The sequence below is a fragment of the Treponema sp. Marseille-Q4523 genome, from assembly GCF_016901105.1.
GTDB lineage: Bacteria > Spirochaetota > Spirochaetia > Treponematales > Treponemataceae > Treponema_D.
The window spans coordinates 1-57671 of sequence record NZ_JAFEVM010000009.1; the positions used below are offsets into that span (position 1 = coordinate 1).

Annotated in this window: 52 protein-coding genes (1 of these 52 running past the window's edge); 21 read left to right on the top strand and 31 right to left on the bottom strand. The window is 39.8% G+C overall.

From position 1 onward, the window contains the following. Positions 1–99: 99 nt before the first annotated feature. Together JSQ97_RS04195 and JSQ97_RS04200 are read right to left on the bottom strand one after the other, a co-directional pair. Positions 100–1395: an ISNCY family transposase gene (locus JSQ97_RS04195; protein WP_205074896.1), complete on the bottom strand. Its 1296-nt coding sequence runs from the start codon at positions 1393–1395 to the stop codon at positions 100–102. A 75-nt stretch (positions 1396–1470) separates the two neighbouring features. Then, the gene (locus tag JSQ97_RS04200) at positions 1471–3528 is read right to left on the bottom strand and encodes a DNA topoisomerase (protein WP_205074897.1); all 2058 of its coding nucleotides are present in this window, start codon (positions 3526–3528) and stop codon (positions 1471–1473) included. Positions 3529–4030: 502 nt separating this feature from the next. Between JSQ97_RS04200 and JSQ97_RS04205 the strand changes: the two genes are divergently transcribed. The 6 genes from JSQ97_RS04205 to JSQ97_RS04230 all read left to right on the top strand — a co-directional run bounded on the left by JSQ97_RS04205 (position 4031) and on the right by JSQ97_RS04230 (position 15037). After that, entirely contained in the window at positions 4031–4585 is a 555-nt protein-coding gene (locus tag JSQ97_RS04205) for a hypothetical protein (protein WP_205074898.1), read from the top strand. 11 nt (positions 4586–4596) lie between these two features. Next, the gene (locus tag JSQ97_RS04210) at positions 4597–5769 is read left to right on the top strand and encodes a hypothetical protein (RefSeq protein WP_205074899.1); all 1173 of its coding nucleotides are present in this window, start codon (positions 4597–4599) and stop codon (positions 5767–5769) included. A 100-nt stretch (positions 5770–5869) separates the two neighbouring features. Continuing rightward, positions 5870–6586 (top strand): VirB8 family type IV secretion system protein, encoded by a 717-nt coding sequence (locus JSQ97_RS04215; RefSeq protein WP_205074900.1) that lies wholly within the window; start codon positions 5870–5872, stop codon positions 6584–6586. Continuing rightward, complete coding sequence (locus JSQ97_RS04220) at positions 6583–7647, top strand: TrbG/VirB9 family P-type conjugative transfer protein (RefSeq protein ID WP_205074901.1); 1065 nt, start codon at positions 6583–6585, stop codon at positions 7645–7647. The genes JSQ97_RS04215 and JSQ97_RS04220 overlap by 4 nt, the downstream gene beginning before the upstream one ends. After that, positions 7637–9025 carry a TraB/TrbI/VirB10 family type IV secretion system protein gene (locus JSQ97_RS04225; RefSeq protein WP_205074902.1) on the top strand — a complete coding sequence of 463 codons (1389 nt, stop codon included), beginning with the start codon at positions 7637–7639 and terminating at the stop codon, positions 9023–9025. Before JSQ97_RS04220 ends, JSQ97_RS04225 begins: the two co-directional genes overlap by 11 nt. Positions 9026–9040: 15 nt before the next feature. Beyond that, positions 9041–15037, top strand: coding sequence for a hypothetical protein (locus JSQ97_RS04230; RefSeq protein WP_205074903.1), 5997 nt, complete (start codon positions 9041–9043; stop codon positions 15035–15037). 105 nt (positions 15038–15142) lie between these two features. On the opposite strand, the gene JSQ97_RS04235 is transcribed toward JSQ97_RS04230, so the two are convergent. Genes JSQ97_RS04235 through JSQ97_RS04245 form a run of 3 tightly spaced genes read right to left on the bottom strand, consistent with a single transcriptional unit; the run spans position 15143 to position 17328 of the window. Beyond that, the gene (locus JSQ97_RS04235; protein WP_205074904.1) at positions 15143–16393 is read right to left on the bottom strand and encodes an InlB B-repeat-containing protein; all 1251 of its coding nucleotides are present in this window, start codon (positions 16391–16393) and stop codon (positions 15143–15145) included. 3 nt (positions 16394–16396) lie between these two features. After that, complete coding sequence (locus JSQ97_RS04240) at positions 16397–17005, bottom strand: hypothetical protein (protein WP_205074905.1); 609 nt, start codon at positions 17003–17005, stop codon at positions 16397–16399. A gap of 2 nt (positions 17006–17007) precedes the next feature. After that, positions 17008–17328 carry a hypothetical protein gene (locus JSQ97_RS04245; RefSeq protein WP_205074906.1) on the bottom strand — a complete coding sequence of 107 codons (321 nt, stop codon included), beginning with the start codon at positions 17326–17328 and terminating at the stop codon, positions 17008–17010. A 546-nt stretch (positions 17329–17874) separates the two neighbouring features. Between JSQ97_RS04245 and JSQ97_RS04250 the strand changes: the two genes are divergently transcribed. The 9 genes from JSQ97_RS04250 to JSQ97_RS04290 all read left to right on the top strand — a co-directional run bounded on the left by JSQ97_RS04250 (position 17875) and on the right by JSQ97_RS04290 (position 28202). After that, positions 17875–20016, top strand: a complete 2142-nt coding sequence (locus JSQ97_RS04250; protein WP_205074907.1) for a type IV secretory system conjugative DNA transfer family protein — start codon at positions 17875–17877, stop codon at positions 20014–20016. A 15-nt stretch (positions 20017–20031) separates the two neighbouring features. Then, positions 20032–20466: a ribbon-helix-helix protein, CopG family gene (locus JSQ97_RS04255; RefSeq protein ID WP_205074908.1), complete on the top strand. Its 435-nt coding sequence runs from the start codon at positions 20032–20034 to the stop codon at positions 20464–20466. Positions 20467–20469: 3 nt separating this feature from the next. Further along, positions 20470–21453: an ATPase, T2SS/T4P/T4SS family gene (locus JSQ97_RS04260; RefSeq protein WP_205074909.1), complete on the top strand. Its 984-nt coding sequence runs from the start codon at positions 20470–20472 to the stop codon at positions 21451–21453. A 135-nt stretch (positions 21454–21588) separates the two neighbouring features. Continuing rightward, positions 21589–21993 carry a TrbC/VirB2 family protein gene (locus tag JSQ97_RS04265; protein WP_205074910.1) on the top strand — a complete coding sequence of 135 codons (405 nt, stop codon included), beginning with the start codon at positions 21589–21591 and terminating at the stop codon, positions 21991–21993. Between the two features lie 48 nt (positions 21994–22041). Continuing rightward, positions 22042–22308 (top strand): VirB3 family type IV secretion system protein, encoded by a 267-nt coding sequence (locus JSQ97_RS04270; protein ID WP_205074911.1) that lies wholly within the window; start codon positions 22042–22044, stop codon positions 22306–22308. Further along, positions 22308–24878 carry a TraG/VirB4 family ATPase gene (locus JSQ97_RS04275; protein WP_205074912.1) on the top strand — a complete coding sequence of 857 codons (2571 nt, stop codon included), beginning with the start codon at positions 22308–22310 and terminating at the stop codon, positions 24876–24878. Before JSQ97_RS04270 ends, JSQ97_RS04275 begins: the two co-directional genes overlap by 1 nt. A gap of 15 nt (positions 24879–24893) precedes the next feature. Next, complete coding sequence (locus JSQ97_RS04280; RefSeq protein WP_205074913.1) at positions 24894–25847, top strand: hypothetical protein; 954 nt, start codon at positions 24894–24896, stop codon at positions 25845–25847. A gap of 161 nt (positions 25848–26008) precedes the next feature. After that, the gene (locus JSQ97_RS04285; protein ID WP_205074914.1) at positions 26009–27811 is read left to right on the top strand and encodes a type IV secretion system protein; all 1803 of its coding nucleotides are present in this window, start codon (positions 26009–26011) and stop codon (positions 27809–27811) included. A gap of 91 nt (positions 27812–27902) precedes the next feature. Then, on the top strand, positions 27903–28202 hold the full coding sequence (locus JSQ97_RS04290) for a hypothetical protein (RefSeq protein WP_205074915.1): 300 nt from the start codon (positions 27903–27905) through the stop codon (positions 28200–28202). A 16-nt stretch (positions 28203–28218) separates the two neighbouring features. Here the strand turns inward: JSQ97_RS04290 and JSQ97_RS04295 are convergent, their stop codons facing one another. The 5 genes from JSQ97_RS04295 to JSQ97_RS04315 all read right to left on the bottom strand — a co-directional run bounded on the left by JSQ97_RS04295 (position 28219) and on the right by JSQ97_RS04315 (position 31467). Beyond that, the gene (locus tag JSQ97_RS04295; protein ID WP_205074916.1) at positions 28219–28467 is read right to left on the bottom strand and encodes a hypothetical protein; all 249 of its coding nucleotides are present in this window, start codon (positions 28465–28467) and stop codon (positions 28219–28221) included. A gap of 22 nt (positions 28468–28489) precedes the next feature. Then, a complete protein-coding gene (locus JSQ97_RS04300) occupies positions 28490–29239 on the bottom strand; it encodes a nucleotidyl transferase AbiEii/AbiGii toxin family protein (protein ID WP_205074917.1) in 750 nt (249 codons plus the stop codon). A 249-nt stretch (positions 29240–29488) separates the two neighbouring features. Further along, positions 29489–30235: a hypothetical protein gene (locus tag JSQ97_RS04305; protein ID WP_205074918.1), complete on the bottom strand. Its 747-nt coding sequence runs from the start codon at positions 30233–30235 to the stop codon at positions 29489–29491. A 60-nt stretch (positions 30236–30295) separates the two neighbouring features. Beyond that, positions 30296–31006 (bottom strand): hypothetical protein, encoded by a 711-nt coding sequence (locus tag JSQ97_RS04310; RefSeq protein WP_205074919.1) that lies wholly within the window; start codon positions 31004–31006, stop codon positions 30296–30298. Next, the gene (locus JSQ97_RS04315) at positions 31003–31467 is read right to left on the bottom strand and encodes a hypothetical protein (RefSeq protein WP_205074920.1); all 465 of its coding nucleotides are present in this window, start codon (positions 31465–31467) and stop codon (positions 31003–31005) included. Before JSQ97_RS04315 ends, JSQ97_RS04310 begins: the two co-directional genes overlap by 4 nt. A gap of 249 nt (positions 31468–31716) precedes the next feature. Here JSQ97_RS04315 and JSQ97_RS04320 point away from each other — a divergent pair, with 249 nt between their 5' ends. The 5 genes from JSQ97_RS04320 to JSQ97_RS04340 all read left to right on the top strand — a co-directional run bounded on the left by JSQ97_RS04320 (position 31717) and on the right by JSQ97_RS04340 (position 44050). Then, on the top strand, positions 31717–32418 hold the full coding sequence (locus tag JSQ97_RS04320; RefSeq protein ID WP_205074921.1) for a hypothetical protein: 702 nt from the start codon (positions 31717–31719) through the stop codon (positions 32416–32418). Positions 32419–32495: 77 nt separating this feature from the next. After that, positions 32496–33224 carry a hypothetical protein gene (locus JSQ97_RS04325; RefSeq protein ID WP_205074922.1) on the top strand — a complete coding sequence of 243 codons (729 nt, stop codon included), beginning with the start codon at positions 32496–32498 and terminating at the stop codon, positions 33222–33224. Positions 33225–33285: 61 nt separating this feature from the next. Continuing rightward, positions 33286–34218, top strand: a complete 933-nt coding sequence (locus JSQ97_RS04330) for a hypothetical protein (protein WP_205074923.1) — start codon at positions 33286–33288, stop codon at positions 34216–34218. Between the two features lie 209 nt (positions 34219–34427). Beyond that, complete coding sequence (locus JSQ97_RS04335) at positions 34428–41339, top strand: LPD3 domain-containing protein (RefSeq protein ID WP_205074924.1); 6912 nt, start codon at positions 34428–34430, stop codon at positions 41337–41339. A gap of 20 nt (positions 41340–41359) precedes the next feature. Then, positions 41360–44050, top strand: coding sequence for a MuF-C-terminal domain-containing protein (locus tag JSQ97_RS04340; RefSeq protein ID WP_205074925.1), 2691 nt, complete (start codon positions 41360–41362; stop codon positions 44048–44050). 3 nt (positions 44051–44053) lie between these two features. Here JSQ97_RS04340 and JSQ97_RS04345 read toward each other — a convergent pair whose 3' ends face one another. From JSQ97_RS04345 to JSQ97_RS04445, 21 genes are all read right to left on the bottom strand, one after another. Beyond that, positions 44054–44824: a hypothetical protein gene (locus tag JSQ97_RS04345; protein ID WP_205074926.1), complete on the bottom strand. Its 771-nt coding sequence runs from the start codon at positions 44822–44824 to the stop codon at positions 44054–44056. 169 nt (positions 44825–44993) lie between these two features. Continuing rightward, on the bottom strand, positions 44994–45359 hold the full coding sequence (locus tag JSQ97_RS04350) for a hypothetical protein (RefSeq protein ID WP_205074927.1): 366 nt from the start codon (positions 45357–45359) through the stop codon (positions 44994–44996). A 9-nt stretch (positions 45360–45368) separates the two neighbouring features. Further along, positions 45369–45671 (bottom strand): hypothetical protein, encoded by a 303-nt coding sequence (locus tag JSQ97_RS04355; protein ID WP_205074928.1) that lies wholly within the window; start codon positions 45669–45671, stop codon positions 45369–45371. Beyond that, positions 45671–45877: a hypothetical protein gene (locus JSQ97_RS04360; protein ID WP_205074929.1), complete on the bottom strand. Its 207-nt coding sequence runs from the start codon at positions 45875–45877 to the stop codon at positions 45671–45673. Before JSQ97_RS04360 ends, JSQ97_RS04355 begins: the two co-directional genes overlap by 1 nt. Continuing rightward, positions 45874–46209 carry a single-stranded DNA-binding protein gene (locus tag JSQ97_RS04365; RefSeq protein ID WP_205074930.1) on the bottom strand — a complete coding sequence of 112 codons (336 nt, stop codon included), beginning with the start codon at positions 46207–46209 and terminating at the stop codon, positions 45874–45876. The genes JSQ97_RS04360 and JSQ97_RS04365 overlap by 4 nt, the downstream gene beginning before the upstream one ends. Before the next feature lie 271 nt (positions 46210–46480). After that, positions 46481–46927 carry a single-stranded DNA-binding protein gene (locus tag JSQ97_RS04370; RefSeq protein ID WP_205074931.1) on the bottom strand — a complete coding sequence of 149 codons (447 nt, stop codon included), beginning with the start codon at positions 46925–46927 and terminating at the stop codon, positions 46481–46483. Positions 46928–47178: 251 nt separating this feature from the next. Continuing rightward, positions 47179–48237, bottom strand: a complete 1059-nt coding sequence (locus tag JSQ97_RS04375) for a helix-turn-helix domain-containing protein (RefSeq protein ID WP_205074932.1) — start codon at positions 48235–48237, stop codon at positions 47179–47181. 183 nt (positions 48238–48420) lie between these two features. Then, complete coding sequence (locus JSQ97_RS04380; RefSeq protein WP_205074933.1) at positions 48421–48882, bottom strand: hypothetical protein; 462 nt, start codon at positions 48880–48882, stop codon at positions 48421–48423. A gap of 211 nt (positions 48883–49093) precedes the next feature. Then, positions 49094–49273, bottom strand: a complete 180-nt coding sequence (locus tag JSQ97_RS04385; RefSeq protein WP_205074934.1) for a hypothetical protein — start codon at positions 49271–49273, stop codon at positions 49094–49096. 96 nt (positions 49274–49369) lie between these two features. Beyond that, a complete protein-coding gene (locus tag JSQ97_RS04390; protein WP_205074935.1) occupies positions 49370–50311 on the bottom strand; it encodes a prohibitin family protein in 942 nt (313 codons plus the stop codon). Further along, positions 50298–50663, bottom strand: a complete 366-nt coding sequence (locus tag JSQ97_RS04395; protein ID WP_205074936.1) for a hypothetical protein — start codon at positions 50661–50663, stop codon at positions 50298–50300. The genes JSQ97_RS04390 and JSQ97_RS04395 overlap by 14 nt, the downstream gene beginning before the upstream one ends. After that, positions 50653–51279, bottom strand: a complete 627-nt coding sequence (locus JSQ97_RS04400; RefSeq protein ID WP_205074937.1) for a DUF5406 family protein — start codon at positions 51277–51279, stop codon at positions 50653–50655. The genes JSQ97_RS04395 and JSQ97_RS04400 overlap by 11 nt, the downstream gene beginning before the upstream one ends. Continuing rightward, positions 51263–51508, bottom strand: a complete 246-nt coding sequence (locus JSQ97_RS04405; protein WP_205074938.1) for a hypothetical protein — start codon at positions 51506–51508, stop codon at positions 51263–51265. Before JSQ97_RS04405 ends, JSQ97_RS04400 begins: the two co-directional genes overlap by 17 nt. Positions 51509–51538: 30 nt before the next feature. Then, the gene (locus JSQ97_RS04410; protein WP_205074939.1) at positions 51539–51802 is read right to left on the bottom strand and encodes a hypothetical protein; all 264 of its coding nucleotides are present in this window, start codon (positions 51800–51802) and stop codon (positions 51539–51541) included. Between the two features lie 28 nt (positions 51803–51830). Beyond that, on the bottom strand, positions 51831–52124 hold the full coding sequence (locus JSQ97_RS04415) for a hypothetical protein (protein ID WP_205074940.1): 294 nt from the start codon (positions 52122–52124) through the stop codon (positions 51831–51833). 207 nt (positions 52125–52331) lie between these two features. Beyond that, positions 52332–52532 carry a hypothetical protein gene (locus tag JSQ97_RS04420; RefSeq protein WP_205074941.1) on the bottom strand — a complete coding sequence of 67 codons (201 nt, stop codon included), beginning with the start codon at positions 52530–52532 and terminating at the stop codon, positions 52332–52334. A gap of 140 nt (positions 52533–52672) precedes the next feature. Then, positions 52673–53176 (bottom strand): hypothetical protein, encoded by a 504-nt coding sequence (locus JSQ97_RS04425; RefSeq protein WP_205074942.1) that lies wholly within the window; start codon positions 53174–53176, stop codon positions 52673–52675. Positions 53177–53218: 42 nt separating this feature from the next. Continuing rightward, the gene (locus tag JSQ97_RS04430; RefSeq protein ID WP_205074943.1) at positions 53219–54397 is read right to left on the bottom strand and encodes a DNA cytosine methyltransferase; all 1179 of its coding nucleotides are present in this window, start codon (positions 54395–54397) and stop codon (positions 53219–53221) included. A 16-nt stretch (positions 54398–54413) separates the two neighbouring features. Continuing rightward, positions 54414–55193: a hypothetical protein gene (locus JSQ97_RS04435; RefSeq protein WP_205074944.1), complete on the bottom strand. Its 780-nt coding sequence runs from the start codon at positions 55191–55193 to the stop codon at positions 54414–54416. A gap of 11 nt (positions 55194–55204) precedes the next feature. Next, positions 55205–56365 (bottom strand): ParB/Srx family N-terminal domain-containing protein, encoded by a 1161-nt coding sequence (locus JSQ97_RS04440; RefSeq protein WP_205074945.1) that lies wholly within the window; start codon positions 56363–56365, stop codon positions 55205–55207. Between the two features lie 29 nt (positions 56366–56394). Beyond that, a complete protein-coding gene (locus JSQ97_RS04445) occupies positions 56395–57177 on the bottom strand; it encodes a ParA family protein (protein WP_205074946.1) in 783 nt (260 codons plus the stop codon). A 347-nt stretch (positions 57178–57524) separates the two neighbouring features. Between JSQ97_RS04445 and JSQ97_RS04450 the strand changes: the two genes are divergently transcribed. Then, positions 57525–57671, top strand: partial view of a Fur family transcriptional regulator gene (locus JSQ97_RS04450; RefSeq protein ID WP_205074947.1) — the beginning only. Its footprint extends 276 nt past the window's final position; the window shows 147 of its 423 coding nt (coding positions 1–147); the start codon lies at positions 57525–57527; its stop codon lies off the right edge, out of view.

A 57671-nucleotide genomic window follows, 5' to 3' on the forward strand; every position in this document is an offset into this window, starting at 1 on the left:
ACTTAAAAGAGATCAAGAGACAATAAGTTATCGATCTGCTTTTGCAGGCAGATTTTTCAATGAGAAAAGTAAAATGAATGAACCGACACGTGTCGGTCGCTATGCTTTCTTTTTGCTGTTCCCGTATTTTAGAAATTGAGTCATATCTATGTCAAAATAGACTTCACGAAATTTCGGTTTTGCATTCTGTAAGAAGACTTTCTCAACGAGCTCCTTCATAACTTCCGGCATCTCCTTTCCGGAAGTATCTGTCTCTACGAGTTTTATTTCGTAACGTTTTTCAGATTTCTCCGGTGAAATCCATATGCCTTCATATTCGTTCATTTTAATAACAATTTTCGAATTCGGCAAATCCGGTGTAAAAAATTTATAACCTTTAAACGTAAATATACCACCACGATCCGTTCGTGCCGGAAATTTTGCACGTAGAACGCTGTTGATTTTTTTCATATCCGCTTTTATAAATTTCGATTCTTTTCCTTTTGCTTTTTTCGCATATTTTTTGATAAAACGAGGGATATATACGTTTGCCATAAATTCATTTGCATCATCGATAGTTTTTATCCCGTGTAGCTTAAATTGTACAGGTAGTTGCTTTTGGATTGTTCCCCAAAAACGTTCTATTCTTCCTTTTGCTTGCGGAGAATGTGCCGGAAACATATCGACACCGAGTTCTTCCATCATGCGGCCGAATTGGGTAAGATGCTTTTCTTCGTCAGTTGTTTTTTGGGATACAAAAAACACACTCGCCTTATCTGGATACAGTTGTTCGGGTATGCCGTATCGAAACGACATCTTCCGAAACGCCTCAACATAACCGAAAAGACATTCATTTTTTGTCATATGTAAACCGAGAGGGATTCCGGTAGCATCATCAATATATCCCTGTATACAATATCGTTTTCCGGTCCCGAACCAATCAAAGGGCGTACCGTCTGCCTGTACGAGTTCTCCGAAATGTTCTTTTCTCTCTCGAAATAAATGCACGTCTTGCTTTTTCTTTGACCTATAATTGACAGGTGTTTTGTAGCCCAATGAATTTAGAATTGATTTTACCCAGCTTACGGATGCTTTAATATTAAATTCATCGTTTAAGATATCGGTAAAATACATATATGTCACTTTTTCAAACGGATTAATTCCGTCTATTCTGGTGTTTTTAAAGACATTGATGATACGATTTCTTCGTAGCTCATTATCATGAGACCTATGGCACTTTTTGAGATTGCCGTGTATGAAAGCCGTAACACCTTTTGATCTGTAGGCTTTAATATTCTGCTGTATTGCCCGTTGCGACAGCCCCAGTTCAAATGCAGCTTCCGCTGTGGTCATTTCCTTTGAGATACATTTCATAATATACCGTTGACGTGTTGCTTGTGCTTTTGTTAATTGCATACCAAACCTCCTTAAGTTTGTACTTTAAGTGTAAAACAGGGTTTTTGATATGTCAATTTATTTTTTCAAGTCGTTCTATTTTCGCTTCAAAAATACGGGTTCCAATTCATAGTTTTTTTTCGGGTTTAGTATAAATGCACATTCATAGCTTCCGCCGTCTTTTTTTGTGCACTTCTTTACCGCACTCTTTTTTCCGGAACAGAGGTTTTTTATGTCCGTTTTACTGAAGGTTGTGCCCCGGGTCTCTTTCCACAACGATTTAAAAGTACAGCCGTCCTTATATCCGGTGCAAAACCAGCTCTTTTGGCTTTCACGTATCGGTCGTTTACATAGAGGGCAAAGAATATCATCAAGGGATGTTATATTAAAGGTGCTGACTTTTATAGTTTGTGTTACGGCCGTTCTCACGTATTCTTTAATTGACTTCCCAAAGGCGATTGGATCGGCGGCAAGATCTTCTTCCCATTGCGTCGTAGCCGTAATATCGGCAAGAGCTTGTATCGATGAGTTACGGATAGTATCAAGTAAAAATGATCCGAGAGGGGTACAGATGAAATTCTTTTTCTGTAATTCGATGTACCCTGACTTCATCAACTTCGGGATAAATGTATGACGGGTAGCCGCCGTACCGATACCGACGAGTTTTTTATGTGTTTCGGTTTCGAGCGACACGTGTCGGTCGAACTTCGGATTTTCCATAAACGATAAAATACTTGCTTCATTAAAATGTTTCGGAGGCTTTGTCCATTTTTCAGCTGTTTCAATATCTGCAAGGTATACCTCATTCCAATTGACAGAATCCAATATCTGGCTATCGTCTTCCGTTTTTTCACTTTGAACCGACACGTGTCGGTCGGGAAAAATCGTCGTAAATGCCTTCCATCCTTGCGCTACAATTTTTCTTCCTGTTATTTTAAAAGTATTTCCAGATACATTGAGGATAAAAGTTTGTCGGATGTATTTTTGCGGGGGCAAAAAAGCAACAAAAAAACGTTCAAGAATTGTATTGTAAATGTTTTTTTGCTCTGGTGTCGCATTTTCAGGAAGCTCTTTGAGGGGTATTAACGCATGATGTGCCTCAAGTTCTTGGTCATTAAAACATCGTTTATTGTCCGGTGATATCTGTACAGCGGATTTCAGCGGCGCGTAGTTCGGATAGACAGTACATAATCTTTCAAAAATAGTTTTGCAAAGCGTGATATTTTCACTTCCCATAACCCTCGACGGTGTTCGTGGGTAAGAGACGCATTTAAGTGTTTCATACAGTGATTGAATAATTGTAAGCGTTTGAGACGCCGTATAGCCGAAATAGGTATAGGCATCCTTTTGTATCGCATTTAAGTTATATAATTGCGGCGGGTATACCTCTTTATTTTCGCTTTTACTGTCTTTAAGCTGCGCGTGCATACCTACGCAGCTTCGCAGATTGGATATTCGTCCGTCATCGGGGAAATCCGTTTTATCCGCCTCAAAATAGATTCCCTTATATTGTACTGTCCGACCGACACGTGTCGGTCGAAATATCCCGTAGTGTTCAAAATACTTTTGACTGACAAAATGCGTAATCGCGTCGCAACGCGCCTGTATTGCTGAAAGAATGGCTGTCTGTACTCTCCCGACGGGCAAGCGTTTTTTTGCTGCGGCGCTGATATACCGTGAAAAATTCATACCGACAAGCCAATCTGCATGTTGCCGTGCAAAGCCTTGAGACGCAAGCATCGCATATTCGGTAAGAGGCTTTGCCGTTTTTATGCCCTCTTTAATTACTTCCGGTGTTAAGGCCTGAGATACCCAAAAACGTTTTATTTTCGAAAAATCGGTAATTCCCGCCTGTGTCAAACATTCGCGGGCAATAATTTCACCTTCTCTATCCGCATCCGTAGCAATAAGAATATTATCGTTTTTATGCGCTTGCAAGAGCTGGAGTACCCTTTTGGTTTGCTCGACGGTACTTGGATTGATGCAATAATCGAATCGCTCGGGGATAACAGGAAACGTTTCGGCTGAATAATGTGCCGGTTCTTCCAGATTAAAAAGATGTCCGAGACAATTCGTTATGGTAATTCCGCTGTAGCCGGACAATGCTGACGCAAACTCTTTTGCGACAGACGGCTTTTCCGTGAGGATAAGCATTTGAACTCCTTCTTGGGCAGGCAGAGTTCATTGCGATTATTTTACAGCGCTATGGTAGTTTTAGCAATAGTACGTCTTTCACTTGGATTGTTACGTGAGTAAATCAGACCGTCACGTGTCGGTCGGAAATTTCGATAAAGGTGTAAAATTACAGGTTTAACGGAATTTTGGATAGTATTGACGACGGAATAAATAAAAAAAAATAACAAACAAAAAAACACCTAACTCTTTGACGCAAGATAAAGGTTTGTAATGCGGTCGCATTTTTTTCTTTGTAATACAACGAGTTATGTGTATTACAGGTGTTTTTCGCGTAATGTATATTTTTTTTCTACAATAATACAGCGTAATGTATGCAAAATCATACAGTTTTATAACGTAAATAATAATATTGCAAAATAGACAAATATATATTATTATTTAAGTAAGAAATTGCACTAAAGGTGTAAAATTACAGGTTTGTCGGAAAAACATGTATTTCTCGAAAAAAAGAATCAAAATTTTGGCAGAAACAATAAATACTTCTACAGCGTTATTATGCAAAATTACTTTTGATATCGGCTGGTGCGCTGATTTGGAACTCGGCGATACGATCGATATTTTATTTCAGACATGGAATATCTTTTGGGAAAAACAATACCACAGTCGATACTATGCTTTTGAAGGAATGTTGCGGAGATTTTTGATTACGTGTGATGAAAAGCAACATATATTTAAACCGCATTTTTCCCTTTTTGCTTTACTGCCGAAGAAAAATACAGATAGAGAAAATGTTGAACATCGATTATATCTGGCTTGGGTGAATGCGTTGAAACAGCATAAGGAGGCTGCCGTCAATTTTGAAATCTTGAAAAAAGAACATACCGAAGAAGCGGTACGGGTATTTTGTACGGCTGATAGTATTGCAAACGACAGCGGTAGCACTCGACCGACACGTGTCGGTCGGACTGTGTCAGAGTGTGTGAAGAAAGCAAAAGGTATGCACCGCTTTTTTTCCGTCAGCGGGCTATTTAAAGATGCTTTGAACCGACACGTGTCGGTTCAGAATAACGGATAGAGGATAATACCATGCCATCATATCTGAAAGATATATTTACAAACCATCCTACGAAAAAACCTTATGAGGAAGACTTATATAAAGTACATAAGGTTCCGTATAAAAAAGATGACACACGGCTTCTGAAAACATTGCTGAATTCCAAGTCGGTACGCCGACAACGGAACGTCGCTCTTTCAACTGGACAAAGAAAAGGTGTATTTCATACTGCTTCCAATGTAAAAGATCAGCGCGTTACATTCAAAACTTCTCACAGTCCATCGCTTCAGGCACATAATAAATATCTTACTGTATATATGCCGCAGAACAATAAAGATACCGTAAATGAAAAACCCGTATTATTCGGAGTTGATGTGGGCGAGTACGATAATGCGAAAGTTTCGATGCACCATAAAATGATCATCTCTCCGGAAAATCAAACGGTTAATCTTGAAGTGCTCGCAAATGAATTTATAAAAAGAGTGGAATCTATGACCGGCTATAAATTGTATTGGAGAGGAGCAATCCATAACGACACCGCGCATCGTCATGTACACCTGTGCATAAACGGAAAAGATAAAAACGGTAAGAAAGTTTATTTTCAACCGGAAATGATAAAACACACGATGCGTGAAACTTTATCGTATGTCGCGACGCAGTTGGTGGGTGAAAGAACTGAAGCGGAAATTGCTGCTGCGCAAAAGAATATGATAACGGCTAAACGGTGGACAAGACTTGACGAGCAGCTTGAGAAATATCAGGAAAAGATAAGCGTCCATTTGCTTAATCAGGATATGCAAAACAGGCTCGCATTTTTATCCAAATTGGAGCTTGCAACGAGACATACAGATTTCTATGAATTAAAACCGGAATGGAAAGAAGTGCTTATTGCGACTGGGCGATACAATACGTTCTTTGACGAATATCAGCGGGTAAACGGCAATCTTACCCTTTACGCCGGAGGCGGTATAAAAGGAACGGTTGAAAAAGTTATTACATTTGACAAAGATGAAAGCTGGAATGATGCGCTCATTATTAAACAAAATGATAAACATATCTACGTTCCAATTTATCAATTGAAAAAAGAAGATATACAAGGAAAAGAGGTGGAGATTACAGAGGGCAATCGTAAACTGTCGCGGCAGCTTACCGACCGCGACATTCATGTTCATAATACAAAAGAAAGTCGTGATAGCTATCTATAGATAAAATAATAATGCTTTATACAATAAACAATATTGACAATAGCGTGATTTTGTCGTAAGCTACGGTAAAGTATCTGCCCGCCCATCTTGGAGATACTTTATGAGTACGAAACAATATCTTCCGACAGGAAAGGCTGTTACGCCTTTTAATCCGCAGCTGGAGCATTTCGATTGGATAACAGGACAAATTAGGCAAGAAAACAAAATATTACGCACTGTAGCCATCATATCCTGCCTCGCATTTTTTCTTTCAATCGGCATAACGTTGTATGCCGTCGCACAACCAGATTCTATTCCCGTTTTGATAACGATGAATGACTTCGGGCAAACATCGTATGTCGGTCCCGTTACAAGGAAAAATTATCAAAATTTCGATGTACCGGAACTTGCGATGCAGTACCAAGTCAAAGATTTTATCAACCTCTATTACACGCTTTCTACCGACAAGACCGTCATGCGTAAATCGGTTAATAAAATGTATCATATCCTTACATCGACAACGGCATCAAAATATTCATCACTTCTCAAAGAGGAAAAACCGTTTGCGGATTTCGGAAGCCGTACTCGCGAAGTTCTTTTTCAAACCGAGCCGCTGAAATTATCAAAAGATTCTTATCAGGTGGATTTTCAAGTCGTTACTCGTCAGCTTTCAGGTTCCATTATAAATAATATTACATATCGAGCGGTTATAAGCGTGAAAACATTAAAACCCAGCGACGACGATATAAAAGATAACCCGCTGGGAATCTATATTACTGCGTTTGACATGAAACAGATCGACATAAGAATTACAACCGGAAACGGAGGAATCAAATGAAATATTGTAAGGCCGTGATAGCTATAGTTTTGATTTTCAGTGCATGTTCAACGACAAAAAATTTAGAAAAGAATATAAATACCGATGCTTTCGAAAACAACGGAACAAAAAATATCGAAGAAGAAAAGCAAAAAAATGAGGCTGAATTACATGACTACTATGTACAAGAAGAATTAAAAGTACAAGACGTTGAAAATACCGTTGTTTTTATCGACAGGCCGGTATACATCCCGGAACAAAAAGATATACCGGAAAACGAACGAAAGAATGAAACAGGTTATGACGCTACGCTATCCAGTCAAAAGAAAGCAACGGTAAAACCGGAAAACTATAAAAACGGAACATTTTTTTATCAGTACAATGAAAACCTTGTTTACGAAGTCTATGCACAGCTGTATCATCTTACGGATATTGCCCTCGAACGGGGTGAAATAGTTAATGGTAATCCGCTGCTTTCGGAAGATGAAAGTGTTTGGGAACTTACTGCAGGAGTGTCTAAAGACCCTGATACGGGTGAAGATGTGCAACATTTTTTTATAAAGCCTGCACGCCTCAAGCTCGATTCGACTTTGATTATTATTACCAATCGTAGGGTATATCATTTCCGCATAAAATCTTTTTCGGATACACACATGGCAATGGTTAAGTTTACTTATCCGGAACGAAGAAATGTGTATGCAAGAGCAAAGGATACGGCAGAAAACGGTCGCAGCGTTGAAAGCGATTTTATAAAAATTTCAAATCCTGAATTTCTTTCCTTTGATTATAAAATAAAATATTCTATGTTCAAAACCCCAGAATTTCTTCCGAAACGTGTGTACGACGACGGGCAGTCTACCTATATACAAGTCGATGATATCGTACTTCATAAAAAATTGCCCGTACTGTTTAACGAAAAAAATGAAATTGAAAATTACAGCGTGAAAAAAAATGTATTTGTTGTTCCTCGTTTGATTAATAAACTTACTCTTAGGCTCGGAAAAGAAAAAGTCACAATAGAAAAGAAAAAATCGAACGCAAAAACTGCTGATTCGGAAGAAGGAGTAAGCGGTGGAAGATAAAACACTTGAAAATGAAAATACATTGGATGATACTCTCGTCGATCTTCGCGACGAAATCGATAACGAAGAAGAGGAGTTTACTCCTCCGGAAGAAGAGAAAGAAGAAGTAAAAGAGTTGAATGTCGGGAATATTTTTGCTGCCATTTTTATCGGTATAACGGTAATTTTTCTCGTCATCGTAACAGCAAGCGCAGGTAAATCCAAGAAGAAAATTCAAAATAAGGAGCTCGATAAATCCGGTAGTAAAACCGTTGTTGAATTCAAGGATAAAACAAATAAAGAGCCGGATATGATCGAGGACATACAACAGCCTTTCGAAGAAAAAACACAAGAAGATATCAAATCGGATGACGTCGATAAAATCCTCGATACATTACCTCAAGAACTTCAAAGCGGACAAGCACCCGTTACTTCCGTCGGTACTCGTTCTTCCGGCGGATCGGGAAAATCAGACAGACCCGATACACGAAATTCAAAATCGCCGAGAAAAATTGAGGGAATAGCAGGTAGAGAATATATAAGTCCCGACACCAATGCTGCTATCGTCAGCTCCGTTATAAACGGAGGATATTCTGCAGCCGCTTCGATGATGTCGAAAGAACAATATATCGCCCAACAAATACAGCAAACGCAGGCATTACAAAAGGCTTTATACGGTAGTAATGCATTCGGGAGTAATGACGGCGGCAATCACAGTGCAAGCGCATACCAATCGAACAAAGAAAATTTTTTCAACAATCAGCGCGCCGGAGGCGGGGGCGGACAATATTTATCGTATAATTCTTTGTGGGACGGAACAATAATATCCGGCGAATTGGTTACCGCAATCAATACCGATAACCCCGGCGTTGTTATTGCCCGTGTCACGGAAAACGTTTATTCAAGTTATGATCACTCTTTTCTCTTGATTCCCGAAGGTTCGCTCCTTTATGCAACCTATAACTCATCAGTAAATTACGGACAAAATAAAGTACAGGTTGCATGGAATCTGCTTATTCGTCCCGACGGCTACAGAATTGTGCTCGGTAACATGAACGGTGTCGATATTCACGGTGCGAGCGGTTACACGGGCAATGTATCGAATCATCCGTGGGCAACTTTAAAAGCGCTCGGGTTGATTGCAATGTATTCAATAATTCAAACTGAAGCGATGAATAATATCAACTCACAAAGAAATGAATATTTACAAAATGCAATGTCAGATGTTTATACACAATCCGCAAGGCTTGGAAATAAGATCATCGATCGAGCGCTGGATATAAAACCGACTATCAAAATAAAACAAGGAAAAGAAATTAAATTGATAACAAACGTACCTCTTGAGCTTCCGCCGTGTGAAGTTTATCAGGTAACTCGCAAATATATACGGACAAAATAAAGAAGGAGCTTAGCAATGAAAAACAGTGTAAAATCAGTACTAATCTATGTCGGACTTTTGCTTGCAGTAATCGGTAGTACATCTTGCAAAATGTTCGAGAGTTTTAATGATTCCGGCAACGACGATAATTCTGTTACCATCTCATCTTTGTCATTGGCAAAACAGACGCTGACAATGACGGCCGGATCAATGGATTATATTACCGTCAAGGTGCAGCCGGTAACAGCGCAAAAGAACTGTAAACTTACTTGGACGTATGATACGACTATAGTTAGTTGTGATACGTCGTCGAATTTCGGCGTTACTATTACGGCCTTAAAAGAAGGGCAAACTTCTTTACGATGTTCATACGGCGGTTATGACGCTACCTGTATTATTACCGTATCAGGACATCAGCCGGGATATGAAGAAACTGTCGAACCGTATATTTACTCGAATACGACAATATTACAAACCAGTCCTGGAATAACCGAAAAAGTATTTGTCTCTTTATATGGTGGAACCGCTGCCGATATCGACGGCTATGCGTGGAGTTTAGACAATGCTTCGGTAGTAAGTATTCAGCCGACAGGTCAATATTGTTTAATTACGGCAAAAGATTCCGGATATGCGCGGATCAAGGTAACGCATAATAAAGCTGCGTATCCTTATTATATCGGTGTTTATGTTTTTGCCGACGCAACGAAAGTCCCGTACATTACAACCTCATCGAATATCCTCACCATGAACCAAAACGCAGGAGAGCAGACAATAACATGCGCTTTGGTGAATGGAAAAGACAGCTCTCTTGACAGCTCATTCAAGTGGGAAATTGTTAATAAGGATACTGCTGAAAACCCCATCGGTTTATCATATAATGGAAATAAAGCTGTCGTAACACCGCTTCGTAGCGGAAGCTGCACGGTGCGCATTACGCATCCTGATGCACCGTATCCGCTTGATATTCTTTGCCGTGTTATCACTATTGTGAAAAACGTATATATTAAACCTGATAATACGATCATTACGCTAAACGGTACGACAGAACAAACCGTAACGTGCAGCCTCGAAAATATCAATATCGGAGACTATTCGATCGATGAATATCGGTATGCGCTCGATAACGCAAGTGTAGCCGAGATAGTCGGCTCGGTCGGAAATCAGGTAACACTGAAAGGTCTTGCAAACGGCAGTACGAAACTCATTATTACACACCCGAAAGCCGCCTATTCGCGCGAAGTCCTCTGTATCGTTACCGGACAATTGAAAGATGCAATCGATGCGTCAAAATACATTACAACAAGTCAGAATTATATCAGAACAAAAATAGGGGCGGAACCGACAGCGATCTCTGTCAGTTTAAAAGGCGGAGAAGATGGCGATGAAAACGGATTTAAATGGGCGGTAAAAAGTAGCCCGTCAGACGGCGGTAATTCCGATGTAATACAACTTGAAACGACAAACGGAACAGTCCTTCATAGTCGTTCTGCCCGTTCTGCGGCAGGTACGACCTATGCGTATGGGAATGCATATATTACACCGAAAGCCGAAGGTACTGCAGTAATTACAATAAGCCATCCAAAGATTGTTTACACGACAGAAATCCTTGTAAAAGTTTTAAATGCAAATGCCGTACTCGAAGAACCCCTCTATTTCACAGGGCTTGGCTTGCTGCGCATTGTAAACGGAAAAGAGCTTGAATGCCGTGTCGGATTAAACGGAAAAACAAAATCTCCTTCCGATGAACAGAATATTACATGGCATAATAACGATACAAGAATTTCCGTCATAGGCAATGGAACCGTAGCGACCGTTAAAGCTCCGCCGCATGGAACAGGTTCTACTGTTTCGCATATTACCGTGAGTCACAATAAAGCCGAAGAAAATAAATCAATTATTGTGATGACAGCCGATGATGAAGAAACGTTAATGAATATGAAGGCGATTTATGCCGACAAATTGTATTACAATTTTGAAGTAGGAAAAGAAGCCGAAGTTGTTTGTAACGCAGTCGGCTTTGAAACATATGATGCACTAACCGGTACAAAAACGGAATACGACTATGCAATGTTTACGTGGACGACAACGGATCCTTCCGTAATTTCAATTACAAAAAATCCGCGTAATCCGTTGAATTGTACGATTAAAGGCCTGAGAGCGGGAAGCTGTAAACTTACCGGCTCAATAGAAGGGTATTCATGTGAATTCAAAATAACAGTTTATCCGCTCGGTACGGTCCATACCGATCCGGAAGTGTATTTTACGACCTTGCAAAATGTTATTACACTAAAATCAAAAGGTAAAACAGCTACGGTCAATATAACCGCCGTAAATCTCAATGCCGGTAAGCAAGCAAATATTGTTTGGACAAGTGAAAATACCGATATCGCAACTGTTCACGCAAACGGTACAAGCGCAACAATTACCGCACAAAAAGAAGGTGAAACGGTTATTCATATCAAACATCCGGAAAGTCAAAACACACTAAAAATCTACGTCCGCGTTGGAAGCGAATATGTAATACCTAATGTAAAACCGCCGGTATATGTGTCTGCTCAAGATGTTCTGACTATGCTTAGAGATGATCCTGCACAAAAATTACAGGCGGTTTTAGTAAATCAATCCGGTACAATTCCAAGCGGTTTTCATTTTTCCATCGATAACCAAGATGTCGCAAAAATTTCCGCCCAATCGCCAAACGGCATTGCATATATAAAACCGACCGGCAGCGGACAGGCGGAAATTACCATAACGCATACCGCGACGACGATCTCGAAAAAGGTTTTAGTCGTTGTCGGAAACAGTTCCGAAGAGCTTGCGGGCTTTGTATACTTAACAACGAATAATAATGTCGTTGCCGTAGGGGAAGGGAATACGAAAACCGTTTCCGTCTCCGTAAAAAATTCCGACAGCATTATTATGGACGGTTATACATGGTCATCGAATAATCCCGATATTGTAGATATTACATCGAGCGGAACAAGCGCAGTATTAAAAGGAAACAGTATCGGAACGGCCGTAATTACCGTAAAAAACAAGTATTGTAAATATCCGCTACAAATTATTGCGCAATGTGTCGATCCGATTGCCGCAGCTGCAAGCCCGTATATTCAACTGAATGCCAGTGTCATGACTTTAACTGTCGGAACGACATATACGTCCATAACGGCATCACTCGTTGGAGGTACGGAAAGCGATAATTCGAAATTTATCTGGGCGGCAAACGATTCTTCCATTTGTGCAATTTACGGACAGAATGAAGTCGGTAAAGTAAGGGCGTTAAAAGCCGGAACTACATATATTACGGTGTCTCACCCTAAGGCCGCCTATGCTGCGCAAATTCTTGTCGTTTGTGATACGGTGAAAGAAAGTGATTGTTCCATAAGCGTGCCGAACAGCATTATTACTATGAAACCCACCGATTCGGCGCAGACAATCACGGCAACGCTCATAAACGGCAATGCGGCCGATAAATACAACTTTACGTGGTCGCTTGATGTGTATGACATTATTAATTTTCAATATTCCGCGAACGTCTGTACTATCACGCCAAAGCAAACCGGCACGGTAACTATTACCGTCTCCCACCCGAAAGCGGCCTATGACCAGCAGATAATTGTTAATGTACAACAGTATTCGACCTTTTCGTTCCCGAATGACAGTATGACTATCGAAAGGGGAGATGTACAATTTATTAAAATGCAAGTACCGACGACCTCAGTGACAACGCATGTCGAATACTCTGTAGAAAATTCAAAGATATGTTCGGTCGCCGGTACAAAATCCGTTGCACAACTTACGGCAGTGGGAGCGGGAACAACGACTGTAAAGGCAAGGCTTATTGCAACAAGTACCGGAGTAAAGCAAGCGGAAACGGAGATGATGGTATATGTTAAAGAAAAACCGGTAAGTGCCGTTTATATTACCGCATCTTCGACAATATACACCGTGAATAAAGGAAAAAGCCAAACTCTGAGCGCGACGTTGATGGGCACAGGTGTTACGGCAACGGATCAGTATAATCTCAAATGGACATCAAACGACAGTGATATCATACAGGTAACCGGTATCAATCAGGATGGAACGGTAAAAGGGCAGTCCATTTATATAACCGCAGTAAAAAGCGGAGAAGCGGTCATTACTTGTTCGCATGAAAAAGCTGCAAGTTCCCTGCAATTTTATGTCGTTGTACCGGGAACAGGTGAAAAGACTGTTACTCTCAATAAGTCGTATATAACCTTATTAAAAGGGTCGAGTGGAACTCCATTAAAAGCGACAATCGAAAACGCTGAAAATAACAACGATTATAATAATTTGATATGGACATGCGAAGGTGCAAACGGAATTGAAGTAGTAAGGGTTATGGGCAGCGGACAGAATGTAACAATTTATCCGCTCGCAGTCGGGGAAGCAACCGTTATGGTACAACTTCCCGATAGCGCAAGTGTGGCAAAATGTACTGTTGTCGTTAAAGCCGGTAAAAGTCTTGTCTTTGAAACGAATAGCAGAAAAGTACAGCCGATGCACTCGAAAGTCTTGAATTATATCGTAAGTCCGCCCGATGCAGTGCTTACATGGACGATGTCGCAAGGTATTGGTGAAGACTATTTTGAATATAAAGATCTCGGCTGTAACAACGAAGGAAAGGGACAGGTGGAAATCACCGGCATTAAGGAGGGATCCGGAATACTTGCTTGTGTTACGGACGGAGGTGCAAAAGCGCAATGTTCGGTACGGGTTGCGTGGGATTATGAATTTTCCGTTGCCGGAAGTACAACATTTACCTGTACGCCGGAAGAAACAAAAACAGTTGAATTTAAAGTTTCGCCGGTAGATTCAAAGATATCCGTCGTTTCAACCGATGAAAAGTATTTTGCATACGAAATAAAAAATAACGGTGACGGTACGGGCACAATAACATTTACACCGACCACTGAAACGCCTGCAAATATCTCTATCAGTATTATTGCTCAAAATCCGGGTAAAGATGATGAAGAGGTCGGAAAGAAAATTCTGACTGCTGCGTTCCGATATAATAAGCTGACACCGAAGATTTCAAAGGTTTCCGCTTCCGGTAACTATTCAAGATGGGATAGCGATTCCGGCGTCGTTGTCATCGGCGACGGGGAAAATATAACGCTGAAATTCGGTATACAGGAAACAAAAGCGGACGGGTTTATCGAAGAAGTTAAATTCGAATCGCAGGATGCGTATAAAGAGCAATTCGGTATAAATGAAATAAAAGAAGAAGAAAACGAAGGTGAAACGGTAAAAACGCAGACTTATAAAATATTTGATAAGAACAACGACATAATAAAATATGAATATCTTATTGAAAAAGTCCTTGTCCCGTATTACGACGGCGTCCCGATTGTAGATTGGAAAACGGACATGGCTTGGCTTATGGGACATTGTTATCATCGCCTTCGGATTTGCAGTAAATGGTTTGCTTTAGTAAGCAAATCGCACAGCAATATTACTCGCTGTATAAAGCATGCACCGACATATAATAATGTACTGCCGACATATTATATTTTGGCAAACTGTTGTTTGTATCACGGTGCAATAGGTTGCAATAATGAAGAAGAATCTGTCATCTATGAACGATCTTTTTATGGTGACAGCGGAATTGATCCGGGAAAATGGGCACGCGGTTCACGGTTTACCAAAAAAGAAGATCCGAGTTACCGCAATACGGTAATGGATGCTGATGAATTTGAACGTATCGCATGGTTTTATTGTTGCGGAACCCGCCCTGCCAATGCTGTGTGGTGTCATAGAGGAGATTTTATCGAGACATGTTCTATGGATTATTCATACAGACCGCTTGGCTGTGATGGAGAAGAACTCGGAATCAGTGATTTTATAATGAGTGAAAATGTTGCGGCGACGAAACGATCCTCGACGGATAGGAGCGTTAAATCATCCGTCATGATCGGACGCCTTGCTGTAAAAGTGCATCATGGCAACACTTACAAAATGGTAAAAATTCCGGTGTACTACGAAATACGAAACTGCGCGATGAATTATTGATTTATATTAAAAAAAGAGGGCTGATATCAGCCCTCTTTTTATCGTCAGAATAAAAAAATCGTTTAGGTTAAATTTATACTTTTCTCTACAGATTTATATCGCAGGCTATTCTCTTGTCCACTCGGTTATATCCGGTTTACCGAATAAAAGATAGCCTTTCAATTTAAGTTTTGTAGATGAAACCGATAATATCGTAAAGTCTCTATTTAAATCCGAGGGTCCGTTTGAAATATTAAAATATTTATCTTTCTTATTTCCGCTGCCTTGTGTCCAAGTTGTCCAGTTGAATGATGCATTATTATGTATGATATCTTTGCCCCGATACACTGTTATATGACCGGTCTTATCAACATGCAGTTCAAGACGATCCTGTCCATTCTTCCATGTACCGACTAATTTATAATCAAGCGCTGAACCGGAAAATGTATCCGATGTGACCGTGATGATACACTGTCTCCACTTCGATGGATTGTCACGTGAAATTATTTTTACTATAGCGGTTCCGATCGTCTTTGCAGTAATCACATCACCTGTATCAAGCGAAATTGCGTCATATTCATTCTCGGAAATCTCATACCGGTGCGCATCGCTCCATGACGCTTTAAGTTTCACTGTCTCGCCGATTTTCATCGAATACGTCGTTTTTGTACAGATGTCGAGCGTGTTGGGGTCTTCGCCGGGAGCGGGATTTTCGACGGTTTTTTCGTATTGTGCATAAAATGTAATATCTCTGTTTAAAGTATATGAGCTTCCTGCAGCATAATCTGTTCCCGTGCCGGTATCTTTCGTATTCCAGCGTGCAAACGTGTACCCCACGCCGGATAGGGTGTACTTTATTCCGCAGGCAGGAAGATTTATAACGCTCCCTTTCTTCTTTTCAATATTTGAAAGATCATGAAGGGTGTGTTTATAGGTCGCCCCGTTACACGTCGCCTGCGCTTCATGAGGAATATTGTAATCGAACTTTGCCGTATAAATTACAGGGGCAACTACCGTAATTGTGCAGCCGAAAGAGGAAAGATCGTCAGGACAAATTATCTTCAGTTCAGCTGTGCCGACTTTCAAAGCCGTAACGACATTATTTGTACTATTGAACGAAATAGCACCGTCATCATTACGCACAAGCTCAAAAACAGTGTACTCGCTCTGTATGGGTTTCGGTGTAACCTTTACGATATCGCCGACCTCTATTGTAAGAGAACTATCAGCGAAAATCGTTTTTATGTTGTCTTCAGAATCAACGGAATTGACCGATGTATTTTCTTGAGACGATGCGGCGTCATTTCCTTGTGTGCATGACGTAAATACAGCCAACGCCATTATCAATACGGTGCGTACAGTTAAAATCTTTTTCATACGTTACCATCTCCTTGTGTATTTAAGGTGTTCTCTTTTTCGCTCTCTCTCGTATCTTAGCCGTTCTTCCCAGTTCTGGAAAGTGATGTTGGGAATCGCATTGTAATGAAAATCGTATTCATCTTCGAAATTTCGTGCCGTCATATGCTGCTCGAAAAAGGTTTTCATAATGTAACGATTCTTGCACGATTCTTGAAAATAATCATGCGGATGCGATATAGCTTTGGTAAAATCACCTTTGCGACATATCTCAATCCAATCACCGAATTTGTCTTTGAGCCGCACCACTTTCAGTTGTACGCCGCAAAGCTGCATATCTGCATAACCGCGTTTCCAAGAATATAGTGTCCGTAAGAGCTGGTACTCATACTCTCCATCCAATATGTTTCCCGGATATGTTACCTTTAGATGCGAACGATCGAGAAATGTAAGTTTAACAAGACGTAAATGATGCATAACATAAACATCATACGGATATTCAATCGCTTTTTCTTCCGCCGTATCTTCTCCGCCGGTATTGTTCCGATACGTCCAGTTGTCTAATGTAGCGCAGGAGGAAAAAAGAAAAAGCGAAAGACATAACGGTAAAAGTATCTTTTTGCAGTACGTCATAATTAATAATCCATTTCAAGATTTGCCAAACAGCATTGAACGTTTTTAAGATTCACCGGCCAGTGCTGTTGCCCGCATTTTGATACCGCCCACGCGCCGGCTTCCATCGCTGTCATTCTTTTAAGCACTCCGGGATATTGTGTAATTGCAAGCGGATAAATACGAGTTCTTTCAGTTATCGCTTCCGGCAACGGAAATGAGGCGGTGTCTTCATCAGGAATAAATGCTTCTTTCAGGCGATTATAACTGGGCTTTTCAATCCAGTGCTTTGCACGGATAAAAAGCAGATTTGGATAGGCGCTTTTTAATTCTTGTACGGTCATAAATACTCCTTGTCTTATACTTGAGAGTGATTTACGACTGAAACTACACTAGCTTTTCCGAATAGTTACGACGTAAGGATTATGTAATCTTCTACAGATTTTTTTAATTAGTAAAGCTTCCCTCTGTAAAAGACGGCGTATAATAAACGGATAAATCCGTTCATTCCATGATACATTCCGAAAGGCGTTTGTTTCCCGTAATATTTTTCGGAAGGGATTCGGTATCGAAACCGAATTTTTCGATAATCAAACGACTGACGGACATATGAGCATCCGCTGCATATTGACGCAAAAGTTCTCCTTGTGCTTTCGATAACGTCAACGTGATATTTACCGTGTTCGATCCTGTGGGCTTTCGCCCTGAACCTACACGGCGACCGCCCCAACTATGCTCATTCATATAAGAATTATAACACAAGGCACTTTGAATTGTCAAGTGGCTTTTTCAAGATTTTTGTATTGTTCTTGTATTACTATATTGTCATTTGTATAAATATATATTATAATTTATAAAACATTATCTGCCCGCCCAAGGAAGATTTTGTTTTGAAAGATAAAGAAGAATTCAGCCGCAAAGACCCCGACGCTTTTCGTAGCGCCTATTGGCTTGCGATTTTAAACTGGACAATACCGATAATCTGTGTCGTAATCGGGCTCATTATAACGACACAAAAATTTGCCGTTCTAATGAACCATGATTACAGAGTGATCGGGAAGCCGTTGTTTATTTTAAAAACAGGCTATCGAGTTTACAACCCGCTCATCTTTATACTCGGCATGTTTAAATATGCCTTCGATGACGTTTACTCGTATTATTTTTTTCAAGCTGTTCCCGCAGCCTTTATCGGTCTTGTTTCCGCAGTCCTGCTCTTTTTTATCACAAGCATCATCGTGGCCGCCCATCAAAAAAATCAACATATTCACGGAACCTCCCGCTGGGCAAAAAGAAAAGACCTTGAAATATTCGGTATGCTTTCACCCCGCGGTGTCGTATGCGGCGAGCTTAATTCTGCGCGGGTAGGCTATCGCATTAACAGAGAGAAAGGCAATCTCGGACTGTATTTACCGAAATCGTTTTTTACACGAAAAGTCCGTATCGCGCCGGTTATCTGCCATTCGGGAAGTACGAATACATGGCTTATCGCACCGACGCGGGCAGGGAAAGGCGTAAGTTCGATTATACCGACATTACTCAGTTTTGGCGTACCGTACTATGAAGAAATCACAACGCCGGAAAATGAAATAAAAAAAATTATTAAAGGTAAAAAAAGCGTCGTTGTTTTTGATCCGAAAGGCGAAAACTGGGAGGCGACGGCAGGGTGGAGAGCGAAATTCAGCACATGTATTCCGTTTCGTCCGCTCGATGCCGACGGTAATACTGCTCATTACAATCCTATTCATGAAATTCCCGACAGTCCGAGCGAAGCGTTTTCATGGGCGGATATGATCGGTGAAATATTTTTCGGAGCGGAAAATGCAAAGGCGGCAAGTGACGGGGCGACACAATATTTTAATAACACCGCGCGCGATATCTTCTCCGGCGTCGTTATGCACGTTCGGTTTTGTAAATACATTGCATGGAAAGATAAAAACCTTTCAACCGTCCTCGATATATTCAGTCAAACAAGCGACAAGGGAGAAAACGATGACGAGGAAGAAGGCGGCGGATGCGGTATGGCTATGCTGAACCAGATGCGGGAAAATCACATTCATGTTAATGACAATGGGGAAGAAAGTCCTTTAATTCATGACCTCATTGTAAAAGCGGCCAACCGTTCTCAAACCCAAACGCCGAGAGAGCGGGCATCAACGTATTCGACGGTTTTCAGCAAAATATCGCTGTTCCAAGACCCGCTTTTAAAAAATACAACTGCATTTTCCGATTTCAGTGTCGACGATTTTATCGACGGAAAAAACGGTATCAGTTTATATCTCATCGTTCCGTACAATCATATTAAACGTATCAGTCCTGTTTTTCGTATGATTATTACTTTTATGATAAAAAAGTTTTCATCCGGAACGACAAATGCAAAGGCGGTAAAATTAAAAAATCCGTGTATGTTTTTGCTCGACGAGTTTCCCGTGTTGGGATATTTTCCCGATATTGCGCTCAATGCAGGTATCCTCGCCGGTTACGGCGTTACATTCTTTATTGTCAGCCAGTCGCTCAATCAGATCATCGATGTATACGGTGAAAATCATCCGTTTCTCGATCATTGTAAAACAATCATTTTATTCGCGCCGGGAAACTTAAAAGATGCAAAACAATTCTCCGAAACGATCGGCAATCGTTCCGTTCTTTTGGATAATATTTCAAGCTCCGGATCAAAATACGAAGTCGGATTTAATAATATATCGAGAAGCTCGCAGGAGACGCAAACCTCTCTTATTAATCCAGATGAGTTGATGAAGCTCGATTTTGCGCGTTTGATTGTGTTCAACCAAGGGATGCCGCCGTATAAAGGGAAAAAAGTTGTTTACTATGAAGACCCGAGATATAAAAATAAGTCATTTTTAGAAGTTCCTGAAATCTCAGCGGTGAATAAGCAGATTAAAAAATTGCCGAGCCGTCATAAAAAACAAATCAAAACGACAGTTCCTTCACTCCAAAAAACGATTGAAAAAATTCAGAGTTTTGAAGTGAAACAAGCGATTCCCGGTGAGTTTGATATTTTCGCCGCCTCATAAGGAGTAAGTACAGATATGAATAACAAAAAAGAAGCCTATGTAAAATATTCTGTAATAAAGCAAATCCGGCTTCCGGAACAGATGGCAAAGCAGATTAAAGCAAAATCGCTGGAACAGAATGCAACGGAAAGTGAAATAATCAGGCAATCACTAACAAATTATATAAATCGCAATATGAGCGATACGGAAATCGTACACGCGTCGTTGGCGGAAAGTAATCGAAAGATTCGCTATATGGAATCGAAGATTGAACTTCTGGCATTAATTATTATGCAACAGACAAAATACATTATGAAGATATTACCGAATAAGCAAGTTCATACGGATGCGCTGGTCAATAGCGAATATGAAAAGTTTATCCGGGACTGTACGAAGATATTAAAAACAAATCATAGCGGCGTTTTGGAAAGCATGATACTTGATGCATACGAGAGAAACGAGGAAGCGTGATCTATGGCAACAATGGACGGTTTCAGTCAACAGGTAAAACTTGATAAATGGCTTCGAAATCTCGAGGACGATATGAAGCAGATTATTCCGTTTATTGAGGATAAAAAAGTAACCGATATCGCGATCGCTAATGAAGGACAATTGATCGTCGAAGGCATCGGTATGGAAAAACAATTTACGGGAATTTACTTTGACAATGCAACGACGACAAGAATTATCTATGCGTCGGCGGCCATTTTGGGACTAACGATAGATCCGAATAATCCGATCGTTGAGGGTGTTATCCCTATTCGACATTGGAAACTGCGTATTGAAGGCATTCTGCCGCCGAGAGCGGCAAAAAATCCTATGTATTTTATCCGGCGTCCTCCGGCACAAATATTTACGCTTGAAAGTTATCTTGAAAGCGGGCGTATCACCAAAGAACGATATGACCTACTTATTGCACACATAAAAAAACGGTCGAACATAGTGATCGGGGGTGAAACCGGCAGCGGTAAAACAACATTGCTTAACGCAATAATCGATAAAATGCGCGAGTTTACTCCGAATGACCGCTTTTATATTGTCGAAGATGCGGGAGAAATTCAATGCAGAGCAAAAGATCCTGTGCCTATTTGGGCGGAAGGTAAAGACTGTCTGAAAGCGGTGGGCGTCGCGATGCGATGTAATGTTTCGCGGATCATCTTCGGTGAATTGCGATATGGAGATGTGACGAATGAAGTCTTAAAAGCATGGAATTCTGGACATACAGGAAACGTTTCGACAGTTCATGCAAACAGCTGTCTTACAATGATCGCGCGAATCCGTGATTTGCTCAGTGAAGTCATACAAGGTCGCCTACCTGATGTCGCGCAGTCGATACAGTTGCTCGTTCATCTTGTTCCAACGGATAACGGCCCTATTGTAAACGAAGTTATGGAAACAAAGCCTACAAGTAGTACGGCTTTTATAGAAGATCTGGAAAATAATAATTTAATCGATTAGGAGGCATTGAGAAAAAATAAAGAGGCAAAACACGAAAAAAACAATTAGGAAAACGAATAGAAGGGATGCCTGCTTTTTTGAAATAAAAATGAATACACGAATAGATGCTTCAAATTTTAGGACAAGGAGTATCGTATGAAGTCCGCAAAGAACATCTCTTCTCGAGTAAAAAAAGTTATTGTCAATAAAAGTTTTATTTTGTTTATCTGCATTCTTTTCATGTGTGTCACTTCGCTCTTTGCCGGCGGGGACACCATCGAAACGCTCGATACATGGGGAGGCAAGATATTACAACTTTTCCAATCGACATGGGTTAAGGTGCTGCTGATGGTCGCTTTGATTGTTGAAGCAATCAGTATGATACTTGCCGGACAACAAGGCGGCGGCGGACAGGTGTTGAAACGATTTGCGCCGTGGATTATCGGTACGCTTATTTTACTCTCTGCATCCGGTATATGCTCGTATTTCTTAGGTGATTTAACTTTCGAAGTCTCCTTTGTGCCGTATATGCCGACAGGAACCGGTAGCATACTTGCATGATTAAATAGGGGCAGAAAATTCTTCTGCTCCCGTTTCGAGGAAAAGACAATGGAAACAGAAACAACTGTATATGATTATGCCGTACTCGTACATAGAGTATTGCTTGTACCGAATGTGATATTGGGTATCGGTATTATCCCCGCAATGGTAATACTCATTTTAACAATAGTGCTTATGAACCTTGTAAGTATATGGTGCGTCATTATCGGCATTATTTTATTTGTCGTAGCAAAAATCTTATGTAAAGACGATCCATATATGCTGACGATTTTGTTTGACCGTCTTATGCAGCCGAATGTATGGAGAGCACGCTGATGGATGTACCGTATCTGAATCTGTTTAAATTTAATAAAGAAGCGCCGAACCAGCTGCGATATGTAATACCCTATTCGTTTATTATGGCGCCGGGAATTTGTCTTTTGAAAAACGGCGCCATTATGGCAACATATCAAGTCGGCTATCCCGACCTTGAGTCTTCTTCCGCTGCATCCATTGCAAGTATGGCATCTCTATTTAATCGTACAACAATGGACTTGGCACAGAATGAGGGATGGGCTGTTTTTTTCGACTGTAAGCGATATAAAACGAAAGAATATCCTGCAGGAAAGTTTTCTAATCTTGCCGGATGGCTCATCGATCAGCGTAGAGCGGAAAATTTCAGAAAATTCGGAGAACATTTTACTACCGATTATTACATCACCTTTGTGTATCAGCTTCCGAGCGACATCGAAAGTAAGGCGACTTCTTTTTTCTTCCAAAAAAAACAAAGTACAAAAACAAATAAAGCATTATTTAAAACAGAAAATCTTCCTGCGCTACAAAAAGAAATAGATACGTTTCTTGACGAAACGGATAAAGCGATGGGCGCTTTATCCACAAAGATTTGGTGTCAAAGACTTACAGAGGCAGAACTCTTTACTTACATAAAATCATCGGTGAGCCTGAACCGACAAAATATGTTTTATCCCGAAAATACGTTTTTCTTTCTCGATAACTATATCTGCGATATGGACGTTAAAACATCGATGCCGCTTCAAATCGGTGATTATTATGTTCCGATCATTTCTGTGATGGATTTTCCAAGTCGGACATATCCTGCAATCTTTGACAAATTGAACAGAACCATGTCAGAATTTCGATGGACAACACGGTTTATTCCGCTTTCAAAAGAGAACTCGGCGAAAGAAGCAAAAAAATATCAAAACCGTATGTATTCGGCACGAAAAAGCGCAGGGACGATCCTTACCGAATTGGCCGTAAATGTAAAAATTGACAAAGAAGACAGTGCGGCAGTTGAAATGCAAGGAGAAGCGGAGCAAATACAGGCGGATATCGCAATGGGCGATTATGTACTCGGGTATTATACAAGTACGCTCATGTGCTGGGATAAAAGCTTACAACTTGCAAAAGAAAAAGCGCGGAAATTACAGCAGGTGATTCGTTCCTGCGGTTTTTCCTGTATGGAAGAAAAACTTAATAATATGGAAGCATGGGAAGGTATGATGCCGGGAAACGTCTATGCAAATATCCGTCGGCCGCTTATCTCAACGCAAAATATGTCACATATTATTCCTTTAAGTTCTGCATGGCAAGGTGTGCTGTACAATGATTTTACTCTTGAAACTTGCGGCAGCTCCCTTCCACTTGTAATTTGTTCAACAAGTTACGGCACTCCGTTTTTTCTGAATCTCAATGTGCGCGACGTCGGGCATGCCTTTATATTCGGACCGACAGGTGCAGGTAAGTCAACACTGTTTGCATTGCTCATGGCACAAGCGACCAAGTACAAAAATGCAAACATTATCTGTATAGATAAACAACTGTCAAGCCGTGCTTTTATGGTTGCCGCAGGCGGAATATATATAGAACCCGGAAAAGACGACGTTGCATTTCAACCTTTAAACGAACTTTTAAATCCGGAGGAATGTACTGAAAGCGAATATAGAGAAAGTTTGTTATGGTGCCAACAGTTTATCGAAGGGCTTCTTGCTCAACAGAATATCGAAACGACACCGGATATGAGTAAAGTCATAAATGAAACGCTCGTTCTGTTGTCTGGAAAAGATAATTCCATGCACGACCTCACATCATTTCAGCAATACGCAAACTATACAGATCCAAAAACCGGAGATAACACAATCAGAACAGGACTCGATCCCTATTGTAAAGGAGGCGCGTTCGGTTCCATTTTTGACGCCGATAAAACAACGCTCGATCTTTCAAAACTTATGACGATTGAAATGGGCAGCCTCATGAGATTATCGGAAAAAGCCGTCGCTCCGGCATTGATGTATATTTTTCGTTACCTCGAGAAATTATGGACTGTCCCTCACGGAGAAAAACAGCCGCTGACATTCTTATTCCTTGACGAAGCGTGGCTGTATTTGCAGCACCCGATCTTTGCAAAATTCTTACAGGAATGGCTCCGAACGCTTCGAAAGAAAAAAGTCTTCTGCATTTTTGCAACACAGGAAGTCAGCGCTGCAAGTAAATCGTCATTACGTGATACGATCGTCCAGCAATGCCTTACAAAAATTTATCTCGCAGATGAATCGGCGATTTCGCTCGCGGATAGCTATAAGGATTTCGGTCTCACGGAAAGCGAAATTGTAGCGCTCTCGAAGGCAGTAATGAAACGAGATTATTACTTTAAAAATCCTGACGGCTGCAGAATGTTTACGCTCGATTTGGATGCTTTTCAGCTTGCACTCATTTCGAGCGACCATGAAATCTTAGACAATCTCGAAAATAAATACGGCAAAAATACCACAAGAGAACTTGCATTCGAGTTGCTTGATGCAGTGCAACATAAATATAAACAAATCGGAAAAGATGCAAGTGCACTTGATTATTCAAAGTATAAGGAAATATTCGTTTCTGCTTAAACAAAGGAGGTTCGTATGAGAAAGAAACTTGTAACGGCATACGTGCTTATTATGCTGGGATTTTCTCAGAGAAATGTGTTTGCAACGGGATATCCGGTGTTTGACGTGTCGGGATGGCTTGCGGCAATTGATCAAATCTACAAACAGTATGAAATGGTCATGAATACCGTTACTCAAATCGAGAATCAGTACAACATGATTAAACAGCAAGTCGAACGGGCGAAAGCAATCGACTGGAGTAATATTACATTCGACGGCGATTTTGATATAAGAAATGATATACGAGATGCCACGAAACGGGTAAACCGACTTTTAACATCCGCAAGAAATATTAAACAGCTTATGACAAGACCGTCTATTACTTGTGGAAACGTCAGATATTCCATCGCCGATCTTGTAGGGGCAGGAACAACAAACAATGACGACTTGTGGGAAAACGATAAAAACTTATTAACCGCATGTAAAGATTACAGCTATTATATGGAACAGTCAATGAATACCGTCGTTGAAGGACTTACGGAAGGACTTACACCGGAACAAAAAAAAGCAATATGGGTAAAGTACGGTATCTCGCCGCGCAACTATGCGTTTGTGCAGCAAAGCGTGAATGCGGTTAAAAAACAATGCGCTGAAATTTTAGCAGAGTGCAGCGATGAGGCAAGACGAATGAAGCTTGAAGAAATCGCGGCACAAAATAATACCATCTTAAAAGCAGCACTTGAAGACAATCTTGATTCAAACGGAAATCCAACGGAAGCGGGAATGCAGGAAGCGGCATTGCATCTTTCCGACAAAACAATAGAGCAGATCGCAAAACTCGGCTTTTCTATCGACGACCTGTGTGCTTTAACCGCATCGAAAATGATCGACGAACAAAATAAAGCACAAGAAGAACAGGCGAGAACACGGGAACAGGATGACCTCGACAATAACAAACACAGCAGTGTCAGCTCGCGATTTAAAAAGTAATATATAGAGGTATGATATAAATGAACGGTTGGCTTGATCTACCGGTAGTACAGTCCCTTGAATATTTTACCGGTATACTTGCAAAAGGTTGCATATGGGCAAGGCGATATGCGATGCTTATCGGACTTATAGGGCTTATATGGTCGGCATTTAAACTTACGATGTCACGGATGACTGTAAAAGATATGTGGTGGGATACGATTTTTAAATGGGTCGGATTTCTTTTGCTGTTTAATCTGTACCCGTCGATAATTATCGGTGTTGGAGCAATCGCACACGAGATCGGTCTGAACGCCGGAGGGGGAAAGGCTGCAATTATCAGCGAGTTAAAAGCGATGCGGGAATCGATAAAAGCCGACCTCGCGACAAATGAAGCTTTAAGCAGCGGACTTGACGCGGAAGTAAAATCACGGTTCGAAGATTATTCAAATGAGACCAGTTTCGAAACGGCACAGCAATATAACGATTTTATGAATGCACTTGCCGGACAAAAAGGCGCCTATCGTTTTAATTCGAAATCGGATAAAGCGGAAGCGCGGAAAAGAATGAAACAAAATCAGGAAAACAGAAAATTTGGCGGCATGTTTTCGGGTGCAACATTGAAAGCTATCGATAACGTATTAGTTGAAAAAAATCTTGACGGAACAAAAGGTGATATTTTAACCGATACCTACCTTGATCTCGATCTTTTTATAAAAGATGCAAACGGAGATGATACCTTCTATTTGTCGCCGTCGGCATTAATACGTGTCGCCCTTCTTTCATGCAATATATTGTATGACAAAGAACAAATAAGTTTCCTTTCGAAAGCTGAAGAAATCGAATCAAGCAACATGAATATGTTGCAAAAAATCGGTGCAAACTTTGTAAATAATATATCGCGACTTCCTAATTTGATTGTGATTTTATTCTGTTGTATCGTCCTGATATTATCTACGTTGTTTGCAGGAATTCAATATATCACGACAATTTGCGAATTTACCCTTGTGGCCGGAATCGGTGCAATATTCATCCCGTTTATGCTGTTCGACGGTACAAAAGATATACCGAAAAAATTGATTCCTGTGTTCATAAGTTTTTTAATAAAAATAGCTGTTGTCACGTTATGCTTCATGTTTGCGTTCTACCTGATAATCGAATCTTGTATCAATACAATGGTCGACGACGGCTATAACATTTTTATCAAACTTGCGGATATCTGTTTTAATGCAATACTCTGTTATATCATGACACAAAATGCACCGAAAATAGCGCAAACGATTTTGACGGGACAGCCGCAGCTCAGTATGGGCGAATTCCTTGCAGGAGCGGCAACCGCAGGTGTAACGGCCGGAACGATGTACGGAACGGCAAAGAACGCAACGCGCGGAGCGATTAATAGGGGCGCAAGCGCGATCGGTGAAGGACATAAGTTGGCTGCTGCTGCACAGAGCGCTTCGCTCAGTATGGCAAATCAAGGAGGTAACAGAAGCGCAAGAAATAGGGCAGCATTTCGGGCGGTAAACGCCGTTGCGACCGAAGATTTAAAAGAACGTATGAGAGCGAAGTTTGAAAACTTCCAAAAAGGTCATAATGCAAATCCGATTTTCGATAAAGCAAAACAAACCCTTGCGTTCGGTAACGGTACGTCAGGCGGCGGCGGTGCGGGCGGAAGCGGAGGCGGAGCGCCTGCGTACGGTATTCATGGACAAGGAACAACAGACGGTCATAGAGGAGAAACGTTGAGTGAAGTGTCGAATCCGAGCTTTAAGAATGCGACAAAGTACGATGAGCGTACCGGACAACAGCGCAGTATGACGATGAAAGAATTTAACGCCGAAAAAGAAATGCAGGGCAAAAAAATCGGTGACAGAATCGCACAAGAGATGGCAGACAAGAATCAAATGAAAAATGCCGATAATATAGCTAAGCGTGACGAATCGCTCGGCGAAAACCTCACGGGAAATACCCGCTCGAATAATTAAGAATAGCAGTCCCTTCCTGATTTCAAAACGGAAGGGACTGTACCGAGACCATGTTTACTGAATTATCTTGTAAAAATTACGGGAGATATACATGAACAGCACGGCAGAAGAGAGCATTGAAATCATACGATTAATTGAAGCTGTGATTGAGGATGTTAAACAAATAACGTCAGAAGCAATTATAGCTCGAACAAAGGTCATTGTGCTTGCGAACGAAACGGAAGCACGGAATTGGGAATCGGAACTTTTTTCAAATCTTACCTGTACTTTTACATCGAGCAAGATATATCAAAAATATATTGAGCAATATCATCATGGAGTAGACCCTCTGGATTGCGAAGAATGGACACATGAATTGCTCGCTTTGGTAAAATCACATAAAAATAAATAATTCGGTTTCCCGTACGTCATCTTGAAATGGATTCTGAATAGCTGTTATGTCGTTCCTGCGGAATTTCCCGTTTGCCGAAGACTCCGCTGTTATTGGGAAAAAATTCCCAGCCTTCCTTTCCGAGCTTATTAATAAATTCATTGAATGTGCCATCGAATTTTTCAAGGCGTTCAAAATGTCCATGCATATCTGTATATCCTTGCTTGTGCGCATCATATAATTCTTGTACAGTCCTGCTTGTCAGATATTCAAACTGTTTTGCCATTTTTCTATCCTCCTAATAATCACTACCTTGTGATGTCTTTTCGATATAATTTCGAATTATGCTGATATAAAGTATTGTCACTTAATTCAAGTATGTCTTTTGCAATCCTGTCTATACTGCGCTTGAATTCGGGAAAATCACGCTTTTTTGTCCATTTTATTTCATAAAATTCTTTTTCCGGAAAGCCGTTAATAATTCCCGATACTTCCGACGGCTCGACACCGGCTTCTTTTTCTCGTACTTCTTTAAAGACGTCGATCCAGTTAAAATGTTCGTGTTTGCAAATTTCATAAATATCGGCAATGTCTTTTCCTGAAAAACGGAAAACGGCAGTAATTTTATTTGAAAGAATATTTCGTATCGAATCAGTTCTGTAGAAAAAATCCGTTGTGATAATTGATCCGAAATGAACGGAAATATCATTTACAAAATCGATCTTGAGTCCGCAATCAAAATCGGGATGATGTACTTTTAAAGAATAAAAATCTATTGCCTTTCTAAACAGTTCTGGATTCCATGTATAACCGCTTTCTTTTAAAGCACCAAGTATCGCATCGGCATAAGTATTAAAAGAGTTATCGTGATTTACAAAAAAATCCAAATCATCCGAATACCGGTGATGATAATAGCCTCGGCTAAGCGCGGTTCCACCGGTCAGATAAAAAGGTACGTTTAAGTTTTTCACAATATTCAGAACCCCATTCTGGAGCTTGTACAGTTTCCCCTCGTAATGTTCCGAATATGAAATCAAATTGTCGTCTGAATTCATCATTTCGTAATCCCCTTCTTACTTTCGGCGTATATAGGTTTATAAAATTTTTCGTTCCATGCCACAACGGAACAAGATTATGCCACGGAAGTCGCTCAAGACAACGCAAAAAAAACAGTTCCCTCGTTATGCCGCCTGCTTCCTGCACGGTTCCGTCGACAAGATTAGAAAGTTCATTTATTGGTATATTGTAATCCCACATAAGACTGCTAAGAATTTCATACCTCAGTTTCTCATCCATTCTGTACTCCGTTACAACACTAAAAATTCAGTTGCTTTTTTCATGATTTTTTTTGTACTAACTTTATCCGCTGTTTCTATCAAAGTCGGCATCGGACGCGCAAACGAAAAGCTTATAATGGCGTACGGATTTACCGTTCCTTTAGTGTGAGTTTTTTCTAATGCGATACCGTCCATACAATCGGAGCTTATCAAACAACAGATAACGTATGTATGCTTTTTCGTGTATTCTTTTGTCGTAAGGACAAAAAGTAATTCGCCGTTATGACTTATAATATCGCCTCGCTCCGGTATATACTGTTCGGGAATTTCTTTTATCGATTCGGTAAAAAATTCAATAGGGTTTACTTCCGCACATACCTGCCGTATAAACGCGGCAGTCGGCCTCGCTTTGTATGTTACAAAAAGATTATAGGCCGATAGATTCGATAAACCATATTTTTCAGCGATGGTTTTATAATCGAAGCGGTGTTCTTTTATATATTTGCAGATGCTTTTTTTCGGATCGAAAGCAGATACCAGTTGTGCTTTATACGGGAGCTTTTCATCGGTATAAAACAACCATTCAATCGGTGCAATTAAGTGTGCCATTTCGCATATAATTTTATAGGTCGGTATTTTTTCGTTCAAAGCAATCCGATAAATAGACGAATGTGTTAATCCGTTATTTGTGCACCACTTTCTCAATTCTCTTGCCTCAATCAATTTTACAAGCCGCTGTTGCGCGTACGTCAAACGTTCGGGAATTGCCTTTAACATATTATTTCCTTCCGTATAAAACAATATTCACTGTTTCACAAAAAAGTATAATACGATCGTTCAATTTCCACAAGTCATTTTTTCCATAAAGTGCATAACTCGCTCTTTCCAAATAAAATGAATCGGCTCGACAATCCTGCAGGAAATCATTGCATAGGTGTTTTTACCCGGTTCTATCCGCCTCGTATGTACTCTCTGACAGCGGAGAATAATATGTTGTTCCGGAAGCTTGAAATGTAATTTTATATGAAGCATTGCTCGCTCGTCTTCAATATTATTCGTATGAAGTGTAATAATACATATACCATGTATGCTTGCATCGACGATAGCACACGGCTGATGTGCATATATGTCGTGAACAAATAATGTTTGCTGTGGAGAGACAAGACCGAAAGCAGAGGAATTGCTTTTTCCGACGATAATACGACTTTCTTTTCGCTTTTCATATTGCATATCCCGCTTATCATGTACATCCAACATATCGATAAAAGACTGTACTCTCCTGTCTGCCGTCGCTTTTGGGATCATAACACTGCAATAGTCGTTGTTCGCTTTAAGGACTTGTACTTGAAAGACACCGATATAGCCATCGAAAAACGTGATTTGCATCGTTGCCGGATCTGCATAATGAAAACAGGGCAGTGCCGGTACGTATAATGACCAGATATGTTTCGCATATTGCTTCGGAAAACACATGGTATCTTTATCTGCCTCTTTAAGAACGACAGAGGTAATCTTAAATTGCTCCCATAATTCTTTTGTAATAGTCATATACGCACCTTCCTTTTGATTTTGGTAAACTCTGTATACAAGTGCATTACATCGGATTTTTTAGCGCCGGAAAATTGTATAAGTCCGGCGAGACGATACCAAAAAAGCAACGGAAATTTAAAAACCTTGTCTTTATTCTCTTTTGTCAGTAAATAAACACAGCGTTTTAAGTGATCGACTTTTCTTCCTCGTGCGGTAAAAATAAGGCAGAGTTTTTCCGTTATTCCCGGCAACGTAATATATTCCTTGTCTTTTTTTTCATCCCAACCGGTTACGATATACGCCCTGCGAAACCCTTCAAACGTATAAAAAAGGACAATTATGCTTCCGCCTAAAAATTTAAAATGTGCAAAATCTTTATTTGAATCTATATGCGGTGTTTCAATAAGAAAACCTTTTGCAAAAAGCGTATAGGGTAGGCGTTTTTCATAAGGCACATCGACAGTAACGTTATAGCGCATACAAAGAGTATACCCGCTTTTTCCTTATAAAACAATATTGATAATAAGAAAAATATATATTGCAAAATATACAAATAGATGCTACAATGCTGTTGATACCGCATGGCGGTATTATTCCTGTCAGGAATTCTACGATTCCAACGGCAAGTCCGGGAATCAAACCGTGAGAAATGTGTGCCTTTGAAATGTTGTTCGGAACTCCTAGTGCAGCATTTCGGCATGCCTTTCCGATTTTAAAGGAGGTGTCCTATGGACCCCAAAAATTTAAACCCGTCAAAAAAAGAATGGATCGGACTGTATGTCCCGCAGCACAATGCAAAACTTATCTTGCAGGGAATTGAAAATAATTCTCTGCCGTTGCTCCCGAAAGAAAACGGGCGTATTGATGTTACGCCAATCTTTAATGCAAATACCGGCTACATACTGGCTGCAAAAGACCTCATCCCCGCCCAAATTGTAAAAGCGAATAACGGGTATGAAAGCAATATCGTCGGAACAAAAAATACCGTCGATAAAGCAGGCACGCAAATAAAAGAAGGCGAAAAAGGGCTTTGGTATAACTGGCAGGACAAGGATAAGCAATTTCATCATTCAGCGCTTTTCTTTGCCGAGCAGATGACGGATCCGGAAAAATTCGTTGAAAATGTACAAATCAAACAGCCGCAACGATTACAAAACGTGACATTTAAAATCAATACGCCCGAAGCGTATCTGCCCATGTATCTTGCCGCCGCGAAAAGCGGCGCAAAGCTCGAAGTGTCACCGGAGGTTGCAAAAGAATTTACAAATCAGCTTAAAGATATCTGTGTAAAGGAAAAAACAAATTTACACGATGTGCTTTTCGCGGCCGATTTAGAGGCGAATAAAATTGTAAAAGCAACAGAACAAAAAAGAGGTGTTGCTCCGACATACGCCCGCGAAACGAAAATTGAAAAATCAATGAGCCGGTAAAAAACACAGGCGGGTATCTCAGAAAGAAGACACCCGCCTGTCGTTTTATGGCATGTATATCTTACAGGAGATGTCGTATGAACGCTCAAAATTCAAAACCGTCGAAAAATGAGTGGATCGGACTGTATGTTCCGAAGCACACGGCAAAACTTATCTTACGGGGAATTGCAGATAATACATTGCCGTTATTGCCGACAAAAAACGATTATATCAATGTCAGGCCTATTTTCAATGCAAATACTGGCTACATATTGGCTGCCAAAGACCTCATCCCCGCCCAAATTGTAAAAATAAATAATGGCTATAAAGGTAATATCGTCGGGACGAAGAATACCATTAATAAAGCGGGTACGCACATAAAAGAAGGTGAAAAAGGGCTTTGGTATAACTGGCAAGACGAAGATAAGCAATTTCATCATTCTGCCCTTTTCTTCGCGGAGCAGACAGTTGATCCAGAAAAATTTCTTGAAAATGTGCAAATCAAACAGCTGCAACGATTGCAAGCCGTGACATTTAAAATCAATACGCCCGAAGAATATCTGCCGATGTATCTTGCGGCAGCGAAGAGCGGCGCAAGCCTTACGGTATCGACTGAAGTTGCAAGAAAATTCACGGATCAACTGAGACATCTATGTAAAGAAGAATTCATGACAAACTTCAATACGGAACCTCATACGATCTTACACAGCGTCCTGTTTGCAGCCGATATCGAAGCAAATAAAATCGTAAAAGCAACTGAACAGAAAAGAGGCGTTACTCCGACATACACCCACGAAAAGAAAATTGAAAAATCAATGAGCCGGTAAAAAACACAGGCGGGTATCTCAGAAAAAAGACACCTGCCTATCGTTTTAAGGAGCGTATGACATGGCAGATTTTGCGGCTGACTGGAAAGGGTTTATTTCAAAAGGGCTTTGTGCCGAAGATTATTTTTACGAACAAGTTTATAAAGCATTTTCTGAAAATACCAAAAACGGAACATTGCCTTTTTTTAATAAAGATTTAAACATGATTCCTCGCGAACTCTCGACAGGAAAAATTATCAATGACGAAAATTTGATTGCGCTGGAACAGGTTGCAAGTGCACGAGGATATAAATCAAATTTTTGGATTTACGGAAATGAACTTAATAAAATTCAAAAAGAAGTCGGCCCGCTCAATTGGAAACGGAATGCATCTCCCGTACTCTGCCGAACGAAATATTTCGATGCGACACATCTTCATGAACAAAACCTGTATATTGCAGAAGCCGGTTCAAAGAAAAAAGAACAGTATCTCTATAATATCGAATCGCTTGATGAACGCTCTCGGAAAATAGTAACAAAATATTATGCGACGGCAAATAAAGCAAATGCCGTCTATCAAGCAGAAAATTTAAAATTGTTTTCCGCAAATTGCCGCCAAAATCCGAAAACAAACTCAAACTTCATAAATGCAAAAGACCGAATCAATAATTACCGCTCTATTGACGGCACAGATTTTTCTGCTGTCATCGACTCTCATTTTAAACATTGTTTGCAAAGCGCCACCGGAAACATCTTACATGACAATAGAGAGAGCGTAAAAGAACATTGTTACGCGGCTTGCAATGAATTAATTAAAAAAGTCGAACAAGGAACATATCGCCCGTACGAAGCAGGACGAAAAATTGTAAGAGCGCTTGAATGCGGCACACAATTTCAGCGTATCTCAGTTGCAAAAAATTATAATCTTGAAAACGCAAAAAAAGCTGAAGAATTAAAAGTTGCCGAAGCAAATAGAAATAAAGCGTATCGACGAAGTTACTCTATAGAGCGATAAGTAGTCTGCTAAAGGAACCAACCCTTATGAACTTGGAAATTTTTGACAATACCGATTTTAATAATAAAAATCTGCGATTCTCAGAGATACCCAATCAAGAGCAACGGACTTATTAAAAACAAAACGGTTATAGCTTTACAAGCCGCTACGGCGGAGTATGGTATCCGAGAACATACGAAGCAAAAAAGGCTAATAAGGAATTTGTTAAATTGTTTGCCGAAAAATTCTATCCGTCTGTTGCAGTAAATAAAGCCGATACCGTTACAGAAACAATAATTTCGGCACCGAACGGAATACCCTCAAATCTCTCTGTTGATGATTATGCCTATGTTCACGGCGAAGTATTCAAAAATAAATTCGGAGATTGGGAGAAGGCATGGCGACTTGAAAAGCTGCGGAATGCGCCGGTTATTGAAAAAGACGGCAGCATTATCATCGAAAAAGAAGATATTTCAGATGAAATAAATATTCTTAGAAATGTCGGCAATAATAAAATTCTTGGCGTATTTGCAAAAGAAATCGGGCGCAAAATAACCGGTATTTATCATAACAGGGATTTGAATGTTGATATATCAGTAAATATGGGTGCTATAAATGAAATTAAAAATCATCATATATCTATGAATGGGCATTTGGAAGTAATTCAATATATTCCTGAAATTATTAATGAGGCTATATATATAAGTGAAGAAAAAAATAATGATAAACAAAAACATCCGAATATAGAAAAATATCAATATTTTGTGAGCGGTATTAAAATTGCTGGTGAAGAATATACCTGCAAATCAGTTGTCGGTGTTGATGTAAAAGGCAGACATTACTATGATCAACGGCTTTCACAAATTGAAAAAGGAAAGTTTATAAACATTATTCAATCAAAAAATAAATCCAGCAACTTATCGCCATTAATAACACAGCGGGAAACCGGAGAAGGACTACCTTCCGACAACGTGTCCCCGCTATTGAGCAGGGGGAAGTCAGAGGAGTCCTACGATTATGATACGCGCCTTATTCAAATTTGTCAATGCCCGCAGCTCCCATTTCTTGATAAAAACTTTGAGCCGACAAAAGATACAATTGAAGCCGTCCGGCAGGGGACATTATATTTTACACGGAAAAACAATGTCGATGAAATAATAGATACGAAGTCTTCTGTAAGTGCAATCGAAAATGCGTATGAGTACGGCAGGACGCACAATAAGATGAAGTCCGTCACAGATGATGCTTTAAAAGATTTGGGAATAGCACATTCTAAAATCGGTGAAGGTTCGGATATTTTACAAGCATTTAGAGATGGACAATTCGCACGGAACGATGAACTTGCAAGAAAAGCGCTCAAAACGTCGAATACAAAAGCTCCAGAACAAAAAGACCCTCTTGAATCTGCAATGGCGACACTCGAATCGTACTATAAAGATTCCGTAGGTGGTATGACCATTCAAACGGTAAAAGCAAAGCCGAAAGATATTGTCGCGATAAGGATTGAGTGCCGTAAAATATTAGAAAAATCGGATGACGAGATTACCGATGACGATAAAAAAATTCTTGCTCAATATGAAGGAGCAGGAGGCATAAAAGAAAAAAACAGAACGGTAAACGGTATTCTCAACGAATTCTATACACCGCAGGCTGTAGTCGAAAAAGTTTGGAAACTCGTCGATGCTTATGCGCCGAATGCAAAAACGGTTCTTGAACCGTCATCCGGAATCGGCAAGTTTGCAAACAACCGGCCGAATAATATATTCACGTTTCATGAAATCGATGAAACTTCCGCAAGAATTGCAAAACTGATACATCCCGATGCTACCCTAATACAAGGGGCATATCAAAAGCAGTTTTTCGATGAAAATGAACGCGCTAAAAAATCCGATTTTGTACAGCCGCTATATGATGTTGTTATAGGAAATCCGCCATACGGCGAATATTCAGGCAAATATAAAGGAATGGGAGAGGGAAAAGAATTTGACCGCTATGAAGAATATTTTATTGCAAAAGGACTCGATGCGTTAAAAGACGACACTTCTTTGCTTGCGTTCGTTGTTCCCAGCGGATTCCTTGATACCGCTGACGATAAGCAGAAACAAATTATTGCAGAAAAAGGAATATTGATAGATGCGTATCGGCTTCCGGAAGGCACATTCCCAACAACGGAAGTCGGAACGGATATTATTTTGATGAAAAAGAATAATCAAAATAATTCTGAGAATGCACGGTTCCTATCGGATGGAGCATTCTTCAAAGAATACCCTGAAAAGATTCTTGGAGAAATTAAAACGAGAAAAAATCGGTGGGGAAAAGAAGAACAATTTACTGCGACACATACGGAAAAAACGATACAAGATGAACTGAATAAAATCGATGGCTTTGCAGATAGGATAATCAGACCTTCTGTAAATGTAACCGAAGATAAAAACATACACAACCCTTCCACTGCGGCGGCAACAACAGAACACAAAAAAACGGTAAAGAAAGAAACGCTGAATACAGTTATTGCAAATAACCGTATAATGCACAGAGAAGAATTTTGCGCTTTATACGGCAAAAAATTCGACGAGCATGAGTTTGCAATTTGGAAAGCAACCGATTGGGAAGGGTTCATCGATCTTTCAAAGCTTGCTTCTGAAACTGTACAGGCTCTTAAAGAAAATGAACATTATGTACAGGCCTCTCCCGGTAAATGGACGCATAAAGTTTTATTTACAACCGGCGATATATACACAAAACTGGAAAAACAAAAAGAGCTTTTGTTGTCTGCTTCTGAACAGGAAAAAACATTATACCAAAACAATATAACGTTGCTTGAACAGTCGATGAAACAACCGGTTAAAATGGAAAATATCCATTTCGGATTACAGTCGTCATTAGCGGAAAATTTTATGATTCCATTTCCTTGCGAAGACGGTACTACGGTAACGCGCAATTTACAGGAAGCGTTTATTCTTTGGGCACAAAATGAAACTCCCGACAGCCAAAAAGGACGCTGGTCGCTTGATTTTGCGACTGCAAATATTTCACGAGAAGATCTTCCTGATAATGTATCATGGTTTGATATTATCGAATTTATTGACAGAAAATCCGTAAAAGCCGAGAGAACTTCAAAACGGACATATGGAGAATCGGCAGCCGAGATAAAAGAATTGAAAAATGCACGTAGAAAAGAAGCTGAAGAGAAAAGACAGTCTCGAAGTGATACGGCAAATAAACTCTTTGATAAATTTCTTCATGAGGGTTTGGATAAGCAAACACAGGAAAAACTTGTGTATGTTTATAATAAACAATTTAATTCATACATTATTCCCGATTATGCAAAATTACCGCTCTTTATTGACGAAATGAATGCAACTAAGGGCGAATCCGAGTTTAAATTATATGACCAACAGATAAAAGGTATTTCATTTCTCTGTAATAAGGGAAATGGACTACTTGCATATGATGTCGGTGTCGGAAAAACGGCAGCCGGAATTGTCGCGACGATAAATCAAATGCAAGCGGGCCGAAGTAAACGGCCGCTTATCATCGTACCCAATCAAGTGTATGCAAAGTGGTATACGGATATCCGAGAACTTTTCCCTAATGTTCATATAAACGCTCTCTATAATATGAACGATACGGCCGTTGCGCATTATGTAAATAAAGATGATCCGCATACGTTATATATACCTGAAAACAGTATTACACTCGTTACAGAGCAGGCACTTGAACATATTACGTTTACAGACAATTCCTGTGATGGTCCGTTATTTGAAGACTTCAGCAATCTATTAAGCATTGATTTTGACGATACGGAACGAAAAAATGCAGCAGATGCGGAAAAAATAAAAAGCGTCATCGGAACCGGAGCATATGTCAAAGACACACACTATTACTTTTTCGAAAATTGCGGGTTTGATAATCTTACCGTCGATGAAGCACATCGATTTAAAAATCTTTGGGTGAAACCCAGAGCAAAAATAAAAGGTGAATCGAATGAATATTCCGGTATTCCGAGCGGAGTACCGTCAAAGCGCGCGCTGAAAATGTATGCAATGACGCAGCTTATTCAAAGAAATAATAATGACCGAAATGTGTTTTTGCTTACGGCGACGCCTTTTACCAACAGCCCCCTTGAAGTATATTCGATGCTTTCATATGTAGGACGGAAACGTTTGAAAGCTATGGGAATCAATTCGCTCCGCGATTTCCTTAATAACTTTGCTGAAACGAAAATTGAACTTGCAGTAAACGCAAAGGGAGAAATCGATACAAAACAGGTGATGAAAAGCTGGAAACAGCTGTCGGCCCTACAAGGTATTCTTACGGAATTTATCGATAAAGTGGACGGCGAAGAAGCGGGGATTATTCGCCCGAAAAAGTTTACTCATGTAAAACCGCTTGATATGACTGAATTGCAAAAACAGATGTGCCGAATCGATGAAGATCGCATGAGTGAAGTAAAAGAAGGAAACTCTGCTGCGGTTTTACAGGCAATGACAAATATGCGCATTGCAATGGTCGCCCCCGCCCTTGCAAATCAGGCAAATTATCCCAATCTTACAGTACCGCCGATAAAAGAACTTGTCGAAACTTCTCCTAAACTCAAATTTGTCTGTGATGCAATTATCGATATGTATAAAACAAATCCTGAAAAAGGACAGTTTATGTACTTGCCGTTGGGCAAAGAAGCGCACGGTTTTATTAAAGACTATCTTATTGCACACGGCATTCCGAAAGATGCCGTTGAAATTATTAACGGAAGTTTGAATAATTCAGTTGATAAAAAAGATTTGATTACCGGAAAGTTTAATGACGAAAAAGATAAGCTCAAAATTCTTATCGGCGGGCAAAATACCTGTGAAGGTATAGACCTCAACGGAAACTCTTTTGTCATGTCTAACTGTTCGCTCGGTTGGAATCCGTCTGAAACAATTCAAGCGGAAGGACGGATTTGGCGACAGGGCAATTTGCAAGGACACGTTCATATTGTCTATCCGGTTATGAACGATTCTATAGATTCTGTTCTGTATCAAAAACATGATGAAAAACGTTCGAGGATTAATGAACTTTGGAATTATAAAGGGGATAACCTCAATGTTGAAGATATAAATCCGGAAGAACTTAAAATCGAACTTATTAAAGACCCGATAAAGCGATCAAAGCTGATTCTTGATGAGCGCACAAAAGAGAGTAGGTTGGAGCTTTCGAAAATCAATTTGAAAATCGTATCGTATGACGAAATTATTAATAAAAAAATAAAATTGAATGAAGAAAAAGACGATATCGCGAAAAAATTGGCAAATACAGTACAGTGGATAAACGAAACAAAGGCAAAGAACCAAAGTGTTCCTGATTGGATGCAAAGCAATTTAAAAAGGTACGGAAAAAAAATATACACAGTGGAACAAAATATTTCCGCCATTGATAAAAAGCTCGGTTTATTAGGTATTCACAGCGATGAAGAACATGAACAGTATATCCGAATGCTTAATGAACAGAAACGTGCCGTCGAAAAAAGTATTACGAATTTTAAAAATAAAGAGCTTCCGAAAATCATAGACGAAATGAAACGTCAGCAACTTAAAGATGCGTCGACCGAATACCCCGTAGATATGCAGCGTACAATTCTCGAAAACGATATTCTACATAATTTACGCCCGATGAAAGAAGTTGAATATGAAATAAAAACGATTCGCTTCGAGAATATGCTTGATTTAAAACTTTCCAGCGAAGAAATATCTCAAAACGAATACGATCTGTATAAAAAAGCAGGGTTTGAAAACTACGAAAAATTTATGAACGGCGAAATCGAAAGTCTTGAAAAGATCGACCTTAGAAACGGAAATAACACTATGAATGAAAATACTGAGAAAGAAATTGAAAATAAAAAGCAGTTATCTGATTTGTATACCGATCCGTTAAGTCTTTTTTACGAGGAAACTCATAATGACGGTATTTTAGTAAAATCACCTCAAAAAGATTACGGAATGCCTACTATAGATGACGAATCTATTTCGGAAAAACAAATTACCGAATCAGAACGGATGCGTGATAAAATTATTTTCCCTGTCCTAAACGGAAAAGAAAGTGGAATGTATAAAGCATTTAAAGATTTTGCAGAACACGGGGTGTTTGATATTATCGGAAAATCTGTTGATCTCACAGAAAAAACGAATAAGATTTCTGCCACCGGATGGAGACAATTACAGGCGACGATGCAAATATATCGATGTAAACAGTTTGAAACTTTCAGATATGTTCTTATCGATCGCCATAATGGCGAAATTACAGATCAAATGACCGTAAGCTCTCATATGCCCGATAGAACGGTTGTCTCAAGTCAGGGGAACGATACTCTCCGGCAGGTACTATCACGTGCGGAAGAAAAAGATTGTCTTATAGTTGCGGTACATAATCATCCAAGCGGAAATGTCGAAGCAAGTGATTATGATATAACAACTACGGATCGCATAGAAAAATTATGCAAACGTAGCGATGGACTAAATAGGTTCGCGGGACACATTATTCTCGATCATAATTCATTTAATCTTTATACGCCTCAAAAAGGCTGGAATATGCATTTTATTGATAACGCTAATTCAATAGATGAGTTGAGTAATCAAAATTTTATTTTTAATAAAATGTATATCAATACAAGCAAAACGCTTATCAATGTAGCAAAAAAAATAAATGATACGAATAATTGGAACGATAATTTTATTCCTGTCGCGTTTGTAGATGCGGATTATAAAGTTTCGGGTATTAAGCTGTATGATAAATCGTTTTTTGATAATACGCCGCAGAGAATTAGAAACGAATTTCAATTCTCGGGAATCGAAGCGGGTGCTGTAGCTGCTTTTCCCGTAATCACAAAGAACTTCACGGAAACTATGTCGGTCGTCGATGCGATGCTTTTTGAAGATAAGCTTAAAGATCTGGTACAAAATCATGCATGCTGCGATGTAGCACTGCCGACTATGACGGTAACCGAAAAATACGCTATGGCTCCCGGTCGAGCCTTGTTTGATACATACAATGCAAGAAATGCTGAAATACATGCAACGTGGCAAACGAAAATTAATCCGGATATATTTTACGCTATGGAAGAGAAAAAGGAGTGTAAAAAAAGTCCAGTATTAGTCAGATAATTTTTCAGTTGGAGAATGATATGATAGACCAAGATACCTTATTACAACAAATTGCAAATAATTTTAATCTCTCTACCGATGAAGCCGAAGCGGCTTTGTTGCTGCTCAATACGCGAGCGACAAACCTCGATATGTCGCTCGACGACTATATGCAAACCTATCATCCGGCGGGCTTTTCACAAAAAGATTCCGCTTTAAATGATGAGTATAGAGGCTATGTGCAGTTTCTGGCACATGACGCGAAAGCGATTATTAAAACCGGCAAGACGGCGGATTTCTCGACGTTTGTTCATGAAAACGCGCATATCTTTCGTCGTCAGCTTGCAGGAGATTTAAAGGCGAAGGCAGAAAAAGCGTTCAAAGTTGAAAACGGGAAATGGACGCGCGAGCAGGAAGAATATTTTGCTATCGGCTTTGAAGAATATATCCGTTTACGGATGGCTTCAAGTGAAGATTTACGGCAAGTATTTGAGCGCGGTACGCGCTGTATGCAGCATATTTACAACGGGCTTGACCGGATCGTAAAGCTGAATCCGGAAATTATTAAAGTCTATGACGAACTTTTTACAGAAAGTCGCTTTCGATTTAATCAAAAACGTTTTGAAAAAACGGTTAAAGATATCAATGAAAACAACCTTGAAAAATTTAAAGCATCTCATGTGTATTTGGGTATGACTCCTCCTATCTATCAGGAACTGGGCTTCGAGCGATTACCGGTTATGATAACGGCAAAACATTTGAAGAATGTTATGCAGGATTGGGGCAGCGATATAAATGTGAACTATCACGGACTTACTCCTGACATAATCGCGCAGATACCCGAAGCGATTAAAAGACCGCTTATAATCATGCAATCGCAAAACAAGGAACATCCGGAAGACATCATCGCTGTTGTCGAATTAAAGGATAAAGACAATAAACCGATTATTATTCCGTTTTCCCCGAATAAAAAAGGTAACTTTAATGATATTGAAATAGATATAAATCTCACAAAAAGCATCTACGGTAGAAATAATTTTAATAAGTTTATACAAAATGCTTTTAAAGAAAACAGAATTTTATACTTAAACAAAAAAAGCCGAGATATTGTCCCCCCGCAGGTACAATACCCGCGCAATTACAATTCTCAGCTTTCCGATAAAAGCCAAGTCCCTGCAAGTCCTCAGGTCCAATACCCGAGCAATCAGGGCTCTCAGCTTTTCTATGACAATATAGCACGGTATCAGAAAATTGTCAAACAAAAAATACCGAGTTTTGCAAAATTATATCAAAAAGCTGTATCGGAAAGCGAACAAGACGGAATAAAGTATTCAGACTTTGATAACGAAATAAAAAACAGATTGGAAAAAGCCGCCGGTATTATCAGTGGGTTGAATATTAACAAGGAAAATTATAAGAAAATATTTGAAGTGCTTGATGCCGTAGAGCGCCTTTCAAGTATGGATATTACCTTGCAAAATACAGCCTTCGAACAAGATATGAATAAAACAGACGGAAAAACAGAGCCAGAAGAGACTGTTTCGAGTATAGAAGATTCCGTTAATTATGATATGTATGCCGACGGTCGGATTGTATACGGTGAAACGTTTCTTCCGCCTTTTGTTTCAATTACAGCGGATAATAAACTGAAACCATGTGAAAATTTTGTTGTAAAAACTTATGACAAAAATGCCGGCACATATTTACTCGACAACGGTACGGAACAAATTTCAATGCCGCGTAAAACGCTCGAGACAATACTAGAGCCGGAGACGCTGTATAAAAAGCAATCAAATGACAATCGGATAAACGTAAAAGAAAACGGAATTGTGTTTGCTGATGAGGCGCATGGCATACAAGGTACAATTATCCCTGAATTTTCATTGATTACGCAACACGGGCTTGCCTCGTATAAAGATTGCGTCGTAACAAAATATGATGCACAAAGTCATGTATATACACTGGGCAATAAAGATACGACGCTTACCGTTACGGAAGAAACATTTAAAGAAATTACGGATCCGAAGCGGTTTGAAAATAGATTTGACGAAAATACTCCTGCGTATAAAAAAATGCTTCAGACACAATATAACGATTTCTTTCAAGAGCGCGCAAATACCGCCTACAATTTTAAACATAATCTTGCAGTTTATTGTAGACGCGAAGCAAACTCGCCGTGCGATGCCTTAAATGTCGCAAAAACCATTATTTCGCGTATGAATCCGGAAGAACGAATAAAAACACATAATTTATTAAAAACAATTTCTGGAAAAGATGAAACAATAAATCAATACATAGTCCGCTCATATCATGATGCAATTAAAGAAGTCCCTCTAAACGAAGAATACATCAAATATCATCTGCCGGAAAATAAAATTGCTAGACCGTTTTATGATACCGTTTCGACCGACGGACAGAAAGTCGATAATGATCCTCAGTTGATAAAATTAGGCAATAACTATAATCTTACCGTAGGCGACAGTTTACGAAATGTCGCTATCGCTTCGGATAAACTATTCGGCTCAGGAAAAGAGAATGTTCATTTTTCCGAACTCAAAGTGATTTCTGCTTCAAAAGAAAATAACACGATAACGCTTATGGACAAAAATAAATCCTTTATTGATCTGCCGCGAGATACCGTATTGGATGTCTACAAGCAGCAGACACTTAAAGAAATTAAACGACAACAGCGCATTGAACGAAATACTGGTATGGAATTCTCATACGGCTGAACTTTATTTGATAAACAGCTGTGCAAGCATACAGACAAAAGACGTTAAAGCAAGGCTGTAAACGATAAAATCCTTTTTATTGAATTTTTTATCTTTGACACTCGGAACGCTTTCAATAAGTTTTTTGTTCTCAAGCTCGCATTGTTTTAAAAAATCGATCGATTGCTTTTTTACCGTTTCCAAATGCACTTGGCATTTTTCAGTATATGCCTTTATCATCCCATCCGCTTGGCCTTTTAAAATTTCATATTCGTTCTTTGAATTCGCAAGCAATTGCTTTGAAATTTCTGCAAGTTTCTGATCGGCTGATTCAGTATACGAAGATGAAACTTTTTCCGTTTCTTCCTTGAATTCCGCTATGCTCTTTTTGATTATATCGTCGGCTGATTGCAATTCATCAATCTTGTTTCCTATGCCGATGACACAGTTATCAATTTTATTTGTTACTTCTCGAATAAAAAGCGAAATTTCAGCTTTCTCTTTTTGCAGCTGCGTTTCGAGCAATGCAACTTCAGAGGCAAGATTTCCGTTTTTTATGCGTTCTTCAAGATATTTTTCATATGTGCCTGCAATATCGATCTTTTCTTTGAGGGAAGACGTGGAATCAATAAGCGCATTAAACTTTGTTATCGTCTCGTCTCGGAAACGGTCTAGCTCCGTATTCTTACTGTCAATCAGTGTGTTTACAATTTCTTTTAAATCCTGCACATCATTGAGTGTTTGTGCAAGACCGATTAAAAAATTCTCCGCATTTGCCTGCGGAATCGTTATCATTTGCGTTCCGGAAGATTTTCCCGTTGCGCTGCTTTCCGTTTGAGATGCCGTCATCTCTCGCGGGGATAAATCATTGATAAGTGCCATACTCATTCCTTACCATCAAGATAGGGACAGCATTCCCTAAACCTTTGCGACTTGGGCTTTGCTGCACAAAACCCAAGTTTTTTTATTTCCTTCGTTCCGATAAATTACGTTCAATACGGACAGGAACGCCGTTTTCCCAATATTCTTCCGTATCGCCTCCTGCATCGACAACTTTTTCGATAAAGCCGCCTTTCCAATATTCCCAGTGCATCGGATATTCGATCGCCGGTTGATCATCTTTGGAATCAATAAGCCCGTTAGAAAAATTGAAAATGACAACGACGTCGCGACCGTCAATAGTCATCGTTTTGCTGTTTTGTCCTTCAAGTATTGTTTCGCCCACATAGAATTGTTCCATCTGAAAATCCTTGAAAGGCGAAGTTGACTGTTGATACAAATCATTTTGCTTAAAACGCTCTTTCATCATTTCAATGTCTTCTTTTGTCATACAACGCTCCTATCTTGTATTTTTATTCGGCACTTGTCTCCCATCATGCCACCATTCTTCATATCCGTCTACGGTATCGATAACTGCCGGCTCGTTCTCACAATGCAGCATACCGTCCTTCCAATGCTCGATATGTGTACCGTCCGCTGTCTCAATCGCAGGAAAAATAGTTCCTTCTTCATCAACAGCGTCATTCAAAAAACCTTCCTTTACACGAATAATAATCGTATCATCGACGATATAATCGCCGTCGGCAATCTCTCCTTCTTTTGTTATAATTCTCATATATTGATAATGTTTGAAATTTTTCATTACAAGCTCCTTTCCCCCGTTGAATAGGGATTATTGCGTTTGACTTCTTTTGCAATTTTTTCAAAGTCGGACGATACTTTATCCGCCGATTTTAATATAGCTTCGATGAGACGGCATAACGGAGAACTTTCGCAATTATTCAATTCATCCGCAAGCACTTGTATGTCTTCTGCTGTCAGTTTTATCGGTACTGTTATCGTCCTCATGTTATTTTCCTTTCTTTGTATAAGGGACAAAGCGTTACATATTCGGCGGAAATATATTTCTTTTCTTTTTCCTCTCCGTTCGGCGCTATGTACTTTTTTTGCCGCAAAAAGCCTGCTATGACGACCTCTTTATTTTTTTTAAGGTAATCGTAGATATGAGCGGCCGCCTCTTTGATAAAATGCACTTCAATGCTCATCGGTTCAGATTTTTGATAGGGCAAGCCCGTATCAATTACGGAAAATTTGACAAGCGGCGTTTCTCCGCTGCTCGTATGTACCAATGTCATTTTTGCATCCTCAATAATTCTGCCGTGCAAAGTGATTGTATTCATTGTGTCATTCCTGTTAAAAATATTTTAAGTGATAAAATGCAAAGACAATATGTAAGTACTTTAGAAAAAGCCCTTTGTTTCCAATGCCAGTAATCATATCGATCGTAACGGAAAACATACGATATAATAAAAATAATAAAGCTCCCGCTGACAATAAAAATAATTACGGCAAGGAATGTAAAACGACTGTTTATAAAATACAACCAATATACCGATTTTTTTAATAATCGTAATAATCTTTTCCAAGCGAAAATCGGCATATACGTCATTTTTAATTCAGCTCCTCACCTTCGAAATAAATCGCATCCGCTTCCGATTCCTGTGATTCGGAAATGATCTCTTCTTCGTACATCGGAATTTCAGAAGTGTCGGACGCATTTGCGGTTTCGGATTTCGGATCGAAGATAAGCTGTATGCCGTTTACGCCGATGGAAATGATACTCTTCTTTTTTCCGTCTTGTATCCATCTGTCCTGCTTTAAAAAACCGCTGATAATAACCTTTCTCCCTTTGGTCAATAACGGCTGCATCTTTTCCGCATACGTTCCGTAAATAGCGAGTGGGAAAAAATGACCGATATTTTCATACTGCCCTTGTTCATTTTTTCTTGCGCGGTTTGTTGCGATTGTGAATCTGACAATTTTCAAGCCATTGTCACTTATTTTCATCTCCGCATTTCGGACAATGCGCCCGAAAAGTTTTACATCGTTCAGTTCCATGTGTAACTCCTTGACCGATACATATCGGTCTTATTTGATATAATTAATAATTTGTGTGATAGCACCTATGAGCCCTGCGATACACACAAATATCCATCCGGTTAATCTGATTGTCCAGACAATTCGATATTGTAACGGCTGGTATTTGAAATTTTCCCGGAACCGTTTAATACGCTTCCGTATAGGAAGCGATTCATCGTTTTTGTCTGATATTTTATTCTCAAAAAATTTAAGCCATTGTAATTTTTTTTTCATGCGTCAATCCTGTATTTTTGATAAATTTTATTTAGACTGCGATCAAATTCTGTGCGCACGGTCATATCTTTTATGCTGAGAAGCGATCCGTAAGATTTTTGAAACGTAGTAAAAAAATCATTTAATTCTATTTGCAGTGCATTTCTCTCTTTTTCCGGTAAATTAAAAATTTGTTTTGCTAGTTTGACTTCTTTGTCGTCCGATATGAGATACATATCAAATCCGCATTGAGGACAAGTGGTGTAGTTGTTCGCTTTATCATACCCGCATACAGGGCAGGTGATATACGCTTCTGCTTTTACTACTTGACCTGATGTAATAATAAAATCCTGAATTATATTTGAGCTTTGTGCGAGTTTGTAGAACATATTTGTTATACTTACAGGCTTTCGCGCGTGAGTTCGCTCATATACGTAATCAAGATATTTTGACATGACTTCTTGTTCCGTGATTTTAAAATCACCGAACAGTAAAGCGATCTTTCCGGCAAAATCACTGTCGAACGGGTAATGAGACCCGAATAGCTTTTTAATTTTTGAAATTATGATATCTTCTGCTGCTTCTGTTTTACATCCGGAAGTAGAAGTATTATTAGTCTTATCAGTAGTAGTATTGGGTCTAGTTTCTTGACCCGCCGCGGGTCTAATTTCTTGACCCGTACCGGTCAAATTTCTTGACCCGACTTTTTCTTCGGGTCTAGTTTCTTGACCCGAAGAAGTATTATTGTCTGGATCGTGCTTTTGCCGCGATACGGCAGTATAATACAAGCAAAAATGCTGATTGCCTCGAGCTGTTTTTGCTTTGTCGAAAACAGTGACGGTTTTTACATCCCTTTTGATGAGATGACCGGCGGCAACAAGTTTCTGTAAAATCGTAAGCACTGTCTCTTTTGAAAGATTGGTTTGACGCATGATATAGTCGACTGAACCGTAAAAATATGATTGCCCGTCCTGACAGAACCCGTGTATAATTGCATAAATTATCAGTTCGCTCGGTTTGAGTTTGAGATCGTGTATCATCCATGTTTCAACCGTAAAGTAATTTCCCTTATCCATAATAAATTCTTGTAAAATGCGTGTTATTGCACTGCCGTTTTAGAGGACAATGTTTTCCATCGTCAAACAAGGAACAAAGAGAACAGAGGTGTTCCGGCTGCGCCACATGAGTTTCTTTGATTCCTTCCGCACTAATATTGAGAATATCTCCGGTATCAAATGTAAAGCGATGATTTGCGAAGGTCATTTTGTTTTCTCCATTTTTATAACATGCTCAGTATAAATTCGATCTATTAAAAGATGTGCATTGTCAAGCGCCTTTACAAGTCGTTCGTACTCTTCACTGTGTCCGTGATCCGCAAGGTTTTGTTTAAGATACTTTAGAAAAGAAGCTTCTGGCTCTTCTGTAAAATCAAAAAAAGTGCTGCCAAAAAACAACATAAAAGGCAACAACTCTTTTATGTTGCATATGTAATCATCCCTCTGTCGATCGAATATCTGCGCTCCGATCGTTTTTAAATAACGCTCTACAGTTTTTTCATTTGCCGTATGCACAAGTCCGCTACACCTACTGCTGTATTCATTGAGCCCATGGAAAAAAGCTGTTTTCTCTTTCTTCTTTTTATTCCGTAAAACCATCTTCGTATACAAGAGGATAAGCCAGAGAGCACCGGCATATCGTGTTCGTATCAATCCTTTTCGCATTCTCTACACTCCGTTTCATTCCGAAAATTTTCGGAATAACGATCATCGACACGGAGCCTTCCTGTGTCGTATAAATACATCATGTACATTACTAAGGGGGACAGTGCAAACAAAACGGTAAGCCAAAATGCCCACAGTTTACGATCGCGACGCGCACGTTTCCAAAGAAGGGGAATATGTTTAAGTTCTGCAATGTAATATGCGTTAAAAGTCATTTTTTTGTTGCCTCCTTCTTTTTCTTATCCGTCATCAGCAAAAATGTTTCAAATCGCTCACACGGTTCCATACTTTCATGTGATAAATGCGCGAGCTTTCTCCATAAAAATGCACAGTCGTTTCTATCGAGCGTGCAAGTTTTAAAACAGACAGCACTTTCAAAGCTGTCTTCCATCTGTTTTTCCCATGAGGTTTTTAAATACTGCGGCTTTGATTTATTAAACATATGTTTTATCCTTTCTGTTTAATAATTCCGTATCGATGTTTGTTTTTATCTTGTCTCCTGTGTCGGAAGCGGAATATTTACGATTCCACCTGACGCAGTAAGCGGTATATACTGAGGAACGAGAATTCCATTCCACTTTTCGTAGTATGCCATCTGCTCTTCATGCTTCCACTGCTGCTGCTGTACTGCCATATTCTGGGCGACCTTTGCGTTATAGTATGCAATGCCATCCGCCTCAGCTTTCTTTGCTTTCGCCTCATTTTCAGACTTTATTAACTGTGCTTCCGCATCTAGCTGCATTGCCTGTTTTTTAGCTTCAGCTTCACGTACCAGTTTTTGTGCATTTGCAGCTGCAATATTCGCTTCCTGTTCTGCCTGTTTTACCTGCTGCGTTCTATTCGCGGTTTCTTTTATTTGCCGATCAAAATCATCAGACCAATCCCAGTTGGTTATTGTGGTCTGGCTTATTGTTATAGGATAGTCGTGCATTCGTGTAAGAATTGATTTTGAAACTTTTCCGGTAACTTCCGCCTGCTTTTCTACAAGTTCATAAATCGAATATTGCCCGACAACCTCTTTGACGCTGGCAATTATGTTGCTCTTCATTGCCGACTCAACAACCGAATCTCCGTATCTTGTAGCAATATCCATAATTCTGCTTTCGTCATAGGCATATTTAACGGTTACACTCGTCCCGACGGTTTGCATATCTTTGGTTATCGCCCCGCCGTTACCAACTGAAAAAGCTGCATCATACGTTTTGGGCGCAATAGAATATTTCTTTATTTTAGCCACAAAAGGCATATGGAAAATAAGTCCCGGCTGAATAACATTACCAACTACTTTACCAAGAACGTACTTCACGCCTCGTTCCCGTTGCTGAACGATTGAGCATGAATTAAGCATCGTAATCAATGCAAGTATAATACAGATACCTGCAAACCCGATTTTCTTGAACTGTTTGACGTGTTTTTCAAAATAATTCATTCTTTTCCTCCTGTTTTAAGGTTGTGATTTTATCAACCGCTTTCTGTGCTGTTGCCGCAAGTACTAACGCTTCAGCTGCACAACAAAAAGCGTGGTTGTATAATGACGTAAGCCATACGTGATCCTTATCAGAAGTATTGTTCTTTATGTCGTTCCAGTACTCCCATAAAAATACTTTTGCCGTATCCAATTCATTTCGCGTCTTTTCTATGCGTTCCTTAATCACCGCGTATGCTTCATGCGGAGAACTAAATTCCGGATATATCGCATCCGCCTTTTCTAATTCCGCTTCCGCCTGCCGCGCGATCGATGTAATCAATTCTTTTATACGTTTGTTTATCTTAGTTATCATTTTCACTAAAAAGACTGTTTCTAAATGTAAATAAGTCGTCCATAATATTTTCCGCTGCATTTTCAATAGCTTCCAGTTTTTTGTTTATTAGGCTTTTTAAAAATGCTGTCATATCTGCGGCTTCTTTTTCACTTTCATTTCCATAACCCTTATCGTAAAAATAGTTTTTCAGTTCTTTTTCAAGATTATTCATTTCGTTTGTTCCCCTTGTGTTCTGTGCGTTTTTCCCTTGTCCAAAGACAAGCCCGTCGTTTAAAAGCCCGCGATTTAATAAATCTTGTTTTGTCGCAAAGCGTGCCGTTCCATGCAGGTGTTTTTTCTCCGGCTGTATGTCTATTATTTCAGCTCCGATAAAAAGCGGATGAAGCCAATCTGTTTTTTCTTCTGAGGTTTCGTCCACCTCTAACTCTTTACCCGTTTTAGGATCTTCCAGCGTAATTCCGTCAGGATACAGTTCATATAACTGATCGAGCGCTCCTTCTATGATGTCAAAACCCAGACAGTTTCCAAAAACAGATACCGTGACTTGCTTGCGATATGTCCATATACCGAGCGTTACGACTACCTTTTGTTCTGTCATTTGACCGCAATAACACAGGTTACGATTGTAGTTCATACTTTTCTCCTTGCTTTTTGTTAATTTCATTTTTCCCGTTACCGTTAATTTCCGTTAAGACCCCAAAAACCGAAAAAAGAAGAAATACAATGGCAGAAATGCGAAATTTTACTAAGGATTTATTGTCGTTGTTATCGCCGGTATTGCTCACTATAAAACCGCTTATAAAAAGTATGACGCATAAAATTATACGTCGGTGATTTGTAATAAAATTAAAAATATCCATCATATTTATCCCCTCAGTCTGCTATCTAAAAAACTATAATTTTGTAAAAATCAGAACAACAATAAGAAGTAGACAACAATATAAAAGAGTTTCAGTGCTTGCAGATCTGTGTTCATTCGTGTTCGTTGTTATATGTTTTTCATCATCGGTATCATTGGTGTTTTTTGTTTTTGACAAAGAACCACGCACAATAATTATTAAAAAGCATACAATATCAACAAAGAGAATAGCTCCTAAGAAAAACGGATGGTCTAAAATAAACCCTAAAACAACCGTGTAAGGATCGGACATATCCATTGCTTTTACTCCTTTTTAATCTCAATTATTAGAATCCGAAAGCAAGCTGCTTCTGATCCGTGTATTTCCGCCAAATATCGTCGGCAAGCGTTTTTGTCTTGCCGTTTATCATGAGATATGTTCGGGCACTTCTCGTGATGCCGGCCATCGTTGCGTACTCGGTACGCCCCCGTTGCGGTGCACTTTTGTAGTCAATGGGATTTTCCGTGCTATGATCGGAATAGGTAAATAATGCCAAAAAGCAATTTTCATGCTGTGTAATGACTACCGTAAGCGTTTCACAGCCGTAGCGTGTGCCTTCCGTACTCTGTTCGTATTTCATTCTTTATACCCCATCATCTGTTCGTTTTGCGGCTTTATAAAAATCGCCGTTCTTATTACGTTTACGATAGCTGTAACAACAGGCTAGAAATTGATCGACCGGCTGATTTTCCGAACCGATGCTGTATGCCAGTCCCACTATTTCTAAGTCATCATTGCCGTGTTCTCTACGCAAGAGAGTGCGCGCTCTTTCTACACAATTACACATTTATTGTTCCTTCGGTAAATTAATAATTTTACTTCCGCACGGTGTGCCGTCATCGGAAAATTCGTAATTTTCAAACAACGTTTCAACCCCTATAATGTCGTTTGATGTCATGAGGGTTAAACAACCATACTTTATAACAAGCCAATTCATTGTAGTGTTTTTACGCGTGATCCACCCGCCGTGTTTTTTAATTGCTTTCATTGCTTCTTCGACGCTCTCAAATGGCTTGTAAACCCTGTTCTTATGTTTACGTAAAAGTATGAGCACCTGTTCTACACAATTACACATTTATTGTTCCTCCGGTAAATTAATAATTTCAATCTCGCATGGACTTTTATTACTTATGGAGTTATTTCTCTTCCAATCGGCATAAACTCATCATTCGCATACTCATATCCGCTTCGCATTGCTATATGATAAGCGCCGTCATCACTAAACTTGATTCCGCTGCGACTGTAGAACAGCGTATAGTCATCGTCTGTGTCGTCATCGGGAAGGTTTTCCGTATCGATTGTTAAACCTGCATATCGGGCGATCTCTTTAATATCTCGAAGTGACAGATGAACTATCTGTAAGTCATCAATTTTTTCAGATATTTTCTCTTTATTCCTAAATCCAACTTCGGCAGGTGGCGCGATAAGGTAGGCATAAATAAATGTACCTTTGTTCGATACAAATCGGTCAACATTGTTATCTCCAAACAAGTGCACAAGAGACTTCGGCGCATAGTCGTTTTGCACATATAGCCGCAAATCATGTATCGTGTTTGCAAAAATGCACTCGCTCCCGATCTGCAGTTCGTCCGCGTTGAGCGCGGTGTAAACACAGCTTTTGTCAAATTCCATACTGTATCTCCTTTAATCTTTTAAAGCTAATTTTCATCCTTGTTATCTTTGCATTCGATTATTTTCGTAATATGAATTTGCCAGCGCTTTTGCAAATCCGGGAGGAACCGCATTTCCGATTTGTTTTACCCGCTCGGCACAATTTCCCGTAAATATATAATTTGCAGGAAAACCGGATGCTAAAGCCAGTTCATGCGGTTGGAGCATACGAAAGCCTATATCAAATCGATAACCGGTAGAAATAAAAGAGGGTGATACAAGACAATGTTCGTTTTTTGTACAGATTGTTGATAAAGGTTTATGAATACTGCGGCTTCTATCTTTTGCAGAAGCTTGGCTTATTGCAGTAACAAAAGGCGTAACAAGCGCATGATGTGCTCCGGAGCAAGTAATTGACGGCAGCGGAAGTCCTATGTCCCGTGCCGTTCCCGTACCTCGTAAAACAGCAAGAAAGGAATTTGTATGTATTCCTCCGAATTTCTTAACTCCAATTTCTATTCTACGTAATGTTGCCGTTGCCAACGGTTTTTTTCGCGTAAAAATAGAGGGACAAGGTATAGACCAATCTATTATTTCCCTTGCCGACTTCCACTGCGGTAAGCCAAAGAGATTGTTTTTATCTTCGTGATGTGTCGGTTGCGGCCAAATTATTTTCTTTCGTCCTTTTACCGCTTGGATAAAAAGACGTTTACGGATAGTTGGAACACCATAATCTGCAGCACAAAGTACTCTCCAGTCAATAGTATAACCAAGCGACCGTAGAGACTGAGCAAACGCTTTGAAAGTACTGCCCGAACGACTTTTTATAAGTTTTCCATCCTTATCAAGCGGCCCCCATGTTAAAAACTCCGGAACATTTTCTATAATAATTCTTTCTATCCAAAGTTCCGATGCCCATTTTAAAATAGCCCATGCCGTAGCTCTGCTTTGTTCCGAGCGAGGGCGACCTCCGCGAGCAAGAGAATGATGAGTACATTCAGGACTTGCCCAAAGTAAGTCAAGTCTTTGCTCCGGTACAACTTTTATCGGATCGAGATGCTCAATCGATTCACATAAATGTTCCGCCGACGGATAATTTGCAGCATGAGTTTCTATAGCTCTTTCCCAATGATTTATCGCTGTAAGATGTATCTTGTACCCATTTAATTCGGCGGCTTCTATAAGTCCTACAGATTCTCCGCCACCGCCGCAAAACATATCTACAATATGCAATTTATTCATTACGAATAGCTCCCGTTTATATGCTTTCAAGCTTTTCTTGTATCTGCATGAGACGTTCGCTTAGACGCGCAATTGTCTTTTTAAGACGTTCTGCTTCATGTTCCAATTGTTCAGGGCTTTCAAGGTCGTCGTCCGTTGCCTTGGTCTTTTGTTTTGCAATCGCTTTTACCTGTGCAACGGTCTTTCCCGCGTCCGCTGCTTGCTGTGCAGCCTGTTTTATCGCAGGGTCTTTTGCAAATTTGACTGCTTTTGCAATTTCATCGTTATCATTGCTGCCGCTCATTTTGTTATCCATATATTCTTTTGCTTTGTTGCGTGTCATTTGCAAATCATGCTCGATGACATCTTCGATTCGTTCACCGTTGTGTTGGCAGCTGTCATACAGCTTCGCGATTATGAGTCCGAGCTGTTTTTGCGCTTCTATGATTTTTTTCTGGATATCTACGGCTTCTTTGATAAGCGTCGTAGTTTCCGTACTTCTTTCGCGTACGTAAAGCTTCAATTCGATCGCTTTATCGATAAGGTCATAAAATGTTGCCCAGAAAATGCCGGAATGTGATTTTACGGTTCGCACGCCCTTTTCGGTCGTCAATATATGATGTGTCAATTCGTGTATTGCCGTATACATGACCGCATCGTTTGTTGTAAAGTTTTTGTTATGCAAAAGTATTTCATGGGTGTCCGGTTTGTATAAACCGTTTACCTTGCTCGATTTTTTGCCCGTCTGAATAACCGTAAAGTCTATTTTGCACTCATAGAGTTTGATAAGAGCTGTCTTAATTTCCTCATTGGTCATTTTCTAACCTCTCATAAAGAATGATTATTAAATGTATCGATGATAGCTTCGTTTTCTTCCGATAATTGAAACTTAATAAGTTCACTGCCGGAGAAATCGGTGATATCGTGATAAACTTCTTCGGGCGTTCTGCCTTTGCTTACTTCCGCCAGCGCATAGCAAAACAGTTTTTCTCCGAATTCTCCTGCACCTTCCCGATACCCGTCGTCGTATCCTTCCTGATAACTTTCCTGTCGAGCCTTGATAACTTTTTCTTCGAAATCCGGTACGTTATCGGGTTTTACGACAGGACGCTCTTTGCCGTCAGTATGGCTAAAATTTAGCGCGGCGGGAGTATCTTCGAGACTTGAAATGGATTCGGATATGTCGTCAAACTCGGTCGATGTAACTTCATCCGTAGTTGTGTCATCTGTAATAGACGGAACGCTTTCTGTGGTTTTTGATTGTGTATTACTGCGTTTTTTGTTGTTTTTAATCTCTGTATAGATATCCTTTATACTTGCTTTCCCGTCTTCCAGCCGGGCACGTTGTTCGTCGGAGGCTTCTTCATCGACGGTTTCTTGTTGCAAAATTTCGTTGTATACTTGATTAACCGACGATTTTCCTAATTCAATACGATCAATCTGATCCTGACTTGCTTTGGTGCGAACTTTATGTGCCCGTTCGACTGTTTTTTCCGATACCCCGAGTTCTTTTCCGATTGCTTCATTTTTATTGCCTTTAATGCCTTGAATATAATCACTGCCCATCAACTCGCCGATGTTTTTCAATAAGTCTATACCTTCAAGATTTCTCCTATTTACTTGCAGCTTCAACGCATAACGATACGCATCTTCGAAATTATTAAACTGATGTTTAAAATATGGAACGGATTTTAAACCGGCGAGTATTGCGGCTTGCATTCGTGTATATCCGTCAATAAGTATGTAATGCTCATTACCTTCGGCATCTTTCATATACCAAATGTGTAGCGGCTGACTGTTATCGAAGTTATCGAGCTTCATGCTGTCGGCAATTCGTTGTAATAGATTTCCATCAATTGTAAATAGGCTTTTAAATCTCTTATCTTCTTCTATTTTCTCTATCAGGATAATTTCCGATAATTTTAATCCGTTATTTGCAACGGGAAGTGTCCCGCCGTGTGCAGCCAATATATTTATTCTTTTTGCCATAATGATCCTCTCGACCGACACGTGTCGGTTCAGAATTTCTCCACGTTATTTTCTTTGCCGGTAATCATATTGACGAGTTTATTCATCTCTATCGCAAGTCGTTTTGATCCGACGATCGGACTGTTGATACTTATCTTTGTATCTGTCTGTGTATAATTGTTCGCGGCAGATGTGTGCGGGATGTGAATATCAAGAATATTTTGAAATTCACTTTCAAAAACTTTTACGAATTGGCTCTGTTGAGAGAATTCAAACGGGGCGAGTTTTTCCTGCCAGTGCGAATAGAGCAAGTACCATTTGTTTACTTGCTGAGGACAATCGTCATAAAGCTGGCGTTGTAAAAATTTTGTTGTGGTAAAATTGAATGATGAGAATTCAAGAGGAGTGAGTATTATATCGGCGGCGTTTAGGGCATTGATTACAATGTTATCGTATGTAGGCGCCGTATCGACAACAATATAGTCATAAGGAAGATCTCTTGATTTTAGCGTTTTTTGTAGTTCATTATATCCAATGCCGCGTAATTTGAAAATATTCAGATGGCTCGGCACAATGTCGATATTTTCAATTCGTGTGGCAATTACATAATCCATAATGTTGTTATGGCTAAGAGCCTCAAAAACATTATGTGATTCAATGATTTCTTCAATCCCTTCTATACCTGTAGTGAAGAACATAGTTCCGGAATTGTTTGGGTCCAAATCAAAATAACCGACTTTGTAACCTCGTGCAGCAAGATTCGTTGCCGTAAGAATTGAACCGGTGGTTTTACCTACTCCACCCTTTGCACTCGCATAAACGATGACAAACATAGTATTTCCTTCCGCAAAGAGTCAGTAGATAACAGTATCTGCCCGCCCAAGTGTTTTTCTGTTATCTACTGACAAAATAAAAAAGACAGCCTGAAGAACGGGTAGTTTTCAGTCTGTCTTTAAAGCAGCCATTTGTAAAAATGACTAAGGAAACACCCGTTCATCTATCCTTAGTAATTCTTTACAAGGCTTTGCAATACGAAAAAATTCCGTGTTGCTGCGGAAGCGAAAAAATCCGGAATTGATGAGATTTACAATCGGGGGACTGTACATTCTTTTTGAAAACGGCTATAGTAATCGAACGGATATAGAAATCAATCGGATATAAAACAGGAAGAGGTGCAATTATGAAAAATTACCACACAACACTCAGCGAAGCCGGCGTCAGACCCTCGGTACAGCGTGTCGCGGTCTACTCCTATCTGTGCGAACATCCCGTACATCCGACAGTGGAAACGCTCTACGCTTCCCTGTCGCCCGAATATCCGACGCTG

Coding starts and splice junctions, on each gene's coding strand:
- JSQ97_RS04355 (WP_205074928.1), bottom strand. CDS start 45,671: ATGAAAAATTTCAAACATTATCAATATATGAGAATTATAACAAAAGAA.
- JSQ97_RS04320 (WP_205074921.1), top strand. CDS start 31,717: ATGGACCCCAAAAATTTAAACCCGTCAAAAAAAGAATGGATCGGACTG.
- JSQ97_RS04265 (WP_205074910.1), top strand. CDS start 21,589: ATGAAGTCCGCAAAGAACATCTCTTCTCGAGTAAAAAAAGTTATTGTC.
- JSQ97_RS04420 (WP_205074941.1), bottom strand. CDS start 52,532: ATGAAAGCAATTAAAAAACACGGCGGGTGGATCACGCGTAAAAACACT.
- JSQ97_RS04275 (WP_205074912.1), top strand. CDS start 22,308: ATGGATGTACCGTATCTGAATCTGTTTAAATTTAATAAAGAAGCGCCG.
- JSQ97_RS04210 (WP_205074899.1), top strand. CDS start 4,597: ATGCCATCATATCTGAAAGATATATTTACAAACCATCCTACGAAAAAA.
- JSQ97_RS04280 (WP_205074913.1), top strand. CDS start 24,894: ATGAGAAAGAAACTTGTAACGGCATACGTGCTTATTATGCTGGGATTT.
- JSQ97_RS04395 (WP_205074936.1), bottom strand. CDS start 50,663: ATGATAACTAAGATAAACAAACGTATAAAAGAATTGATTACATCGATC.
- JSQ97_RS04295 (WP_205074916.1), bottom strand. CDS start 28,467: ATGGCAAAACAGTTTGAATATCTGACAAGCAGGACTGTACAAGAATTA.
- JSQ97_RS04370 (WP_205074931.1), bottom strand. CDS start 46,927: ATGGAACTGAACGATGTAAAACTTTTCGGGCGCATTGTCCGAAATGCG.
- JSQ97_RS04385 (WP_205074934.1), bottom strand. CDS start 49,273: ATGGAAGACAGCTTTGAAAGTGCTGTCTGTTTTAAAACTTGCACGCTC.
- JSQ97_RS04425 (WP_205074942.1), bottom strand. CDS start 53,176: ATGGAATTTGACAAAAGCTGTGTTTACACCGCGCTCAACGCGGACGAA.
- JSQ97_RS04235 (WP_205074904.1), bottom strand. CDS start 16,393: ATGAAAAAGATTTTAACTGTACGCACCGTATTGATAATGGCGTTGGCT.
- JSQ97_RS04300 (WP_205074917.1), bottom strand. CDS start 29,239: ATGATGAATTCAGACGACAATTTGATTTCATATTCGGAACATTACGAG.
- JSQ97_RS04260 (WP_205074909.1), top strand. CDS start 20,470: ATGGCAACAATGGACGGTTTCAGTCAACAGGTAAAACTTGATAAATGG.
- JSQ97_RS04245 (WP_205074906.1), bottom strand. CDS start 17,328: ATGACCGTACAAGAATTAAAAAGCGCCTATCCAAATCTGCTTTTTATC.
- JSQ97_RS04435 (WP_205074944.1), bottom strand. CDS start 55,193: ATGACCAATGAGGAAATTAAGACAGCTCTTATCAAACTCTATGAGTGC.
- JSQ97_RS04330 (WP_205074923.1), top strand. CDS start 33,286: ATGGCAGATTTTGCGGCTGACTGGAAAGGGTTTATTTCAAAAGGGCTT.
- JSQ97_RS04440 (WP_205074945.1), bottom strand. CDS start 56,365: ATGGCAAAAAGAATAAATATATTGGCTGCACACGGCGGGACACTTCCC.
- JSQ97_RS04340 (WP_205074925.1), top strand. CDS start 41,360: ATGATAGACCAAGATACCTTATTACAACAAATTGCAAATAATTTTAAT.
- JSQ97_RS04240 (WP_205074905.1), bottom strand. CDS start 17,005: ATGACGTACTGCAAAAAGATACTTTTACCGTTATGTCTTTCGCTTTTT.
- JSQ97_RS04405 (WP_205074938.1), bottom strand. CDS start 51,508: ATGATGGATATTTTTAATTTTATTACAAATCACCGACGTATAATTTTA.
- JSQ97_RS04305 (WP_205074918.1), bottom strand. CDS start 30,235: ATGTTAAAGGCAATTCCCGAACGTTTGACGTACGCGCAACAGCGGCTT.
- JSQ97_RS04380 (WP_205074933.1), bottom strand. CDS start 48,882: ATGCGAAAAGGATTGATACGAACACGATATGCCGGTGCTCTCTGGCTT.
- JSQ97_RS04410 (WP_205074939.1), bottom strand. CDS start 51,802: ATGGATATGTCCGATCCTTACACGGTTGTTTTAGGGTTTATTTTAGAC.
- JSQ97_RS04445 (WP_205074946.1), bottom strand. CDS start 57,177: ATGTTTGTCATCGTTTATGCGAGTGCAAAGGGTGGAGTAGGTAAAACC.
- JSQ97_RS04270 (WP_205074911.1), top strand. CDS start 22,042: ATGGAAACAGAAACAACTGTATATGATTATGCCGTACTCGTACATAGA.
- JSQ97_RS04290 (WP_205074915.1), top strand. CDS start 27,903: ATGAACAGCACGGCAGAAGAGAGCATTGAAATCATACGATTAATTGAA.
- JSQ97_RS04365 (WP_205074930.1), bottom strand. CDS start 46,209: ATGAATACAATCACTTTGCACGGCAGAATTATTGAGGATGCAAAAATG.
- JSQ97_RS04255 (WP_205074908.1), top strand. CDS start 20,032: ATGAATAACAAAAAAGAAGCCTATGTAAAATATTCTGTAATAAAGCAA.
- JSQ97_RS04390 (WP_205074935.1), bottom strand. CDS start 50,311: ATGAATTATTTTGAAAAACACGTCAAACAGTTCAAGAAAATCGGGTTT.
- JSQ97_RS04415 (WP_205074940.1), bottom strand. CDS start 52,124: ATGAAATACGAACAGAGTACGGAAGGCACACGCTACGGCTGTGAAACG.
- JSQ97_RS04220 (WP_205074901.1), top strand. CDS start 6,583: ATGAAATATTGTAAGGCCGTGATAGCTATAGTTTTGATTTTCAGTGCA.
- JSQ97_RS04315 (WP_205074920.1), bottom strand. CDS start 31,467: ATGCGCTATAACGTTACTGTCGATGTGCCTTATGAAAAACGCCTACCC.
- JSQ97_RS04345 (WP_205074926.1), bottom strand. CDS start 44,824: ATGATAACGATTCCGCAGGCAAATGCGGAGAATTTTTTAATCGGTCTT.
- JSQ97_RS04310 (WP_205074919.1), bottom strand. CDS start 31,006: ATGACTATTACAAAAGAATTATGGGAGCAATTTAAGATTACCTCTGTC.
- JSQ97_RS04430 (WP_205074943.1), bottom strand. CDS start 54,397: ATGAATAAATTGCATATTGTAGATATGTTTTGCGGCGGTGGCGGAGAA.
- JSQ97_RS04200 (WP_205074897.1), bottom strand. CDS start 3,528: ATGCTTATCCTCACGGAAAAGCCGTCTGTCGCAAAAGAGTTTGCGTCA.
- JSQ97_RS04350 (WP_205074927.1), bottom strand. CDS start 45,359: ATGACAAAAGAAGACATTGAAATGATGAAAGAGCGTTTTAAGCAAAAT.
- JSQ97_RS04375 (WP_205074932.1), bottom strand. CDS start 48,237: ATGGATAAGGGAAATTACTTTACGGTTGAAACATGGATGATACACGAT.
- JSQ97_RS04195 (WP_205074896.1), bottom strand. CDS start 1,395: ATGCAATTAACAAAAGCACAAGCAACACGTCAACGGTATATTATGAAA.
- JSQ97_RS04325 (WP_205074922.1), top strand. CDS start 32,496: ATGAACGCTCAAAATTCAAAACCGTCGAAAAATGAGTGGATCGGACTG.
- JSQ97_RS04215 (WP_205074900.1), top strand. CDS start 5,870: ATGAGTACGAAACAATATCTTCCGACAGGAAAGGCTGTTACGCCTTTT.
- JSQ97_RS04360 (WP_205074929.1), bottom strand. CDS start 45,877: ATGAGGACGATAACAGTACCGATAAAACTGACAGCAGAAGACATACAA.
- JSQ97_RS04400 (WP_205074937.1), bottom strand. CDS start 51,279: ATGAACTACAATCGTAACCTGTGTTATTGCGGTCAAATGACAGAACAA.
- JSQ97_RS04230 (WP_205074903.1), top strand. CDS start 9,041: ATGAAAAACAGTGTAAAATCAGTACTAATCTATGTCGGACTTTTGCTT.
- JSQ97_RS04285 (WP_205074914.1), top strand. CDS start 26,009: ATGTCACGGATGACTGTAAAAGATATGTGGTGGGATACGATTTTTAAA.